We start from the raw sequence: 55,337 nt of genomic DNA, 5'->3' as shown, positions 1-55,337 counted from the left end.
CGCTGCTGATCGGGACGAATCCGGCACTGCCGATGCTGCTGATGCACCGGACCTCCTGGGGGACCGACGGCGTCCCCTTCGAGCGCGTCCGGTCGCTTTTCCGGGGTGACCGCCTTTCGTTCGAGACCCGCTTGGGCCGCGTGGAGTGACCCCTCCGCCCATTTAGTCCTCCAGATGCGATGCTTGCACTTTCAACGACCGCAAGCAGAGGGCTACCCGCGGTGAAATGTAACGCGAAGATAACAGGTCTGGTCCACATTTCGGGGGTACTTCACCTGGGGTTAGGACTGCGGTCACGGAGCGTTGGTGCGGGCAGGCGAGCGTCTGCGGGGTGCGAATCCTCATCATCGGCGGCGGAGTGCTCGGCACTCAGCACGCCTGGCAGGCCGTCGAACGCGGTCACGACGTCGTCCAGATCGAACGCGAGCCCGAGGCCCGGGGCGCGTCCGTCCGCAACTTCGGGCTGGTCTGGGTCGGCGGCCGCGCCACCGGCCCCGAACTGGAGACGGCCGCCCGGGCGCGAGTGCTGTGGGAGCGCATCGGTGACCGAGTCCCGGGGATCGGCTTCCGGCCGAACGGCTCCCTCACCGTCGTCCGCACGGAGGCGGAACTCGCCGTCGCCCAGGCCGCGGCGGCGAGCACGGAGGACCGCGGCTTCAAGCTGCTCGACGCCGCGCAAACCCGCGAACTGAACCCGGCCCTGCGCGGCGACCTCCTCGGCGCGCTCTGGTGCGATCGCGACGCCGCCGTCGAACCGCGCGTCGCCCAGCCCGCCCTGCGCGCCGAACTGGCGAAATCCGGCCGTTACACCTGGGTGCCCGGCCGCGAGATCCGCGACCTGACCACCCGTGGTGTCGTCGACGACACGGGCGAGACCCACGAAGGCGACGTCGTCGTTCTGTGCACCGGCGCCTGGACCGGTGGCCTGGTCAAGGAGCTCGCCGGGCAGACCCCGGTCCGCCGGGTGCGGCTGCAGATGGCCCAGACCGAGCCACTCGGTGAAACCCTCACCACCACGGTCGCCGACGCGGACAGCTTCCGGTACTACCCGGCGTACCGCGGCGCCGCGCTCGACAGCCTCAACAGCGGGCAGCCGCAGGGTGTGATCGCCGCCGCCAACGCCATGCAGTTGCTCATGGTCCAGCGCCTCGACGGCTCGCTGACCATCGGCGACACGCACGAGTACGACGAGCCGTTCTCCTTCGACACCACCGAAGACCCGTACGACCACCTGGCCGAGGTCGCCGGGGCGCTGCTCGGACGGCCGCTCCCGCGGATCGCCCGGCGCTGGGCCGGGGTCTACGCCCAGACCACCGACACCTCGCGGATCGTCCACCGCGCCCGCGTCGCGGACAACGCGTGGCTCGTCACCGGACCCGGCGGCCGGGGCATGACCTGCTCGCCCGCCATCGCCGAAGACACCGCCGAGGAGCTGTCGTGGTGAACACCGAACTCGTCGTCCTGGACATGGCCGGGACCACCGTCGCCGACGACGGCCTGGTGATCCGCGCCTTCACCGAGGCGATCGCAGCCGCCGGAGTGTCCGAAGAGGACAGCCGGTACCCCGGGATGCTCGACTACGTCGTCGAAACCATGGGGCAGTCCAAGATCGTCGTCTTCCGTGCCCTGCTCGCCGGGGACGAGGAACTCGCCCGGCGCGCGAACACCGCCTTCCAGGACGCCTACGGGAAGCTCGTCGCCGACGGCCACTGCGAGCCGATCCCCGGCGCCGAAGACACGATCCAGGAACTGCGCGCCCAAGGGGTGAAGGTCGCGCTCACCACCGGTTTCGCCGCGAGCACGCAGAACGCGATCCTGGACGCGCTGGGCTGGCACGGCCTCGCCGACGCCGTGCTGGCGCCGGGTGAAGGCGTCCGCGGCCGCCCGTTCCCCGACCTCGTCCTCGCCGCCGCGCTGCGGCTCGAAATCACCGACGTCCGCCGGGTCGCCGTCGCCGGCGACACCCCGTCGGACGTCCAGACCGGGCTCCGGTCCGGCGCCTCGCTCGTCGCCGGCGTGCTCACCGGATCGGCGAAGAAGCCGGAACTCGAAGCCGCCGGTGCCACCCACGTCCTCGCATCCGTCCGCGACCTCCCCACCCTGCTGTCCTAAAAGGAGCTTTGACGACATGAAGAAACTCGCGGCCGCCGCCCTCGCCGGGCTGCTCACGATCACCCTGGCCGCCTGTGGTGGCACCGCCGGAGGCGCGTCCGGCGACCAGACCGTCACGCTGTACACAGTGGACGGTCTCGAAGACTGGTACGCACAGCGCGTCGAGGAGTTCAAGGCCAAGACCGGCATCACCGTCCAGGCGGTGACCGCGGGATCGGGCGAGGTCGCCTCCCGGGTGGAGAAGGAGAAGGCCAACACCCAGGCCGACATCCTGGTCACCCTCCCGCCGTTCATCCAGCGGGCCGCGTCGCAGGGCCTGCTCGCCACCACGGCGCCGTCCGGGATCGACCAGGTCCCCGCCGGGCAGAAGGACGGCCAGGGCCGCTACTTCGCCATCATGAACAACTACCTCAGCTTCATCCGCAACCCGCAGGCCTCGCCCAAGACCTGGGACGACCTGCTCGCGCCCGCGCTCAAGGGCAAGCTCCAGTACTCGACCCCCGGCGAGGCGGGTGACGGCACCGCGGTCCTGCTGCAGCTGCAGCACGTCCTCGGCGAGCAGGGCGCGCTCGAGTACCTCGCGAAACTCGAGGCCAACAACGTCGGCCCGTCGTCCTCCACCGGCAAGCTGCAGCCGAAGGTGGCCAAGGCCGAGATCCTGGTGGCCAACGGCGACGTGCAGATGAACCTCGCCTCGATCGAGAAGAGCGGCGGTTTCGAGATCTTCTTCCCGGCCGACGCGCAGGGCAAGCGGTCCACGTTCGCGCTCCCGTACTACGCCGGTCTCGTGAACAACGCCCCGCACGCGGAGAACGCCAAGAAGTTCCTGGACTTCCTGCTCTCGCCGGAGGTGCAGGGCAAGGCGGTGGACGCCTTCGGTGCCCCGTCGCGGACCGACGTCACGCCGTCCGGGCCGCGGGCGGACAAGGTGAAGGCCGCCCTCGACGGCGTCGAGATCTGGCAGCCGGACTGGAACACCGTCCTCGCGAAGCTCGACGCCGACCTCGCCGCGTACAAGAAGGCCGTCGGCCGATGACCCCGGCGGTCGAGTTCCGCGGGGTGTCCGTCCGCTTCGGACAGACGACCGCGCTCTCGCCACTGGATCTCACCGTGGCGAGAGGGGAGACGCTGGCGATGCTCGGGCCGTCCGGCTCCGGCAAGTCGACGGCCCTGAAGGCGCTCGCGGGCTTCGTCGTGCCGAGCACCGGCCGGGTCCTGCTCGACGGCGAGGACGTCACCGAACTGCCGCCGCACCGGCGCGGCCTCGGGGTGGTCGTCCAGAGTTACGCGCTGTTCCCGCACATGCGGGTCGAGGCCAACGTCGCTTTCGGGCTCAAGGCGAGGAAAACACCTGGCGCCGAGACGGCGAGCAGGGTCGCCGAGGCACTGGAACTGGTCGGGATGGGCAAATACGCCCGGCGCTATCCGCGTGAGCTCTCGGGCGGGCAGCAACAGCGGGTCGCCCTCGCGCGGGCACTGGCCATCCGGCCGCGGGTGCTGCTGCTCGACGAGCCGCTGTCCGCGTTGGACGCCGCCCTGCGCGAGGACATGGTCGCGGAACTGCTGCGGCTGCGGGCCGAGCTGCCCGACACCACGATCGTCTACGTCACCCACGACCAGGGTGAGGCGCTGGCGCTGGCCGACCGGATCGCCGTCATGCGCGATTCCAAGCTGGTAGAACTCGGGCCGAGCCGCGAGCTCTACCAGCGTCCTTCGACCGAGTTCACCGCGAGCTTCCTCGGCGCGTCCAACCTCATCCCGGTCGAGCTGATCCAGGCCGACGGCACCCGGGTGCGGCTCGGTGATCGCGAACTGGCGGCCGACCCGTCCGGCCCGATCCGGGCGGGGCAGCCCGTCGCGCTGGGCGTGCGGCCCCACCGGATCGGGATCACCGCGGTGGACGCCCCCGGCGCGCTGCCCGCGGTGCTGCGCGGCGTCCAGTGGCGTGGCACGGGCTTCCGGCTCGACCTCGAACTCGCGCACAACGGGGACGAGGTCCGGGCCGAGGTGCCGGACGTCGAGGGGCTGCCGGGCGTGGGGGAGAAGGTCGGAGTGTCCATTCCGGACGGTTGCCCGCTGGTGGGTATCGGATGACCCGTCGCGGTTGGCTCCTGCTGCCACCGGTGCTCGTCCTGCTCGGCTTCTTCGGCTACCCGCTGGTGCTGGTCGTCCTGCAATCCCTGGAATCGAAGACCGGCGAGTTCGGGTTGTCGGTGTGGCTGGACGTCCTGGGTTCGGCGGAATTCCGGGACGCCGCCTGGAAGACCGTCGCGCTCGCGCTCGGCGCCACCGCGGGCTGCGTCGTGCTCGGGACGTTCCTCGCGCTGGTGATCGCGTTCGTGCCGTTCCCCGGCGCGCGCACGCTTTCGAGGCTGGTGGACACCGTGCTGGCGTTCCCGTCGTTCCTCATCGCGCTCGCGTTCACCTTCATCTACGGCAGCGCGGGGATCCTGGGCGCGGGCGGGTTCCTGTACTCGCCGTTCGGGATCCTGCTGGCGGAGATCACCTTCTACACGCCGTTCGTGATGCGGCCGGCGCTCGCCGCGTTCGGCCAGGTCTCCTCGGCGCAGATGGAGGTCGCGGCCAGTCTCGGCGCGAAACCCGGCCGCGTGCTGCGCCGGGTGATCCTCCCGGAAGCCTTGCCGTCACTGGCTTCCGGCGCCTGCCTGACCATGCTGCTGGCGATGAACGAGTTCGGCATCGTGCTGTTCCTCGGCGCCAAGGACGTCACGACGCTGCCGATGCTGGTCTACGGCAAGGGGATCGTGACGTTCGACTTCCCGCAGGCCTGTGTCATCGCGGTGGTCAACGTCGTGTTCTCCCTCGCCCTGTACGGAACCTACCGGCGACTGACGAAGGGAGGCCCTCGTGCTGCTGTGGACCAGGCGTAGCCGAGTCCTGCTGTGGGTGGTGTTCGCGGTGCTGTTCACCGCGATCGTGCTGGCGCCGCTGCTGATGATCGTGCTGGCGTCGGTCGCCGGGAACTGGACGGGACTGCTGCCGGGCGCGCTCACCGGCTCGCATTTCGCGCAGGCGCTGTCCGGGGAGACCTTCGCGAGTCTCTCGGTGAGCATCCAGACCGGCGTCATCGCTTCGGTGGTCTCGGTCGCGCTGGGGACGTGGGCCGCGCTCGCGTCGCAATCCGCTCCGCCGAAGGTGCGGAAGGCCGTCGACACCCTGTTCCACCTGCCGATCGCGGTGCCGTCGGTGGTGCTGGGGCTGGCGTTGCTGGTCGCGTTCAGCCGTCCGCCGCTGGCCTTCAACGGCACGCGCTGGATCGTGCTGCTGGGGCACCTGATGATTCTGCTGCCGTTCTCCTACAGCACGGTCTCCGCCGCGATCGCGCGGATGGACCCGCTGCTGGCGCAGGCGGCGGCGAGCCTCGGCGCGGGGCCGGTCCGTGTGCTGCTGCGGGTGCGGCTCCCGGTGCTGCTGCCGTCGATCTCGGCTTCGGCGAGCCTCGCGCTGGCGATGTCGATGGGCGAACTGGGCGCGACGATGATGCTGTACCCGCCGGACTGGCGCACCCTGCCCGCCGGCATCTTCGCGCTCACGGACCGGGGGCAGGTGTTCCTCGCGTCGGCGAGCACGGTGCTGCTGCTGGCCGTCACGCTCGCCGGGGTGGTGATCCTGGGACTGGCCCGCGGCCGCGCGGCACAGCGGTGAACGAACAGCGGTGATGCAACCGTTCACCCGGTTCGTTCCGTCCAGCCGCCATGAAGAACGCAGCGAAGACGCTGGGCGCGGGGCTCGTGCTCGCCGCGACGGCCGCCTGCGGCGCGGGCGGCCCGGGAGCACCGGCGACCACGAGCACCCCACCGGCCGTCACCACCCCCTCGGATCTGCCCACCTCGCTCCCGGCCAGCCCGCCGGTCGCGAAACCACCGGTCTCACGACCGACCGTCGGCCCGCCGCCCTCGGACAAGATGCTGCCGCCGACGCAGGTCGAGGCCAAGGTGCCCGCGCAGGTCAGCGCCGAGAACGGCGGCCTGAACGTGCACGTCGAGCTGAGCGGCTGCGACGAGGCGACGGCGAACCTCGCCGAGCAGAACGCGCAGCGGGTCGTGATCAAGGTGAAGATCGATCACGGCAAGCCGGGGCAGATGTGCCCGCAGGTCATCCGCTACGCCGTCCTGCCGGTGAAACTCGCCGAGCCGATCGGGCCGCGGGCCATCGTCCTGGAAGCAGGTTGAGATCATGTGCAACCCCACGACGGCCTCGTTCCGTCCTAGCCGCATGAGGTACTTAACGAATGTCATCGGCCTTGGCCTGATCGTCGTTGCGGTATCCGCTTGCGGGGCGCAGAACCAGGCAGCGGAACCCGCGGCCGGACCCGGTAGCGGCACCCTGAGTACCGTGCCGCCGTCGCCGACCGCCCCGCCGTCCTCCTCGCCGACACCCGCCCCGGGCAGCCAGCCCGGTATCCCGGGCGCTCCGCGCCAGGAGGTCCCGGAGGGCAGCACCAAGCTGCCGGACAAGCAGCTCGACGCGGCGGCGCTGCCCGCGGACTACCCGCGTGAGGTGTACACGAGCAACGGCGGGACGATCCTGAACATCCGCGGCCAGGAAGGCGGCTGCGGGCACGCGACGGCGGAGGCCGCGCAGCAGGACGGGAACCGGGTCACCGTCAACCTGACCGAACTGAAGGGCCAGACCGGCCAGATGTGCACGATGGACATCCGGCATCCGGTGATCTCGGTGTCGCTGGCGGCGCCGCTGGGAGAGCGGACCGTCGTGTTGAAGCAGATGCGGTAAGGCTCCAGAGAGTGCTATGAAAGGCCCGTTACTTGCAAATTTTGCAAGTAACGGGCCTTTCATAGCGGCTCACGTCAGCGGAAGCTGATCTGCAGCGTCGGTTCCGAGGTGGCCTCGAAGAAGTCGTTGCCCTTGTCGTCGATGACGATGAACGCGGGGAAGTCCTCGACCTCGATCTTCCAGACCGCCTCCATCCCCAGCTCGGCGTACTCGAGGACGTCGACCTTCTTGATGCAGTCCTGCGCCAGCCGCGCGGCCGGGCCGCCGATCGAGCCGAGGTAGAAGCCGCCGTGCTCCTCGCACGCCGCGGTCACCTTCTTGGACCGGTTGCCCTTCGCCAGCATCACCAGCGAACCGCCAGCGGCCTGGAACTGCTCGACGTAGGAGTCCATGCGGCCCGCGGTGGTCGGCCCGAAGGAACCCGACGCGTAGCCCTCGGGCGTCTTCGCCGGGCCCGCGTAGTACACGGGGTGGTCGCGAAGGTACTGAGGCATCTCTTCGCCCGCGTCGAGCCGCTCGGCGATCTTCGCGTGCGCGATGTCGCGGGCGACGACGAGCGGGCCGGTCAGCGACAGACGCGTCTTCACCGGCAGCTGCGAGAGCTGCGCGCGGATCTCGGCCATCGGCCGGTTGAGGTCGACGGTCACCACCTCGTCGGACAGGTCGTCCTCGGTGACGTCCGGCAGGAACCGCGCCGGATCGCGTTCCAGCTGCTCCAGGAAGACGCCGTCGGCGGTGATCTTCGCCTTGGCCTGGCGGTCGGCCGAGCACGAGACGGCGACGCCGACCGGGCAGGACGCGCCGTGGCGCGGCAGGCGGATCACCCGGACGTCGTGGCAGAAGTACTTGCCGCCGAACTGCGCGCCGATGCCGAACTGGCGCGTCATCTCCAGCACCTGCTGTTCGAGGTCGACGTCGCGGAAACCGTGGCCCAGCTCGGAACCCTCGGTGGGCAGGTCGTCGAGGTAGCGGGCCGAGGCCAGCTTCGCGACCTTCAGGTTGAACTCCGCCGACGTGCCGCCGACGACGATCGCGAGGTGGTACGGGGGACAGGCCGCGGTGCCGAGGCTGCGCAGTTTCTCGTCGAGGAACTTCGCGAGGCGCTTCGGGTTCAGGACCGCTTTCGTTTCCTGATAGAGGAACGTCTTGTTCGCACTGCCGCCGCCCTTCGCCATGAACAGGAATTCATAGCTCGGGTCGCCTTGGCCATCTTTGTGATAGAGCTCGATCTGCGCGGGCAAGTTGGTGCCCGTATTGCGCTCATCCCAGAAATTCACCGGCGCCATCTGCGAATAGCGCAGATTCAACTCCTGATAGGCGTCGAAAATGCCCCGCGACAACGCGCGTTCGTCGTCGGCGCCGGTGAGCACGCCTTCGCCGCGTTTGCCGATCACGATCGCGGTGCCGGTGTCCTGGCACATCGGGAGGACGCCGCCCGCGGAGATCGCCGCGTTGCGCAGCAGATCCATCGCGACGAACCGGTCGTTGCCGCTCGCCTCCGGGTCGTCGACGATCGCCCGCAGCTGGGCCAGGTGTGACGAGCGCAACAGGTGCTGGATGTCGGTGATCGCGGTCTTGGCGAGCTTGGTCAGCGCTTCGGGCTCGACCTTGAGGAATTTCCGGCCTGCCGCTTCGACGACCTCGACACCTTCGGCGCTGAGCAGCCGGTACTCGGTGTGGGTGTCCTTGGCGAGCGGGAGGACTTCGGTGTGCTGGAACGTGGTGGGCGCCACTGCGCGGGCTCCTTTGCCGGCATCGGGAACCCGCCCACGGTACAAGGCGGGCCCCGAGTGACCGGCGCCGCGTCCGGGAGTGCTAAAGCGGACTGCAATTTTCGCACCGCAATTTGTCGCCGCGCCCCACAAATTAGTTCGGGAGGCCGGGCCCACCCCGACGGACCCGACCTCCCGGGGAAAGCGATCCGGGCGCGAACACCCGACCGCGAAGACTTATTTACCTGCTCGACGGTCTCGTGACGCAGGTCATAAGTCAACGCTGCCGAACGGGTGTTGCTTTTTCCGCGCCGATAGGCGCAATGAGGACTACGAAGCGTAGGCGCGCAGGCGGTCGGCCCGCTCGCCCTGACGAAGCTTCGACATGACCTCTCGCTCGATCTGGCGAACGCGCTCACGGGAGAGCCCGAAGTGCTTGCCGATCTGGTCGAGCGTGCGGGGCTGGCCGTCGTCGAGGCCGTAGCGCAGGCGGATCACCTGGGACTCCCGGTCGTCCAGCGTCGCGAGCACGCGGCGCAGGTCGTCCTGGAGCAGACCGGAGATCACGGCGCTCTCGGCGTCGGTCGCCTCGGAGTCCTCGATGAAGTCACCGAGCGGGGCGTCCTCCTCGGTGCCGACCGGCATGTCCAGGCTCACCGGGTCACGCGAGTGGTCGAGCAGATCGGAGATCTTGTGCGCCGGAATGCCCGATTCGGCGGCCAGTTCTTCGTGCGTGGCGTCGCGCCCGAGCTGCTGGTGCAGATCGCGCTTGATGCGGGCCAGCTTGTTCACCTGTTCCACCAGGTGGACCGGCAGCCGGATGGTGCGTCCCTGGTCGGCCATCCCCCTGGTGATGGCCTGGCGGATCCACCAGGTGGCGTAGGTCGAGAACTTGAACCCCTTGGAGTAGTCGAACTTCTCCACCGCGCGGATCAGACCCAGGTTCCCCTCCTGGATCAGGTCGAGCAGCGGCATCCCCCGGCCGGTGTAGCGCTTCGCGAGCGAGACCACGAGGCGGAGGTTGGCCTCCAGCAGGTGGTTCTTCGCGACGTGGCCGTCACGCACGAGGGCGGACATCTCCGAGCGCCGCTTCGGCGTGAGGCTCTCGGCCGTGTCCAGCATGTGCTGGGCGAACACTCCGGCTTCGATGCGCTTGGCCAGCTCGACCTCGTCGGCGGCGGACAGCAGTGCCGTCTTGCCGATTCCGTTGAGGTACACGCGGACGAGGTCCGCGGCCGGGCTCTGGGCGTCGAGATCTGCTGCTGCGTCGGTGAACGCCCCCGCGATCACCGGCTCCTCGGTGGATTGCGCCGGGATACGGCGCTCGCGAATCCCGCGCGCTTCGCGTTCGAGAGTCTGGACTGACATTCTGCCTCCCCGGTCACGGGCTGAACGTGCTGCGGTGTGTCCGCCGGAACCGCTTCGGCGTAGCAAGCCCTGTGGAAAACCCGCTACTCCTCGTCGGCCCAGCTTGGCTGGACACTTTGCTCAACGCCGGGAGGTCCGAAAACGTTCCCGGCCGCTACAGAGAAGACGGGCGGCTGACCTGGGACGTTGCTCGACCAACCCTGAGCTTTTCCTGAGAATGCCCGTGGGGGAGAAACCGATATGGTCTAGACCTCTATGAGGAGGGTGAACGGACCGTCGTTCACGCTCCGGACCGCCATCATGGCCCCGAACCGGCCGGTCTCGACCCGTGCGCCACGTTCGCGCAGGGCGTCCACGACGGCCGTCACGAGAGGTTCGGCATTTTCCGGCCGGGCGGCCGCCGTCCACGACGGACGGCGGCCTTTGCGGGTATCGCCGTAAAGGGTGAACTGACTTACGACAAGCAGGGGAGCATCGGTGGTGGCACACGACTCTTCGTCGCGAAGTATGCGAGCTTCGTGAAGTTTGCGTGCCATCGTGGCCGCCTTCGTCACCTCGTCGTCGACGTGGATTCCCAGCAGTACCAGCAAACCCGGTTCGCCGATGGCGCCCGTCACCTCGTCGCCGACGGTCACGCTCGCTTCCGTGACCCTCGCCACCACCGCCCGCATCAGACGGCGGGGAGGAGCATGCCGTGCCGGACCAGTTCGCGGACGACGGGCAGCGCGGCGGCTGCCAGTTCCTCCGGTTCGAGGCCCTGAGCGGCCGCCAAGAGCACGATCAGGTCCTCGAGGGGCAACGCGCCCCGGCAGCCGGCGAGCAGCCGTGCCGCCAGTTCGTCGACCTCGTGCGACCAGCCGGGACCGTCGGTGCGGTGCAGCCGCTGGACGGTCGTGGCCCAGCCCTCCTCGCCCGGCTCGGCGACGCTCTCCAGAAGGACGCTCTCCGGGACCCGGAACCGGGTGCCGAGGAGTGACTCCCCGTTGGCGCGCAGCCATTCCACCCGGTCCAGCCAGTTCGCCGCCTCGGCGCCCAGCGGGTCGTCGTAGGCCTGCCGGAGGTCCTCGCACACGATCGTCGGGGTCGCGCCGTCCGCCCGGCGAAGGGTGACGAAGCCGAAACCGATGCCTTGGACGTCGTTTTCGGCGAACCAGTCGAGCCAGGCGCCGGATTTCGCGCGGCCTTCGGGGGAGCGGGGGTCGATCCCCGCGTCGCGCAGCCACGTGCCGACGTACAGGCCCGGATCCGCGATGTCCCGCTGGACGAACCACGCGTCGGTCTCGGCGGGCAGCCAGCGGGTCACCCGGTCGCCCCAGTCCTCGCCCTCGACGTGCAGCCAGGACGCGAGGAGGTGGCCGGTGCCGCCTTCGTTGAGGAACCCGGGCAGCTGCCGCACCACGAGCGCGCTGGCGTCGTCGCCCGCCAGCCCGGAGTCGCGGTAGGTGTAGTCCACCCGCGGCGGGCCGACCACGAACGGCGGATTGCAGACGATCTGGTCGAACCGGCGCCGCGCGACCGGCGCGAACCACTCGCCTTGCACGAGTTCGACGTCCAGTTCGTTGAGCCGGAAGGTGGCCGCGGCGAGCGCCAGCGCGCGAGCCGAGAGATCGGTGGCGGTGACCTTCTTCGCGTGGCGGGTGGCGTACAGGGCCTGGATACCGGTACCGGTGCCGACGTCGAGCAGGCTGCCGACCTCGCGACGGCTGGTGGCGCGGACCAGGCTGAGCGAGGCGTGCCCGACGCCGAGCACGTGGTCTTCGGGCACCGCCCGGCCGAGGATGTCGGCGTCGAGGTCCGAAACGACCCACCACGAACTCTCGTCGTCACCGTGCGGGCGGATGTCGAGACCGGCTCGGTAGCCACCGGCTTCGGGGACGAGCAGCGTCGCGGCGACGGCGTCGTCCAGCGAAAGCGGTGAGAAAGCGGCTTCGGTCTCTTTCTCCGGCTCGGTCGAGCCCAGCAGGAACAGCCGGATCAGCGTGCCGAGTTCTCCGGCGTCGCGGGTGGCTCGATAGGCGAGTTCGGGCTCGCCGCGGCCGAGGGCGGCGCTCGCGGGACCGAGGGCGTCGACCACGCCGTCGGCGTCGTAACCCGTCCGGCGGAAGGCGTCCCGCAGCCTCGCGCAGACGTCGTCGGACAGGTCGGGGAAGGCCGCTGGTGTGCTCACGGTGGGTAATACTGCCAGGATGAGGTGGTGAGCCTCGAAAGTGTCCTGGCACCGCTGCAGGCGGCGCTGCCCGGATTGGAAGACCTGTACACCGACCTCCACCGGCATCCGGAGCTGTCGTTCGCCGAAACCCGCACCGCCGCCGAACTGGCCCGCCGTCTGGAGGCCGACGGCTACGAGGTGCACACCGGCATCGGGCGCACCGGCGTCCTGGGCGTGCTGCGCAACGGGCCCGGCCCGAAGGTCATGCTGCGCGCCGACATCGACGCGCTGCCGGTCGAGGAGAAGACCGGCCTGCCCTACGCGAGCACCGCGCGCGGGATCGACGCCGACGGCCGCGACGTCCCGGTGATGCACGCCTGCGGCCACGACATGCACGCCACCTGGCTCTCGGGCGCCGCCTCGCTGCTGTCCGCCGGGCGCGAGCACTGGTCGGGCACGCTGATGGTCGTCTTCCAGCCGGGGGAGGAGGCCGGGGACGGCGCCGTCGGCATGGTCCGCGACGGGGTCTTCGAACCCGCGGGCAAACCCGACGTCGTGCTCGGCCAGCACGTCGTGCCGGGTCCGGCGGGCTGGGTGCTGACCAGGCCCGGCGTGATCATGGCGGCCACCGACGCGCTGCGCATCACGCTGCACGGGCGGGGAGGGCACGGCTCTCGTCCCGAGACGACGGTGGATCCCGCGGTGCTCGCCGCGTCCGTGGTACTGAAACTGCAGACCATCGTTTCGCGGGAGATCTCGGCGACCGAGTCGGCGGTGGTGACCGTCGGTTCGCTGCACGTCGGGACCGCGCACAACATCATCGCCGACCACGCCGTGCTCGAGGTCAACATCCGGTCGTTCGACCAGGCCGTGCGGGAGAAGGTCGTCGCGGCGGTCGAACGGATCGTCCAGGGCGAGGCCGCCACCGCGGGCGCGCCGAAGCCGCCGGAGATCGAGCGCATCGGCACGTTCCCGGTCACCGAGAACGACGACGCGGCCACCGAAGGCCTCACCGCCGCGTTCCGCGACCACTTCGGCGAGGGCAGGGTGATGCCCGCGCCGCTGGTCACCGGCAGTGAGGACTTCAGCGAGTTCGGCCGCGCGGCCGGGGTGCCGTCGGTGTTCTGGCTGGTCGGCGGGCTGGACGAGCAGAAGGTCATCGCCGCGATGACGGCGGGCCGGTTCGAACAGGACATCCCGTCGAACCATTCGCCGCTGTTCGCGCCGCTCCCGCATCCGACGCTTTCGGCGGGCGTGGAAACGCTCGTGGTCGCGGCTTGGCACCGGCTCACCCACCCGGGTGTCGGATGAGCCCGGCGAGTGGGAGCATGGAAGCCGGAGGTGGTGCTGTGAACGCGCCCGCCCACGGTCCCGAACCGAGGGAACCCGCTCCGGTGCTGATCACCGAAGCCGCCCCGTCCTACGAAGACCAGCTCGCCAAGCGGAAGCGGAAGTACATCATCATGATGTCGTTCCGCATCCCGTGCCTCATCCTCGCCGGCATCTTCTACGAGACCTGGTGGCTCGCGCTGGCGCTGATCGCGATCTCGATCCCGCTGCCCTGGATCGCTGTCCTGGTCGCCAACGACCGGCCGCCGCGCAAGAGCGAAACGGTCAACCGGTACCAGGCCGAACCGACCCGCATCGAAGACGGCAACCACCGGGTCATCGACGGCGGCTGACGCGCTTCGCGCGCGCTATGAAAGGCCCGTTACTTGCAAAATTTGCAAGTAACGGGCCTTTCATAGCGTCCCCGGGGCTACGGCTGCGGCCCGACCTTCGCGACCGCGCGGGCACCCAGTCGCGTACCCGCCCGAAGCACCTCCACGGTGGACTCGCCGCGCAGCCACGCCGCCAGCACACCGGCGTCGAAGGCGTCCCCGGCGCCGGTGGAGTCGACGCAGTCGGCGGGCACCGACGGCACCGAGGTGATGTTGCCGCCCGCGTCGATCCAGCTGGCGCCGTCGAGACCGGCGGTGACGACGACCTCGCCGACGTAGCCCAGCAGTTCCTTCGCCGCTTCCGGATCACTCGACCCGGTCAGCGCGACCAGCTCGCTGGTGTTCGGCATCAGCAGGTCGACACCGCGCACGTCGTCGAGGAAGCCCGCCGGATCGGTCATCAGCGTCGCCGCCTGCGGGTCGACCGACGTCGTCAGCCCGGCCTTCTTCGCCGCCGCCAGTGAGGCGAGCGCCGCGGGCCGGGACGACGGGTACAGCAGGACGTAGCCCGAGAGGTGCAGGTGGCTCGCCCCGCTCAGCGCCTGCTCGGTGATGTCCTCGGGCGCGAACCTCGCGTTCGCGCCGCGGTCGGCGAGCATGCTCCGCTCGCCGGCGCCGTCGACGAGCACCACGACGCAGAACGTCGGGTCTTCGGGATCCACCGCGAATTCGCACCGGACGCCCGCCGCCTCCAGCTCGGTCTTCACCATGCGGCCGCCGGAATCGTCGCCGATCCGCGCGATCAGCGTGGTTTCCGCTCCCTCGGCGCGCAGCCAGAGCGCGGTGTTCGCGCCCGCGCCGCCGCTGGTGAAGTGGACCTTCGCGCGGATGTCGCCGCCGTGCGGGATGGGACCTTCGTGCCGCGCGACCACGTCCAGACCGACGTCGCCGACGACCACGATCCCGCTCATGCCGCGTTCCCGGCGAGCGCGACGGCGACCGAGGTGGCCAGTTCCGCGTTGGACAGGACCAGCGCCTCGTTGGCGTCGAGGCTCGCGCCGCCGCTCGCGGTGTGGAAGTGCTCCAGCAGCACCGGTGTGACCTCCTTGCCGTGGACCCCTTGCGACTTCAGGAGTTCCAGTCCCTCGGCGAGCAGCCGGTCGTGCAGTTCCCGGTCCATTTCGGACGCTTCCGGGATCGGATTCGCCAGCAGCACCCCGGAATCCGCGTGCGCCCGGTGGGCGGCGATGACGGAGGCGGCCTGCGCGGCGTCGTCGACCCGCCACGGCACCTCGAAGCCGGACGAGCGGAGGTAGAACGCGGGGAACTCGCCGGTGCGGTACCCCAGCACGGGCACCGAGTTGGTCTCCAGCAGCTCCAGCGTCGCGGCGATGTCGAGGACCGACTTCACCCCGGAACAGACGACCGTGGTCGGCACCTTCGCGAGCACGCCCAGATCCGCCGAGACGTCCCAGCTCTGTGCCGCGCCCTGGTGCACGCCGCCCAGCCCGCCGGTGGCGAACATGCCGATCCCGGCCGCGGCGGCGAGCGCCGCGGTGCTCGCGACGGTCGTCGCGCCGGAGCGGCCGAGGCCGACGGCCGGGCCGATGTCGCGCAGGGAGAGCTTGTCCAGGTCCGCGCCGGGCGCGCAGACGCGCTCCAGCTGTTCGCCGGTGAGCCCGATCAGGGGGACGCCGTCGAGCACGGCGATCGTCGCGGGGACGGCGCCGCCGTCGCGCACGACCTTCTCCAGCCGCCGGGCGACGTCGAGGTTCCGGCCGGGCGGGAGACCGTGGGAGAGGATGGTGCTCTCCAGCGCGACGACGGGGTCACCGTCGGCGAGGGCGGAGGCGACCTCTTCGTGAAGGGACAGTTGCGGAGTCACGAACGAACATCATCGGTGATGTGGGTCCGCGCCACGCCAGCGGGTCAGTTCGCCCGCGAGGTTCTCCCGCGCCTTGCTCTCCCAGCGTGCCCGCGCGATGTCGCTGCGATACAGCCGCGGCCGCGCCAGCAGGCTTTCCAGGACGGTCGCGCGTCCGACGCGCCAGTCCTCGTCCGAATAGATCGAGTACTCCTCCCGGACACCGTCCGCGTACTCCTGGTACTTCTCCGGCGAGGCGCCGAGGATCGCGAGGTCGGCGTCGAGCAGCGCGGTGGCGAGGACGTCGTCGTCGGGGGCGGCGTGATGGATCGTGCTGAGGACCAGCTCCTCCGCACGGGTGATTTCGGCCTCGGGGACCCGGGCGTTGGCGAGCTCGTCGCGGGTCCAGGCCGCGCTGGCCTGTTCGTCCTCGCCGGGGCGGGCGTCGTAGACGACGTCGTGTGTCCAGGCGGCGACGGCGATGAGGGCTCGCTCACGGGAGCTCAGGCCGAAGGCGACGGCGAGGGCGCCGCTGTCGCGGGCGACGGCTCTGGCGTGCCGGAGGTCGTGATAGCGGCGATGCGGCTCGGCGTAGCGGGTTTCGAGGTCGTTCCACGCGACGGCGGCGATCTGGTGATCGCCACCGAGCCTGGTGATCGCGGTTGGCCAGTCCATCAGTCGAAGATTCCGCGTGATTTGGCCACTTCGTGCAGCCAGCCCTCGATCTGTGGCTCCCACTTGACCCGGTCCAGCGCCGCGTGGTCGACCTTGAACAGGCCGAGGAACTCCTGGCCGCGCCCGCCGAACCCGCCGCTCTTGGACACCCGCACCCGTTTGGTCACCTCCAGTACGACCTGCGTCTCCGCCGCCGAGGACAGGAACGTCACCGCCACGGAGGTGAAGACGTTCGCGAACCGCGGCGAGGGGGTGAAGCGGATCTCCTGGAAGAACGGGAGCTGCTGGGTCGCGCCGTTGATCCGGCCGCGTTCCAGCACGGCCTCGCGGAAGACGAAGCCGATCCGGCTGAAGGCGTCCAGTATCCGTTTCTGCGCGGGCAGCGGCTCGATCGCGGCGCCGTCGACGTCGACCGGGTCGGTGACGGAGTTCGCGATGTCGAGGCTGGTCTGCAGGCCGACGGCCATCCCGTGCAGCGGCTTGCCGAAGACGCTGGAGATCGGCGTCTCCCACGGCAGGGCGACCTCGAACGGGATGCGAACCTGCTGACCAGGGGTGACGCGCTCGCGGCCGGCCAGCTGCTGGGTGCCGAACTCGAGGTCCTCGACGCCGGGAGCGCGCTCGTCCGGCGTCTGGACGCGGGCGAGCAGCTTCACCGAGAGACCGTTGATCTCTTGATCGACTTCACCGCCGAGCAGCAGGACCTCGCCGCGCAGGGGACGGCCGGGGGAGACCGAGCGATCGAGCAGCCGGGCGTCGATCTTCGCCCCGCCCGAACCGAATGTCGCGAGCACCTTCTGGAACATGGGCGAGATCCTGCCAGGTCGCCGGTGTGCGCAGGAGGATTTGGGGCATTATGGAGGGGTGAGTACACAGACCCTTCCGAAGCCGGATACCCGCCCCGAGGGCACCGACGGCACCGATGACGACGCGCCGAAGATGTTCCACTACGTGCGCAAGAACAAGATCGCCGAAAGCGCGGTCATGGGCACGCACGTGGTGGCGCTGTGCGGCGAGGTCTTCCCGGTGACGAAGTCGGCGAAGCCCGGTTCGCCGGTGTGCCCCGACTGCAAGAAGATCTACGACGGTCTCAAGCCGGGCGACTGACACCTGGCCGTCCGGTGTCCGAAACCGGACAAAATCTGAAAATCCTTCACATGGTGGCTGCCCGTCCCGGTTTTCGCTGGTAATTCAGTACCCGCCAGCGAAAACCCGTCGGGACGGAGCCTTCATGCGCAAAACCGGGATCGTGCTCGCCATCGCCGCCTTGCTCGCGGTGTTCTCTCCCGCCGCGGCCCAGGCCGTGACGGGCTGGACCACGGTCGGCTCGGACAACGCCCGCCCGCTCGACGAGGGCCAGGGCCTGGCCACCATCGAGCGGCCCTCCGGGACCATCTACCGCTACACCGGGATCGCGACCGTTCCCGTCAACCTGTCTTCGCAGGGCTGGAACCACATCGGCGATCCGGGTTCGGCGCAAGGCTGGTACGTCGAGCCGTACCAGCGCGACGACAGGGGCGCGAAACTCTTCCGCGTCGAGTCGCCCGATGGGACCTGGGCGAACTACACCCACGCGCTGGAATCGTGGGAGGCGAACAACAACTCGTTCGCCGCCGTGACCCCCGACGCGCGCTGGATGGTGGCGGGCGAGTGGGGCACGATGGACCGGCTCCTCGTGCACCCGATGCCCGGCGTCGCGCACACGAACCCGTCGGCGAACCTGCCGTACTCGTCCGCGATCCGGCTCGACCGGCCGGTGCGGGACATCCAGGGCTGCGACTTCGTCACCGCGACACGGCTGCTGTGCGCGTCCGACGATCCCGAAGGCGCGCTGTTCGGGACGACCAAACCGCTGCTGCAGGTCGATCTTTCCGGCGCGCTGTCCGGTTCGGACGTCACCGGGCGGGTGACCTCGCTGGGGCAGTTGCCGTTGAAGAGCACCTGCAGCGGGAACTTCGAGACCGAGGGCGTCGACGTGGCCGCCGACGGGACCCTGCGGGTCGTCGTGCTGTCGCCTTCGTGGTGCGTGGCGTTCGACAGCAAGACGTGGCGGTTCCGGAAGGCGTGAGCGAAAGGCACGCCGGGCGTCCCACCGGCCCGGCGTGCCTTCCTCCCCCGTCCCCCAGGTCTACGAAGTCGGCTCGGGCGTCAGCGTCTCGGAAGCCGGGGCCTCCGAGGAACGCGACCGTCGAGCGTCCTTCTTCGCGCGGCGCTTCTCTTTCCGCGTCTCGACCGTCGTGTACAGCGTCGGCACCAGGATCAGCGTCAGCAGGGTCGAACTGACCAGCCCGCCGATCACCACGATCGCCAGCGGCTGCCCGATGAACCCGCCCTGACCGGTCAGGCCGAGCGCCATCGGGACCAGCGCGAAGATGGTCGCCGCGGCGGTCATCAGGATCGGCCGCAGCCGTCGCCTGCCGCCCTCGATCACCGCTTCGGACACGCTCATCCCCGAAGCCCGGTACTGGTTGATCAGGTCGATCAGCACGATCGCGTTGGTCACCACGATGCCGACGAGCATCAGCATCCCGATCAGCGCGGGCAGGCCCAGCGCGGTACCGGTGGCCAGCAGCAGCCCGATCGCGCCGGTCGCCGCGAACGGGATCGACACCAGCAGGATCAGCGGCTGGAGCAGGCTGCGGAACGTCGCCACCATGATCAGGTACACGATCGCGACCGCGGCCAGCAGCGCGAGGAACAGGTTGCCGAAGGCCTCCTGCTGGTCCTCGCTGACGCCGCCGAGCTTGTACGCCGCGCCACCGGTGAAGGTCAGGCCGTCCAATTTGGACTGGATGGCCTTCGTGGTGGCGGCCAGGTCCGCGCCGGTGTTCTTGGCGGTGACCGTGGTGCTCAGCTCGCCCGAGGTGCGGTGCACCGCGGCCGGGCCGTCCACAGTGGACACGTTGGCGACCGAGTCGAGCCGGACGACGCCCGTCGCGCTCGGGATCGGCAGCGCCTTGACCGCGTCCACCGACACCGGGGCCGAGCCGGCGCGCAGCACGATGTCCGTGCGCTCGCCGTCCACCGGCAGCTGGGTCACCGTGCGGCCGGCGATCGCCTGGTTCGCGATCTGGCCGATCGTCGTCGCCGAAAGCCCGCTCGCGGCGGCCTTGGCGGCGTCGACCTCGACCTGCACGCGCGGCGAGCCCTGCGAGAGGTCACTGGTCACCTCGGTCAGGTCCGGCACCGAGGACAGGGCCTGGCGGACCTGCTCGGCGGCGGGCTTCAGCGAGGCCTCGTCGGGAGCGGTGACGGTGATCGAGACGCCGTCGGAGTTGAAGCCGCCCGCTTCGGCGCCGACCTTGACCTCGCCGAGCTCCGGCGCGCTCAGCTTGCCGCGCAAGCGATCCGAGAGCGCCTCGACGTCGGTGTCCTTGGCGACGGTGACCTGGATACTGGTCGCCGTCCCGCCACCGCCGAAGAAGTTGCCCCCGCCGATGCTCACCTGATAGGTCTCGACGGCGGGTTCGGCGGCGAGCGCCTGTTCCACCGCGCCCGCGGCCTTCTCCTTGGCCTCGGGACTGGTGCCGGGCGGCAGCTTCTGCGAAAGGCTCAGCGTCGTCGAGCCGGACTGGTCCAGGAAGTTCGTGTTCAGCTGCGACGCGAGTCCGACCGTGCCGCCGAAGATGATCAGCGCCAGCAGCACCACGGTGACGCGGCGACGGGTGGCGAACTTGATCACCGGCACGTAGCCGCGCTGCAGCAGCCCGCGGCGTTCCTTGTCCTCGGCCGCCTGCCGCGTGAGCTCGGCTTCGTGCTCGTTCGCGGGGGTCTTCGGCGGCTTGAGGAACCAGTACGCCAGCACCGGCACGATGGTCAGCGAGACCAGCAGCGACGCCAGCAGCGCCACGGTGACGGTGATCGCGAACGGCGAGAACAGCTCGCCGACGAAACCGCCGACGAAGGCGATGGGCAGGAACACCGCGACCGTGGTGAGCGTCGACGAGGTCACCGCGCCCGCCACCTCGCGCACGCCGTCGAGGACCGCGCGCTGTTTCTCCTCGCCGTACGCCAGATGTCGTTTGATGTTCTCCAGCACCACGATCGAGTCGTCGACGACCCGGCCGATGGCGATGGTGAGCGCGCCGAGGGTTAGCAGGTTCAGCGACAGATCACCGGTCCACAGCGCGAGCAGCGCCACGACCACCGAAAGCGGGATCGACACCGCCGTCACGAGCGTGGACCGCAGCGACATCAGGAACAGCAGGATCACGATGACCGCGAAAGCCAGGCCCAGCAGGCCTTCGGTGGTCAGCCCGCTGATCGCGTCCTTGACCGGGGTGCCCTGGTCGAACACGACGCTCATCTCGGCGCCGATCTTCTTCGACAGCTCGGGCAGCTTGTCCCGCACGGATTCCGAGATCGCGACCGCGTTCCCGTTCTCCACCATGGTGATCGAGAGCCCGAGGCTCGGCTTGCCGTTGGTGCGCGTGATCGACGTCGGCGGCGCGAAGCCCGCCTGGACGTCCGCGACTTCACCGAGCTTCACCGGCTTGGGAGCCTGGGCACCGGGACGCGATCCCGGCGTCGCGGACGGCGTCAGGTAAAGGTTCTTGATCGTGTCCACTGTGGTCGGTCCGCCGCCGACCTGGACGGTGAGCGTCTTGTCGCCTTCGGTCAGCGTCCCGGCCGGGACGGCGGCACCGGCGGTCTGCAGCGTGGTGGCGATCGACGACGGGTCGACGCCCGCCGCGGCCAGCTTCGCGTAGTCCAGCGCGATGGTGACCCGCGGCTGCCGCGCACCGGTGACCTCGACCTCGCGGACGCCGTCGATCTTGCGCAGCTCCGGCGCGACCTCCCCGGTCAGCGCCGGTGCGAGGGCCTGCGGGTCACCGGTGGTCCCGGCGGCGAGCAGGACGACCGGGAGGTCGTCGGTGGAGCCCGCCGAAACGGTCGGTTCGCTGTTCTGCGGCAGCCGCGCCTTGACCCCGTCGACGACGCGCTGGATCTGCCCGACGGCCGCGTCGATGTCCGTGCCGAATTCGAACTGCGCGGTGATCCGCGACAAGCCCTCCGACGACGTCGAGTTCAGTTCTTCGAGCCCCTTGAGGCCCTGCAGCCCGCCTTCGAGCGGTTCGGTGACCTGACGGTCGACCGCGTCCGGCGACGCGCCCGCGTACGGCGTGATGATCTGCGCCTGCGGGAACTGCAACGACGGGAACAGCTGTTGCTTCAGCTGTGGCAGGGCGAAGGCGCCGAAGCCGATGACCACCAGGGCGAGCAGCCCGATGAGACTTCGGTTGCGCAGGCTCAGTCTGGCCAGCGTGGACATGACGGGATCCCCCAGAAAGGCAACTCGGGAACGTGCGGATTACCGCGAGCTTTTCATGGCGGAGGGTGGACTGGATTCACACCACGGGTGGAATCGGAGTACGACTTCGGGATGAGGTCATCCCCCGACCGGTGTCAACTTCGCCGTTCTGTCACCTGATCGGCTTCGCTCTGCGTTTCTTCGTTCACCGATTGTTCCGAAGCGTGTTCGGCGTCACCGTCGGGAGAATCGCCGTTCGGACGGGGACGCCGGAGCGGGACGGTCGTGCGTTCCCACAGTTTGCGACCCTCTTCGGCGCGGATCCGTTCGCTGGCGCGTTCCATCTCCAGCCGCCGCCATTTCCGGCGCTGGCGTTTCGTCGCCTTGGCGGGCCACAGTTCTTGGATCGCGCTGTTGAAGTACGCGCCGCCGACCACCGCGAGCCCGATGAAGAACATCAGCAGCAGGAACGCGATCGGCGCGGCGAGCGCGCCGTAGGTGTAGCCGGTCTGGGTGATCCAGTTCAGATAGATCCGCAGGCCGATGCTGGAGAGCAGGAACACGACCATGGCGAGCATCGCGCCCGGCAGTCCGCGGTGCCACGGCAGCCTGCGCGGCAGGGACAGCTTGTACAGCGTCGTCAGCGCCAGCACGATCATCACGGCCAGCACCGGGTAGTACAGCGTGCCGACCCAGTACGACACCGTGTCGCGCCAGTCGTTCGGGAAGAACTGGGGGAGCAGGTCCGGGCCGATCGCCAGCAGCGGCAGCCCGACCACCAGGATGACCAGCCCGGCCAGGTACAGCAGCAGCGCGAAGATTCGCTGCCAGACGTCGTTGCGGACGCCGTACTGGTCGTGCGCCACGGTGATCGCGTCGACGAACGACGACATCGCCGACGAGCCCGCCCACAGGGAGATCAGGAATCCGATGGAGACGATCTCGCCCTTGCCGACGAACAGGATGCTGTTGACCGTCGGCTCGATGATGTCGTGGACGGCGTTGTCGCTGAAGATCGTCTTGCTGAAGGTGATGATCCGGTCGTGGACCGCGGTCACGACCTCCTGGCCGAACCAGTCGCCGACGAAGCCGAGGCAACCGAGGAGCCCGAGCAGCAGCGGCGGCAGCGACAACGTCTGCCAGAACGCGGCTTCGGCGGCCTCGGAGAAGATGTTGCCTTCCCAGGCCTTGTTGAGCGTGCGGCTGAGCAGGCGCAACGGTCGCCTGCGGGCCTTCGCGACCTCGGCGGCCGGCTCGTTCCGGCCGTTCTCCTCGCTCATGCAGCTCCTCCGCCAGCGCCGAGCGCCCTTGACGGGGTCCAGCATGGTCCATGTCCGGGCATTCGGCTCGTCACCCCTGGGTTTTCGGGTGAGTAAACCGACAACGGGGGTGGCGCTTCCGGCGTTCCACGAGCCCGGCAGGTAGGCTCACTGGAGTGCCCTCACCTCAGGCGCCGGCGTCGCGGCCGGATACCAAAGTGGGGGTTTTCGCTTGTGACGAGGCGATTGACCAGGGGTTTCGGGTGAGGGAGGAGGGGAACCGGCATGTCGGAAACGGTTGAGCGCGATCGAGGCGAGCTGGGCGCGCCTCCCGCGTCGAAGGACAGCACCGCCCGCCCGCTGCGTGCCTGGCAGCGCCGCGCGCTGACGAAGTACCTGACGAAGAAACCGCAGGATTTCCTGGCCGTCGCGACCCCGGGCGCGGGCAAGACGGTGTTCGGTCTCCGGATCGCCGCCGAGCTGCTGAGCGACCGGACCATCGAGAAGATCACCATCGTCGCGCCCACGGAGCACCTGAAGCACCAGTGGGCCGCCTCGGCGGCGGCCGCGGGGATCGCGATCGACTCGAACTTCCGCAACGGCGCCGGTGCCACCTCACGCGACTACCAAGGTGTCGCGGTGACCTACGCGCAGGTCGCGGCGCATCCGACGCTGCACCGCGTGCGCACCGAGAACCGCAAGACGCTGGTCATCCTGGACGAGATCCACCACGGCGGTGACGCGAAGTCCTGGGGTGACGCGATCCGCGAGGCGTTCACGCCCGCCGTCCGCCGTCTCGCGCTGACCGGGACGCCGTTCCGCAGTGACGACTCGCAGATCCCGTTCGTCACCTACGAGCCCGACGGTTCGGGCTTCCAGCGCAGCAAATCCGACCACTCCTACGGCTACGCCGACGCGCTCGCCGACGGCGTGGTCCGGCCGGTCGTCTTCCTCGCCTACTCCGGCGAGGCCTCCTGGCGCACGAGCGCGGGGGAGGAGTTCACCGCGCGGCTCGGCGAGCCGCTGACCGCCGAGCAGAACGCGCGGGCCTGGCGCACGGCGCTCGACCCGGCCGGTGAGTGGGTCCCGGCGGTCCTGCAGGCCGCGGACACGCGCCTCGCGCAGTTGCGCGCCAACGGCATCCCGGACGCCGGCGGCCTGGTGATCGCCACCGACCAGGACTCCGCACGCGCCTACGCCAAGATCCTGGAGCGGCTCTCCGGCCAGACCCCGACGGTCGTCCTCTCCGACGACCCGAAGGCGTCCGGGCGGATCAAGGAGTTCTCCGACTCGACCGACCGCTGGCTGGTCGCGGTCCGGATGGTGTCCGAAGGCGTCGACGTCCCGCGTCTCGCCGTCGGCGTCTACGCCACGAGCGCGTCGACCCCGCTGTTCTTCGCGCAGGCCATCGGCCGGTACGTGCGTTCGCGCAAACCGGGCGAGACGGCTTCGGTCTTCCTGCCGAGCGTGCCGGTGCTGCTGGAACTGGCCAGCGAGCTGGAGGCGCAGCGCGACCACGTCCTCGGCAAGCCGCACCGCGAGAAGGAGGGCTGGGAGGACGAACTCCTCGCCCAGGCCAACCGCACCGAGGACGAGCCGGGCGAAGAGGAGAAGGCGTTCACCTCGCTGGGCGCCTCCGCCGAGCTCGACCAGGTCATCTACGACGGCAACTCCTTCGGCACCGCGGTGTTCTCCGGTTCCGACGAGGAGCAGGAGTACCTCGGCCTGCCGGGGCTGCTCGAACCGGACCAGGTCCGCGCCCTGCTGCGGAAGCGGCAGGAGGAGCAGCTCTCGGACGAGAAGCGCCGGAAGCCCAAGGCCGAAGAGGCGGCGCCGGTCGCGCGGCCGCAGTCGGTCAGCGAGCGGCTCGGCGCCTTGCGCAAGGAGCTGAACGCCCTGGTGGGCGTGCACCACCACCGGACGCGGAAGCCGCACGGCGCGATCCACAACGAACTCCGCCGGATCTGCGGCGGCCCGCCGACCGCGATGGCGACGGTCGAACAGCTCGAAGAGCGCATCGTCACCCTGCGTACCTGGTAGCGCCCCGTAAACGACGCTATGAAAGGCCCGTTGCTTGCAAAATTTGCAAGCAACGGGCCTTTCATAGCATCCGGGGGCAGGGCGGCGAGCAACCGTTGTCACGCTGAGTGAGTGGTGGCGGTCACACCGTCAACGGACCTAGACTTCGTACGTCTTGCTACGGCCACGTTGCCAAACCGTGTCCATTTGATGAGGCTTAATCGATTCAGCCGTCTTCCGCGAAACCCGTTCGGCGGCATATGTTGTCGCCCACAACATATGCGCGATGGTGCGACCGGTCCTCCAGGATCGCCGCCCGCGAGCAAGATCCGGAAGGAACGAGGATGCGCAGCAGAACCCTTACCCTCCTCGCCGCGACGGTGGGCGCCGGCCTGGTGCTCTCCGCCTGTGGCGCCAACTCCGCCGACTCGGGCAGCAGCAACTCCTCGCAGTCCGCCCCCGCTCCGGGCGGTGCCGCCGCCGGCGGCAAGGTCGGTGTCATCCTGCCGGAGACCGCCACCTCCGCGCGCTGGGAGTCCTTCGACAAGCCGTTCCTGACCAAGGCGCTCAAGGACGCGGGCTTCGACGCCGACGTCCAGAACGCGCAGGGCGACGTCCAGAAGTTCACCACGCTGGCCGACGGCATGATCGCGCAGAACGTCAAGGTCCTGATCATCGCCGCCATCAACGGCGAGGTCGGCTCGGCCGTCGCCAAGAAGGCGCAGGCCGCGGGCATCCCGACGATCGACTACGACCGCCTGAACCTCGGCGGCAGCTCCGACTACTACGTCTCGTTCGACAACGAGAAGGTCGGCCAGCTCCAGGGCCAGGGCCTCGCCGACGCGCTGAAGGACAAGAAGGGCGCCGAGGTCGTCATGATCGAGGGTGCCCCGACCGACAACAACGCGACGCTGTTCGCCAACGGCCAGAAGTCCGTCCTGCAGCCGAAGTTCGCCAGCAACGACCTCAAGCTCGTGCGCGAACAGGCCATCGATAACTGGGACAACCAGAAGGGTGGTCAGACCTTCGAGCAGATCCTGACCGACAACAAGGGCAAGGTCGACGGCGTCGTCGCCGCGAACGACGGTCTCGCGGGCGCGGTCATCACCGTGCTGAAGAAGAACGGCCTCAACGGCAAGGTCCCAGTCACCGGCCAGGACGCCACCGCGGACGGCCTCATGGCCATCCTGCGCGGCGACCAGTACATGACCGTTTTCAAGCCCATCAAGGAAGAGGCCGAGGCCGCGGCGAAGCTCGCCGTCCTGCTGGCCAAGGGCGACAAGGCGGGCGCCGACGCGCTGGCCACCGGCAAGGCGAAGGACCCGAAGGGCAACCGCGAGGTCAAGTCCGTGCTCCTCGAGCCGAAGCTGACCACCAAGGACGGTGTCAAGGAGGTCGTGACGCAGGGCTACGTCAAGGCGGCCGAGATCTGCGGCGGCGACCTGGCCGCGGCGTGCACGCAGCTCGGCATCTCCTGACCCGTTAATCCAGACGACCGGGCCGGGGCGTGCTCGCCAGACAGCGCCCCGGCCCGGTTCCCACCCGGGAGAATTCGAGAAACCCCCATGAGCGAACCCATCCTCGAACTGAAGCAGCTGAACAAGAGCTTCGGGCCGGTCCACGTCCTCCACGACGTGGACTTCAACGTGCGCGCCGGTGAGGTCACCGCGCTCGTCGGCGACAACGGTGCCGGCAAGTCCACTTTGGTCAAGTCGATCGCCGGCATCCACGGCTACGACTCGGGCACGGTGAAGTTCCAGGGCGAGCAGGTGCACATCCACGGCCCGCGCGACGCCGCGGATCTGGGGATCGAGGTCGTGTACCAGGACCTCGCCCTCGCCGAGAACCTCGACATCGTGCAGAACATGTTCCTCGGCCGCGAACGCGGCAGCAAATGGCTGCTCGACGAGGCCAGCATGGAGAAGGCCGCGCGCGAGACGCTCGCCTCGCTTTCGGTCCGCACCGTGAAGTCCGTCCGCACACCGGTTTCGGCCCTCTCGGGTGGGCAGCGGCAGACCGTCGCGATCGCCAAGTCCGTGCTGTGGGACTCGAAGGTCGTCCTGCTCGACGAGCCGACCGCCGCGCTCGGTGTCGCGCAGACCCGTCAGGTGCTCGACCTCGTCCGCCGCCTCGCGGAACAGGGCCTCGGAGTGGTGCTGATCAGCCACAACATGGCCGACGTCTTCGAGGTCGCCGACCGGATCGCGGTGCTCTACCTCGGCCGTCTCGTCGCCGAGGTGCACACCAAGGACGTCACCCACGGCCAGGTCGTGGAACTGATCACCGCCGGCCGCTCCGGCGACCTCGGCCTTGCCCGCCCCGAAGCCGCCGTCCTGTGAGTGAGAAAGAACCGGAAATGACTGAGACTCCTGCAAAGCCCGCCTCGCCGGAGGGGGGCAAGTCGGCGGCTTCCGCGCTCAACCCGTCGGCGGCCATCACGGACTTCGGCATCGACACGACATCGATGTCAACGGGTGAGGCGATCGGCGACTACTTCTCCCGGCTCAAGGCGGGACAGCTGGGTTCGCTCCCGGCGCTGCTCGGCCTGCTCGTCCTGGTGATCGTGTTCGCCTCGCTGTCGGACACCTTCCTGACGATGAACAACATCGCGAACCTGATGGCGCAGGGCGCCGGCAAGGCGATCATCGCGATGGGCATCGTGTTCGTGCTGCTGCTCGGCGAGATCGACCTGTCCGCGGGCACCGCGTCCGGCGTGACCGCAGCCGTCCTCGCGATGCACTACGTGCGCAACGGAAACCTGCTGGGCGGCATGGGGAACGGCGTGTTCATCACGTTCCTCGTGGTGCTCGCGATCGCCGGTCTGCTCGGGGTGATCCTGCGGATCTGGGCGGGTGTCGGGTTCGCCGTGCTCGCCATCGCACTGGTGCTGTCGGGAGCGGCGGCCAACCCGTGGATCGAGATCGTGCTCGCGATCAGCGTCGGTGGCGCGATCGGTGTCCTCACCGGGTTCCTCGTCTCCAAGATCGGCATGCCGTCGTTCGTCGTGACGCTGGCGCTTTTCCTTGCCTGGCAAGGTGTCATCCTCCAGTTCATCGGTGAGGGCGGCACGCTCGGCATCAGCACCTCGGACGTGCTGTTCAAGGTCGCCAACGGCAACCTGTCCACTTTGGGCAGCTGGATCCTGTTCGTGGTCGCCGCCGGTGGGTTCGCCGCGGTGAGCCTGGGACAGCACTTCTCGCGGCTCAAACGCGGCCTGGTCACCCAGCCGACGCCGATGGTGCTGTTCAAGGTCGGCGCGATCGCGGTCGTCGCGGCCATCGCGACCTATCTGCTCACGATCAACCGCGCGCCCAACCCGAACATCGTGATCTCCGGTGTCCCGTACGTCGTGCCGATCGTGCTCGCGCTGCTGGTGCTCGGTACCTACGTGCTCAACCGCACGCAGTACGGCCGACACATCTACGCGGTCGGCGGCAACCGGGAAGCGGCCCGCCGCGCCGGTATCAACGTCGAGAAGATCCGCGCTTCGGTGTTCGTCATCTGCTCGGCGGTGGCGGCGATCGGCGCGATCGTCTACTCGTCGAAGGTCGGTTCGGTCGACCCGCAGGCCGGTGGCCTCAACACGCTGCTGTTCGCGGTCGGCGCCGCCGTCATCGGTGGTACCTCGCTGTTCGGCGGCAAGGGCCGGGTCGTGGACGCGGTGATCGGTGGCCTCGTGCTCGCGGTCGTCGAGAACGCGCTGGGCCTGCTGAAGCAGTCGGCGGCGGTGGTCAACATCGTCACCGGTCTGGTGCTGCTGCTCGCGGCAACGGTGGACGCGCTGTCCCGGCGCCGCGCGGCTGCGTCGCCGCGCTGAGTCCGCATGGAATGATGAAGTCCGTGACCAGCACACCCGTTGCACGACCAGACGAGGTGCGCAGGCACAACCGCACGACCCTGCTCCGGTTGCTGCACGTCAGCGGCCCGAGCACCAGGGCGACCCTGGCCACCGAGCTGGGGCTCAACCGCAGCACCATCAAGACCCTCGTCGACGGCCTCGCGGAAGCGGGCGTCGTCGAGGAGAGGGTCCCCAGGCCGGGACGAGGGGCGGGCCGCCCCTCGCTCCTGGTCCTGCCCCAGCCGCACGCGGCGGTGGTGCTCGCGGTCGATCTCCAGGTCGAACACGTGGCGATCGCGCTGGTCGGGTTCGGCGGCCAGATCCTCGGGCGCAACAGCTGGAACCTCCGCGGCCGGATGCGGGAGGCCGACGAGGTGATCACGCACGTGATCGAGTCGACCACCATGCTGGCGGGCGATCTCGGCGTGCAGCCGATCGCGGTGGGGGTGTCCGTGCCCGGCGTCGTCCGCCGGGGGGACGGGCACGTCCACGAGGCGCCCAACCTGCGCTGGACCGACGTGGCGCTCGGGGAACGGCTCGGCGGTGTGCTGCGCGTCCCCGTCCTGGTCGGCAACGACGCCGAACTCGGCGCCATCGCCGAACACCTGCGCGGTGCCGCGCGGGGCTCCTCCGACGCCGTGTACGTCTCCGCCGACGTCGGGGTCGGGGGAGGGATCATCGCGGACGGCTCGTCGCTGCGCGGCGGCTCCGGGTACGTCGGCGAGATCGGGCACATGGCGATCCGTCCGGGCGGCCGTCCCTGCTACTGCGGGTCCAGTGGTTGCTGGGAGACCGAGGTCGGCGAGGCGGCCCTGTGCCGCGCGCTCGACCTGCCCGAGGACACCCCGCGCGGGGCGATCCTGTTCGAGCTCCGTGAACTGGGCCGTGACCCGCACGCGGCCGAAGAGCGGCTCTCGGAGTTCGCGGAGTGGCTGACGCTGGGCCTGGTGAACGTGGTCAACCTGCTCGGCCCGCAGCTGGTCGTGCTGGGCGACCTGCTCACCGTGCTGCCCGATTCGGTCGTGCGGTCGGTGGCGGCCGAGGTCCGGCGGCGGAGTCTCGTCAGCCGCGCCGTGGGCGGGACTCAGATCGTGAGTTCCGCGCTGGGTGCCGACGTGAAGCTGCTGGGTGCCGCCGAGGCGGCCTTCGAGATGATCCTGGACACGGTCTAGGCCCGCAGAAGACCGGAGAGCAGGGCCACCAGAGCGGCGAGGGACTTCTCCTTCGCCGCTTCGGGGTCTTCGGCGTGCGCGATCATCAGCGCGGCCTCCGCGCAGGCGCTCAGCACCAATTGCGCCAGCTCCGGGATCGGCGCCGCGACCAGCCGCCCGTCCGCGGCGACGCCCTCCAGGATCTCCGTGATCAGGCCCAGCCCATACCGGTTCTCCAGCTCGCGCCATTCCTGCCAGCCGAGGACGGAGATGGCGTCGGTGAGCGAGATCCGCACCACCTCGGGCCGCAGGCACAGGTCGAGGAAGCGGCTCAGCGCGCCGAGCGCAGCCGCCCACGGGTCGTCAGCCGAGCGCAGGACGTCCTGGAGCTCCTCGGTGATCTCCGTTTCGATCTGCTCGATCACGGCGCGGAACAGCCCCTGCTTGTCCCCGAAGTGGTGATAGAGCGCGCCACGGGTGACGCCCGCGGCCCGGACGATCTCGTCGGCGGGCACGGCGGCGTAACCCGGATCGGCGAACAACGTCCGCGCCGCGGTGATCAGCGCGGTCTGCGTCGACTGCGATCGTTCGGTCTGGCTACGTCGTGGCGTGGGCACGCAGGAATTCCACCACCATGCCGCTCAGCCGCTCCGGCTGGTCCTCCGGCACGAAGGTGTACGAGTCCTCGATCGTCTTCAGTTCCGCGTTCGGCAGGACATCCGCGAGCCTGCGGCCGAGCCGCAGCGGGAAGTGCCGGTCCTCGGGCGCCCAGACCAGCAGCACCGGCTTCTCGAACGCGGGGAGCCGTTCGGCCGCCGTCAGCGTGTAGCGCTTGTCGATGCCCGCCATGAAGCGGCGCAGGTCGTCGCGGATCTCCGGGCTCCGCCTGCTGGGCAGCAGGTAGGCGTCGAGGAGGTGGCCGGGCACCGGATGCTTGATCGCCCAGACGAAGTTCGTGGCCTTCAGCAGCGCTCGCGACCGCATCACCTGCACGAGTGACCAGGTGCCGCCGGGGATCCGCGCCAGCGGGCTCAGCGCCGCGAACATCGGCGGCAGGAACCGCTCGAAGCAGTCCGACGGGGTCAGCACGACCCGGCCCACCCGGTCCGGGGCCGTGGTCATGAGCAGCTGCGTGAGCGCGCCGCCGGTGTCGTTCGCGACCACGGTGACGTCGGTCAGGTCGAGCGCTTCGAGGAATCGTGCGATGAGCGCGGCGACCCCGGGCGGGCTCAGGTCGGCGCCGGGGACCGGGACGTCGTGCGAGCCCAGCGGCCAGTCCGGGGTCAGGCAGCGGAAGCCGGCACCGGCGACCGCGGGGACCACCTTGCGCCAGAGCAGGCCGTTGGTCAGCAGTCCGTGCACGAAGACCACAGGAGGGCCTTCGCCGCGGTCGCGGTAGCGGATACGGGCGCTGCCGAGGTCCACCTCGTGCACCTCGCCCAGGAGGTCGCTGGTCGTCATGCTCGTTAACATACATTCTGTCTGTATGTATTTACAAGACAAAAACAGGGCGGCCGGCTCTCTCCCTGGGGAGTAGCCGGCCGCCGGTGGTCGTGGACTGGTGGACTACCGCTGAATGTCCGCGGACATTTCTTTGAGCTTCGTTTCGTGTGCGCGGGCGTGGTGACCACAGAAGAGCAACTCGCCACCGGTGCTGAGAATGGCTCGAACCTGGGCTGCAGCTCCACACCGGTCGCATCGGTCGGCAGCGGTCAGTTCGGGGCGGGTGAGCGTCGGTGAAGTCATTGGAGTCTCCCTCCGTCCCGGCACCGGTGACCCGGTGCCATCGATCCAGCTACGACCACTTCGGCACTGATGCCGGAAACGTTCGTTCCCGGCCCCGCCGTGTTCGTGCTTCCACTCTTCCAGACGTTTGGCGACCCGCAAGTGTTCCCGTGCGGGTGTCTCATTTGTCACTGGTAATTACCTCGGATGCCGTAGCGTAATCACGCAACGTAGGAGAAGACTCCCCGCCGAACCGGCTTTTCCCACGTCAGGCACCATGCGAGGGTGGGTATCGCAGTCGTCCGGAACCGCCTCTCGGGCACGCCGGCGCCGGTCTTGTTCGTTCTCAGCGGAATTTCCATGTACGCCGGTGCGGCCGTCGCCGTAGGTCTCTTTTCGGTCGCCTCACCCGCGGGGGTGGCATGGCTGCGCTGCCTCGGCGCCGCCGTGGTCCTCCTGGCGTGGCGCAGGCCACCCCGTTCCGCGTGGACCGGCCGCACGTTCCTGCTCGCGGGCGCGTTCGGCATCGTCACCGCCGGGATGAACGTGCTCTTCTACGAGGCGATCGCGCGGCTGCCCCTCGGCACCGCGGTCGCCCTGGAGTTCGCCGGGCCCGTCGTGGTGGCGGCCTTCGGCTCACGGAGCCGTCGCGACGTCTTCGCGCTGCTGCTGGTGGTGGCCGGGGTGATCGCCATCGCGGACGTCCGGCTGGAAGGCAGCCTGCTCGGCGTGCTCTTCGCGCTGGGCGCGGCGGCCGCCTGGGCCGGGTACATCCTGCTCGGGAAGCGGGTGGCGGTCGGCGGGAACGGGATCGACGGGCTGGCCGTCGGGTTCGCCGTCGGCACCGTGGTGCTGTCGCCGCTGGCGTTCGGCACCGGCGCGGTGTGGGGTTCGCCACGTCTGCTGCTGCTCGGCATCGGGGTGGGCGTGCTCTCGACCGTCGTGCCGTACGCCCTCGACCAGGTGGTCCTGCGCAAGGCCGGGCAGGCGCGGTTCGCGCTGCTGCTCGCGTTGCTCCCGGTCACGGCGGGCGTGGTCGGCTTCCTGTGGCTCAAGCAGGTCCCGGCCCTGCCCGAGGCGCTCGGCACGCTGGCCGTCGTCGCCGGGGTGGCGCTGCGGTCGCCGAGGAAAGACGATGGCTCGGCGCCGCTCTGAGCGGGATACTGACCAGCCTGTGGCGCTACCACCATCAGGAGGACCAGTGGCCGAGATCCGGCGGGCCGGCACCGTCGAAGAGGTCGTCGCCGCCCAGCACCTGTTCGACGGCCCCGCGGACCGGGCGGCGTCGGAGAAGTTCCTCGCGGGGGAGGAGAACCACCTGCTGATCGCCTACGAGGACGGCGAACCCGCGGGGATGATCACCGGTACCGAGGTGACGCATCCGGACAAGGGCACCGAGATGTTCCTCAACGAACTCGACGTCAGCCCGGACTACCAACGGCGCGGGATCGGCCGCGACCTGGTCGACGCGCTGGCCGGGGTCGCGCGGAAACGCGGGTGCCGGGGGATGTGGGTCGGCGTCGAAACGGACAACGAGGCCGCGCTGGCGACCTACGCTTCGGCCGGAGCGGCGAACGAAGGCCCGTTCGTCATGCAGTCGTGGACGTTCGACGACTGATGTCCTCCGGAATCGACGGCGACCGGACCGGTCTGTCCGGTCGCCGCTGGCTGCCCGGCGGCGAACATCTCGTCGCCGTCGCACGGGCCGAACTCCCGCAGAAGGACGGGCTCGCCGGGCCGTTCGCGACGCTGGCCGCCCTGCGCGCGGCGGGTTTCGCCGTCGCGGACCAAGACGAGGTCGCGGCACTGGCGGGCACTACCCAAGAAGGTCTGGCGCGGGCGATCGGGACGCTGTCGGGAGGGCGGCTCGTCGCGGTGCCCGCCACCGGCGACTGGGCGCCGCAGTCGTTGTTCATGCTCCTGGCCGCGCTCTGGCCTCTGCCGCGGGTCGCGCTGATCGCGGAGGTCGACCCGGCCGAATTCGGCGCGCACGACACCCCGGCGCGAGCGCTGCTCGACTACCTCGACACGGGCGTCCCGCCGCTGTGGTCGTCCCGCTGGCGTCCGGCGACCGCGCATTCCGTACTGGTGGCCGGGATGCGGATCGGCGCCGAAGGAACCCTGGTGTCCATTATGGACGGTTATCCGTCCTTGGGGGACAACGGGTTGCACGACCAGCCGGTGGAATGGCTGGCCGCGGCGCTGCACCGGATACTGGTCGTGGTGGACGACGGCGACGCCGGGGCCGCCGTCGCCGCGATCACGACGGCAGGTCTGTGGAGCTGAGGCCGTCCTTCGCGAAGCGGGAATGCTTGCGCCCGTAGAGGACGTAGATCAGCAGGCCGAGCGCCATCCACGCGGCGAACCGCAGCCAGGTCATCACGTCCAGGTTGAGCATCAGGTAGAAGCACGCCAGCGCCGCCACGATGGGCAGGTAGGGCGAGAACGGCACGGTGAACGGGCGCTCCAGATCGGGGCGGCGCTTCCGCAGCACCGGGACCGCGACCGCGACGATGATCATCGCCGACAGCGCGCCGATGCTGACCATGTCGGCGAGTTCGGAGATCGGCACGAACGCGGCCAGCAGCGCGATCAGCACGGCACCGGCGATGGTCATCCGGTGCGGGGTGCCCCAGCGCGGATGCGCGGTGCCGAACTTCTTCGGCAGCAGGCCGTCGCGGCCCATCGCGAACCCGATCCGGCCGATCGTCACCAGTTCCACCATCATCACCGACGTCAGCCCGGTGACCGCGCCGAGCGAGATCAGCGCGCCCACCCAGTGCTGCCCGACCCGGTCGAAGGCGTCGGCGAGCGGGGCGCCCGTGTCGATCTCGGTGAACGGCACCATCCCGGTCAGCACCAGCGAAACCCCGATGTAGAGCAGCGCGCAGACACCGAGCGCGCCGAGGATCCCCACCCGCAGATCGCGTTTGGGGTTCACGGTCTCCTCGCCGAGGTTGGCGAGCGCCTCGAAACCCGTGTACGCGAAGAAGACGACCGCGGCGGCCGTCACCATCCCGGCGATGCCGTAGACGGACTGTTCGAGCCCGAGGACGGCTTGCACGATCGGCTGGTGCAGCGCCCCCGCCGTGTCCGTCGGCGGCTGGGCGGTCGGGATGAACGGCGTGAGGTTCTCGCCGCGGATGTAGAACACGCCGACCGCGAGGATCAGCACGCACACCGCGACCTTGACCAGCACGAGCACATTCGTCACCCGCGCCGATTCCTTGATCCCGATGACGGCGATCACGGTCAGCACGGCGATGATCGCGACCGCGCCGATGTTCACCTTCGCGTCTTCGCCGAACCAGTCGGGCGAAAGCCCCATCAGATTCGCGAGGTACCCGGACCAGCCGCGCGACACGACGGCCGCGCCGAGGGCGAACTCGAGCAGCAGATCCCAGCCGATGATCCAGGCGAAAGTCTCGCCGAGCGTGGCGAAAGCGTAGGTGTACGCGCTTCCGGCCGTCGGCACACTGGAGGCGAGTTCGGCGTAACAGAGGGCGGCCAGCCCGGCCACGACGGCGCCGAGCACGAACGACAGCGTGACCGACGGGCCCGCGTGGGTCTTCGCCTCGACACCGGCGAGGGTGAAGATCCCGGTGCCGATGATGATGCCGACCCCGAAGCCGATCAGATCGCGCCCGTGCAGGCGCCGTTTCAGCTCACCCGAGTCCTGTCGCTTCAGGACTTCGTCCACGTCCAGAGTTCGCCGCATGAAGGGTCACGCTAGAAGATCGCCGCCCACCTCGCAGATCGGTGGGAGCTCAGTCGTCCAGGACGACGCCGTTCTCCTGCGCCAGGATCGCCGCCTGCACCCGCGACCGCAGCTCCAGTTTCGTCAGTACCCGCGAAACGTGCGTTTTCACCGTGGTCTCGCCGATGTGCAGCCGCGTGCCGATCTGCGCGTTGGACAGGCCGCCGCCCAGGCACGCCAGGACTTCGCGCTCGCGTTCGGTCAGGTCGTCGAGCCCGTCGGGGACGAGGGACGGTTCCCGGGTCCCCGCGGCGAACGCGGCGATCAGCTTCCGCGTGACCTGCGGGGCGAGCACCCCTTCGCCCGCCGCGACCAGTTTCACCGCCTCGATCAGCCGCGACGCCTCCACCGACTTCAGCAGGAACCCGGCCGCTCCGGCCCGCAGCGCGGCGTGGACGTACTCGTCGAGGTCGAAGGTGGTCAGCACGAGGACTTCGCACAGGTTCTCGGCGATCAGTTCCCGCGTGGCCGCGATGCCGTCGACGCCGGGCATCCGGACGTCCATCAGCACGACGTCCGGCTTCAGCGCCTTCGCCTGCCGGACGGCGGTGGCGCCGTCCGCGGCCTCGCCGATCACCTCGATGCCCTCGGCGTTGCCGAGGATCATCATCAACCCGGCACGGATCGCGCCGTGGTCGTCGGCGACCAGCACTTTGATGTTCCCGTCGCTCAAGACCCCTCCAGAGGCAGTTCGGCACGGACCAGCCAGCCACCGCCGGACGGCCCGGCGGCGAGAGTGCCGCCCACCGCGGCGGCGCGTTCCCGCATGTTCAGCAGGCCGAGTCCGGTCCCGCCGTCGTCACCCGAGCCGGAGCCGGGACGGAGATCGTTGCGCACTTCGACGGTGAGTATGCCTCCGTGCGCGCGGATGTCGAGCAGCGCCCGCCCGCCCGCGGCGTGCTTCGCCGCGTTGGTGAGCGCCTCCTGCGCGATCCGGTACGCGGTCAGATCGATCGCGGCCGGCAGGGCCGGGGACTCGTCCACGATGGACCCGACCTCGACCGCCAGCCCGCTGGCGCGCGCCGATTCGACCAGTTTGGACAGTTCGGCCAGCCGGGCGGGCGCGGTCGCCTCGATCTCGGGGTTCCCGGTGGCGGGATCCGCGCGCAGCAGCCCGATCATCGCGCGCATCTCCTCCAGCGCGCTCACGCTGTTCTCCCGCACCGATTCCAGCACCTTCCTCGACAGCTGCGGATCGGCGGTGGACATCGTCAGCGCGGCCTCGGACTGGATGGCGATCGCCGACAGATGCCCGGCGATGACGTCGTGCAGGTCCCGCGCCATCTTGGAGCGTTCCCCGGCCACCGCGACCTTCCGGTCCATCTCGCCGATCTTGGCCAGCTGCACCGCGTTCGCCCGTTCGTTCTCGGCGATGTCCCGCTGCTGCCGCACGTTCGCCGCCCACCACACCGGGGTGACCAGGAACGGCAGCAGCGCGAACGCGACGATGACCGCGGTCCGCCACTGCGCGGTGAAAAGGAGCGCCAGGCAGACCACCCCGAGCGTCCCCAGCGCGGCGATCCCGATCATCAGCCTGCTGGTGCGCCGCGAACCGTAGAGCGTCGCCGCGTACAGGAAGTCCGTGAAGACGACGATGATCGGCAGTGAGGGCCCGAAGGTGGCGTCCACGCCGACCACGACCAGCGAGCACAGCAGTGCCAGCGGGACCTTGCGGCGAAGGACCTGCAGCGAGCACAGCACGGTCAGTTCGGTCAGCCGGATCCACAGTGGCGTCGTGTCCGGGCCGTTGAGCAGTACCTGCATCCCGCTGAGGTAGACCAGGACGCCGAGCACCCACGTCCCCGCCGCGATGACGAGGTCCTGCTTCCACAAGGGAAGGTGGCGCAGGCGCGGGAAGAACGTGGGCACCCGTCCATCCCAGCACACCGGGCCGCGCGACGGGGTCCTACTAACTGATGACGGTGATCTCGTGCCGTAAGCCGACGCGGCCGCCCTGGTCGCGAGCCAGACTCGAACCGTGAACAAGATCCTGGACTTCATCGCGGAAAACCCCATGGCGGCCGTGGTCGCCGGCGGGGAGATCGGCTTCTGGGTCGCCATCGTCGCCGGCCTGGTGGCCCGCTACCTGTTCAAGCTGAAGCGGACGAGCATCGTGCTCCTGCTCCTGACCCCGGTGATCGACCTCGTCGTCCTGGTCGCGACGGTCATCGACCTGCAAAACGGCGCGAAGGCGAACTTCGTGCACGGTCTCGCCGCGGTGTACCTGGGATTCAGCGTGGTGTTCGGGCACTCGATGATCAAGTGGGCCGACGTGCGCTTCGCCCACCGGTTCGCGGGCGGGCCGCCACCGCCGCCCAAGCCGAGGGGCCGGGCGAAGACGCGTGCCGAATGGCATGACTGGTTCAAATGCGTGCTGGCCTGCGGGCTCGCCGCGGGGGTGCTGCTCCTGCTGATCGCGATGGTCGGTGACACCGAGCAGGTCGACCCGCTGTGGGGCTGGCTGCCGAGGCTGGGTGTCGTGACGGCCATCTGGTTCGCCACCGGACCGCTGTGGCAGGAGCTTTCCCCCAAGGACGACGACCGGGTCAAGGAAGGGGCGCGACGATGATCGAGCTGCTGGGAATCCTCCTGCTGGTGCAGGGCGGGGGCGGGCTGATCAACCGGCTGCTGGGCAGCAGCAACCCGAGCTGGTTCGTCCAGCTCCATCTGCTCCCGCCGGGGATGCACGTCGTGGCGAGCGCGCTGATGGTGGCCGCGGGCGTCGGGGTGCTGTTCTCCGAGCGCGCCCGCAAGCAGCGCCGCCGGTCAGAGTGACACGAGCACCTGCAGGACCCCGAGGACGATGGTGACGACCGTCAGCACGACGGTCACCACGGTGAGCCGCGTGACCCGCGCGCTCACCGTGTTCTCGTAGGCGTACCTGGTCTCCTCGTCCATCGCTTCGGCCTGGCGGTCGAGCTGGGCGATGATCCTCTCGACGCCCATGCTGGTGACCAGGCGGCGCTCCAGCGAGTCGACCTCGGGCGGGAGCACCGAATGCAGCATTTCGAGGATGTCGTCGAGTGAGCCCCGGAGCAGCCGGGTGCGGCTCGCGCCCTTCCTGATCGACGCCAGCCATTGGTCGGCCAGCGCCATCCGGATCAGGACCCGTTCGAGGATGAAGAGCATCCCGTGGTCGAGCCCGCCGATGTCGCTGTCGATGCCGAAGTACGGTTCGGCCGCGCCGAACGGGCCGCGCATCAGCTCGTCCTGGTGCTCGACGTACTCGGAATCCTTGCTGTTGAGGCAGACGATCCCGCCTGCCATCGTGTACGCGGCGACGAAGGACCGCGTGCCCCAAGACGGGCCGAGCGCGTCCCTGGCGACCTCGCGGGGCACGAATCGCCAGCCCTCGTCGCTGGTCGCCAACCCGTAGAACGGCCGGGGATCGGCGGCGACCCGCTGGGCGGGCGGATGCCCGTCGTGGGACCGCAGCTCGACGCACCAGCCCTTGCGACCGAGCCCCTCGGTCAGGCCGCAGCCCTTGGTCAGGTCCTCGAAGATGTGCGTGACGGCCTTGAGCAGCGAGGGGAAGGACTTCTCGCCGTAGCCGCCGTGCAGCCCGGCCTCCCCGTTCGTCGTCTCGCGGCCTTGGAGGCTTTGAAGCACGGCGATGGCGAGATCGAATTCGGCGGCGGGCCGGTCCACGGCCGGTCCGGTGATCGTGGTGGCGAGGACCAGCGTCATCGCGTGATAGGCCGGATGCCAGGTGACGACGAGTTCGCACGGCAGGCTGACCCCGCCGACGCGGATCGACAGCCGCGAACCGCCGGTGCGTTTCCGCAGCACTCGACGGAGCGGCGGAGTGGTGTAGCTGGTGAGGAAGTTCTCCGCGGCGGCCCATTCCTCGCCGAGCTTCCCGTCGAGATGGACCAGCAGGCCGCGATCCCGGCCGCCGTCCAGCACCTTCGCCGCCTCCTTCCCGGACAGCGGGACCGCCCAGGCGAAGGTGAGGAGGACCGCGGTCATGCGCGGCGCAGCAGGGTGACCAGATCCCGGCCGAGGTGGCGGCGCAGCGGGCCGGAGGCGTTGACCAGCTCGTCGCGGTCGATGTGCTCGTCGGCGGGACCGAGGTCGTCGAGGACGTGGTAGGTCCACTCCCATTCGGTGCGCCAGCCCGCGTCGGCGGCGTCGGCGGCGACCTCCGCCGGGTCGAGGTAGTGAACGGGGAGCGCCGGGCCCTCGCCGTCACGCAACGCCTTGTCGAACTCTTCGCGCGACACGCGGCGCGAGCGGACCTCGCCACCGGCCTCGACGCTGTCGAGACTGAACGCGCCTTGCCCGAGCGGCGACCGGCTGTGGGCCAGCACCAGCGCGCCGCCGGGCGCGGTGATCGCGGCCAGCCGTCGCAGGATCGGCACGACGTCGGGCGTCGGCACGTGCTGGATGACGTGACTGCAGATCACGAGGTCGTACGGGCCGCCGCCCAGTTCGGTGATCGGTGAGACGGTGAAGGAGAACTCAGTGTCCTCGACGACGGTCTCGCTCGCCTTCGCGAGCCTGTCCGGGTCGGGGTCCGCGGCGGTGATGTCCGCCGAGAACCCCGCGAGCCAGGGGAGGAGGCGGCCCTCGCCGCATCCGGCGTCGAGCGCCTTGACCTCTTCGCGCGGGCCGAGGATCCCGGCGAGCTTTCCGGCGACCTTGCCGAGCGCGCGGTCCTCACTGGCCGTCCAGTAGCCGTCGTAGGGCTCGTGCCGTCGGATGAACATCCCGGTGACGTGGTCGCCGGTGTCCGGGTAGCGGTAGCTCTCGGTCAGCACGTCGCGAATATAGCCGGATTCGCGGGGTTCTCCGGGTCTCGGCGCGGGATTACCCTTGAGTCGTGGCCACCGGGCCTGTCGCGCTGTACACCGTTGTCGTCGTGGCGCCTTTGGGCACCGGCTGCTGGCGGAACTGCCTTCCGGGGCTTCCGCCGTCCGCCGGTACGGCACCCGGCAGGCGTACGACGCGCTGCTCGTCCAGGCTTTCCGTGTCCTGACGCGTTTGTATCGAAAGTATGCGCGCGGCCGGGAGGCTCGCGGGCATGAAGAGGCTGGGACTTCTCGCTTCACTGCTGCTGGTGTTCGCCCTCGTCCCCGGGGTCGCCTCCGCCGCGGCCGCCTTCCCGAGGATGGACGCGGCCACGGTCGACGGCTACCGCTGGACGCCGGGTTCGGCCTTCGAAACCTACGGCGCGCGGATCGCCGCGCTCGAGAAAAAGCTCCCGCCGCGCGGCCTGCCGGAGATCCTGTCTTCGGCCAACCGGAAGGCACGGCCGCTGTGCCACGGCACGTATCTCGCGGCCGCCCTGAAACCGGCGGGATTCTGCTGGGAGGACGCCAACGACGACAAGACCAACGACTGGATCCCGCAGGGCCTGACCGGTTCCGGCGACGCCGACGCGGCGACCGGCAAGGTCGGCGGCAAGCGGGTCGTGGCGACGTCCTGGCACACCCCCGGCGACACCATGGTCCGGCTGTCCTTTGTGGACGCCACCGGCCTGGGGTACCGGCACGTCCTGCTCGTCGAGCCCACGTCGGACGACAACTTCGCCGTCGTGCAAGGACACGGGCACGGGATGACCTGGATCGGGAACCGGCTGTTCGTCGCGACGACCGGGGGAGTGGTGCGGGTCTTCGACACGACGCACTTCTGGAAGGTCGACGACAGCTCCGGCGTCGTCGGGAAGGGCCCGGACGGCAAGTACCACGCGGCGTTCTACGACTACGCGATGCCGCAGGTCGGCGCCTACTGGTACCCCGGCGGCGGAACCTGCACCACCGCGACCGGGCCGCGACCCTGTCTGTCGACAATGTCCTTCGACCACAGTGACAGCTCGATCGTGACCTCCGAACACGTGCCCAAGGCGGCGGGCAGCCGGGTGCTGCGGTGGCCGTTCGACCGCGCGACCGGCCTGCCGAAGCTGTCGGCCGACGGCACCGTGCACGCGAAGGAAGGATTCGTGTCGCCGGTGTGGGGCATGCAGGGAACGGTGGCGCGCAACGGGTACTTCGTGATGACCGGCACCTGCCCCGAGTACGCCGGGGTGGCGGGTGACCATCCGGCGTGCCTGCACGGCGGCGTCGGCGGCACCTCGACGTCGCGGTTGAGCGGGAAGGCGCCGGTGAACTCCCAGAACCTGTCGTACTGGCCGGCGACGGGGGAGCTGTGGCTGATGAACGAGCAGCTCCGGGAACGGGTGACCGTGCACGTCCCGTGGACCACGCTGACCGGGAGGCCCTGAGCTCACGGGGCTCCCTGATGCCCCCAATGTGGCATTGGGGACGCTGAGTGTCCCCAATGCCACATTGGGGGCATCGACCGTGACGTGTTCCCGTGTCCTGAAGGCCACCTTTGAGACGTTGACCGCCTCAAAGGTGGCCTTCAGGACAGCCTGCGGAAGTAGCGGGAGGCCCTGAGCTCACGGGGTGAAGTCCCAGCGCGTGGCGCCGTATGGTTCGGCGCTCGCCACGCCGATGGCGCGGTGCGGGGTGAGGCGGTACAGGTGCCACGGCGGGGCTCCCGCGCTGGGTGCGCTGAAAGGAGCCGTGAGCGCGTCGCCCTCCACCGTCGCGGGCCAGCCGCCCGTCTGGTAGACCGCCGCCACCCGCTCCAGCGTCGCGGGCTCGGTGACCCGGTGCGCCTCGCCTTCCAGCGTGAGGTCGATTCCCCGCAGGCGCACCGAAACGGCGCATGCCGGGTTCACCGCCAGGTTGCGGGACCGCCGAGTGCCCGGCCCGCCCTTGAAGTACAGGGTGTCGTCCAGCCAGACGGCCCCGACACCCGCCGAGTGCGGCCGCCCGTCGGGTCGCACGGTCGTCACGAAGAAGGTCAGGTCGGCGGTGGGAGTGTCCTCGGTGAGGATGTCGCGGGGGCGGCTCCAGGGCAGTTCCGCGGAACCGTAGCGGTCGAGGTTCTTGGTCGCGTGAGGTTTCGTCATACCCACGCGTCGAACGGGCGGGCCGCGAATCGACAGCGGACGCGAAAAACCCCGTCACCGGGAAACGGTGACGGGGTTTTCGTGAGCCTGGGACCTAGTCCAGGTAGTCGCGCAGCACCTGCGAACGCGACGGGTGACGCAGCTTCGACATCGTCTTCGACTCGATCTGCCGGATGCGCTCACGGGTCACCCCGTACACCTGGCCGATCTCGTCGAGCGTGCGCGGCTGGCCGTCGGTGAGGCCGAAGCGCAGCCGCACCACACCCGCCTCACGTTCGGACAACGTCTGCAGCACCGACTGGAGCTGGTCCTGCAGCAGCGTGAACGACACCGCGTCGACCGCGACGACGGCCTCGGAGTCTTCGATGAAGTCACCGAGCTGCGAGTCGCCCTCGTCGCCGATGGTCTGGTCGAGCGAGATCGGCTCGCGGGCGTACTGCTGGATCTCGAGGACCTTCTCCGGGGAGATGTCCATTTCCTTCGCGAGCTCTTCGGGGGTGGGCTCGCGACCGAGGTCCTGCAACAGCTCACGCTGTATACGGCCGAGTTTGTTGATGACCTCGACCATGTGCACCGGGATACGGATGGTGCGGGCCTGGTCGGCCATCGCGCGGGTGATCGCCTGACGGATCCACCAGGTGGCGTACGTGGAGAACTTGTAGCCCTTGGTGTAGTCGAACTTCTCGACCGCGCGGATCAGACCGAGGTTGCCCTCCTGGATCAGGTCCAGGAACGCCATGCCGCGGCCGGTGTAGCGCTTGGCCAGCGAGACCACGAGCCGGAGGTTCGCCTCCAGGAGGTGGTTCTTCGCCCGCTCACCGTCACGCACGATCCACTTGAGGTCGCGCCGCATCTGGGTGACGAGTTTCTCGCCCTCCTCCTCGGCGTTGCGGACGCGTTCGGCGGCGTAGAGCCCGGCCTCGATGCGCTTGGCGAGCTCCACCTCCTCCTCGGCGTTCAGCAGGGCGACCTTGCCGATCTGCTTGAGGTACGCGCGGACCGAGTCGGCCGAAGCGGTGAGCTCGGCGTCCTTACGGGCCTGGCGCAGCGCCTCGGACTCTTCCTCGTCCCAGACGAAGTCCGGGTTGTCGGAGGTCTTTCCGGCGTTCTTGTCGGTCGGGGTACGGCGACCGCGGGCGGGCGTCTCTTCGACGTCCTCCTCGGACTCCGCGTCCTCTTCCGTCTCCTCGGTGACGGTCGCGTCGACGACGTCCACCTCGACCTCTTCGAGGTCGGACAGATCCGGGGTTTCGAGGTCGGCTTCGTCGAGCTCGCCAGGACCGTCTTCCGGTTCGCCGTCTTCGGTCTTGGCGCCCTTGGTGGTGGGTTTCTTGGCCGGAGCCTTCTTCGCCGGGGCCTTCTTCGCGCCTGCCGCCTTGGCGGCGGTCTTGCGCGCAGCGGGCTTCGCCTCGCCGGTGGCTGCCTCGTCGGCCGGCTCGCCGGTTGCGGTCGCTGTCTTCGTCCCGCTTCGGGTTGCGGTTCTTGCGGCTGCCACTTACGCCCTTTCGCAGCGGTCGAACATGACGAGCCGAGGCGTGATGGTCTCGGCTGCCTCAAACTTCGGGGAACACCCCTCGGCCTGCGGTTTCCCTCGTTCTCGTGGGTGCCGCCGCCGTGGGCCGTGTTCCATTGTAACGACGATACGTGACAGCGTCGCGGCGCGGATCACCACCCGGCGGGCGCGACACGCCGTCCGACCCGCCGAAGTGACATCCGTGGCGCGGATGTCAGCACGGGCGCGTCAGTGCTCGATGCCCTCCGCGGCGGCGGCCGCCGCGCCGACGATGCCCGCGTTGTTCTGCAGGGACGCGACGAGCACCGGCGTGCGGATGTCCAGCAGCGGGACCCACTTGTGCGACTTCTTGCTGACCCCGCCGCCGACGATGAACAGATCCGGCCAGATCAGGTTTTCCAGCACGGTGAGATACCTGTTCACCCGTTCCGCCCATTGGGGATACGACAGGTCCTCGTTGTCCTTCACCGACGCTGCGGCCTTCTTCTCCGCGTCGAAACCGTCGACCTCGATGTGGCCGAACTCCGTGTTGGGCACGAGCTTGCCGTCCTGGAAGACCGCGCTGCCGATGCCGGTGCCGAAGGTCAGCAACGCCGTCACGCCACGCCGCGCGACCGGGTCGCCCCAGCGGATCTCGGCCATGCCCGCCGCGTCGGCGTCGTTCAGCATCGCGATGTCGTCCACGCCGCGGCCGAGGCGCTTGGCGAACAGGGCGTCGGCGTCGGTGCCGATCCACTTGTGGTCGATGTTGGCCGCGGTGTGCGCGACGCCCTTCTTGACCACCGCGGGCAGTGTGACCCCGACGGGCCCGTCCCAGCCCGCCTGGCCGGTGATCTCCGCGACGACGTCCGCCACCGCCTCGGGGGTGGACGGCTTCGGCGTGTCGAACCGGATCCGGTCGCCGATCAGCTGTCCCTCCGCCAAGTCGACCAGCGCGCCCTTGATCCCGCTGCCGCCGATGTCGATACCGAAACCTCGGGTCGCCTCCACCACGGACGTGGTCCCTTCTCGCACGATTCAGAAGCCTGCCTCGGAGACTTTAACCGGATGTGGTGACATGGCGGACGTGGGAGTTGACGAGACGTTGCTGAAGAGTGTCGCCGAGCGTGTCGCGGGCGAGGCCGCCGAACTGGTCCACGAGGCCTGGACCGGGATGAACGCGGGCCGCGAGGTGCGGGTGGACACCAAGTCCGCCGACACCGACGTGGTGACCGCGGTGGACCACGAGTCGGAACGGCTGGTGCGCGCGCGGCTGGCCGAACTGCGCCCGGACGACGCCGTGCTCGGCGAGGAGGGCGGCGGGGCCGCCGGCGACGGGGTGACCTGGGTGGTCGACCCGATCGACGGAACGGTGAACTTCCTCTACGGCCTGCCGTGGTTCGCCGTGTCGGTGGCCGCACAGGTCGGCGGGGTGTCGGTGGCGGGCGCCGTCGTCGAACCGGTCAGCGGGCGCCGCTGGACCGCCGCGCGCGGGCAGGGCGCGTTCCTCGACGGGCGGCCGCTGTCGGTCAATTCCCCGGAGCGGCTCGATCTGACGCTCGTCGGCACCGGATTCGCCTACAAGGTGGAACGGCGTACGAAGCAGGCCGGGTTCGTCGCCGAACTGGCCACCCGGGTCCGCGACATCCGGCGCAACGGTGCCGCCTCGCTGGACCTGTGCGCGGTCGCGGCGGGCTGGCTGGACGCCTACGTCGAACACGGCCTCGGGCAGTGGGACTGGGCCGCGGGAGCGCTCATCGCCGCCGAGGCGGGGGCCCTGGTCTCGCTTCCGGGTGAAGACGCCGAGCTGGGACCGGACGCGACCTTCGCGGTTGCGCCTTCGATCGCTACGCCGCTGCGGCAGGCGCTGATCGACTCGGGCGTCGGCGTGATCTAACGGTGCCGGACGCTATGAAAGGCCCGTTACTTGCAAAATTTGCAAGTAACGGGCCTTTCATAGCATTGGGGGTACGGCTCAGCAGGGGGCTTCGCGAGCGGCCTTCAGCAGTGCCTGGTCGATCACCGGCGCGCCGCCGCCCGCCGACTGCTCACCGCCGCCGCTGCCCTGCTGCGCCTTCGACCACTGCGTGAGCTGGTCGAGGACCTTGCGGGCCTCTGCCTTCGGGCGGATGTCGCCGAGCAGGGTGCCGGTGGTGAGCGTGACCGAAGCGTCCTTGCGGTTGTCCTTGACCAGTTCGGCGCACGGGACCACCAGGCTCAGCGTGCGGGCCGCGGCCGCGCCGTTCTCGCCGAAGCGGATCTGGCCGCGGCACTTGGCTTCCGTGTCCTTGTAGGCCGGGTCGCTGGCGGGATCGACTATCTGGGAGAAACCCAGCTCCCTGAGCGTGTTGGTGGCGATGCCGCCCTGGCCGCGCACCTGGGAGCCGTTGAGCACCTGGACGGCGACCTTGTCCGGCGGGACCGGCGCGCGGTCGTCCAGTCCGTCGTGCGCCATCTGCGAGTAGGTGACACCTTGCTGCGGGATGGGCGGCGGATCACAGCGGACCCTGGCGTCGATATCGGACCTGCCCGCCACGACATTCACCCAAACGATCACCGCGCCGAGCGCCAGCACCCCGATCACGATGAGTGCGGGCAGCGGCTTGTGCTTGCGGTACGGCCTCGCCCCGCGGTCCCCGATGCCGTTCCCCGACGCCACCTGCCAGTCCCTTCCCCAAAGCCCGGATCCCCGGACGGTGCTTCATCTCACCATCGTGTCCGATCAGCCTAGGCGTTGCGGCGAAGCTGAGCGGCGCGGGCCTCCGGATAGCACCACGTGACGACCGCTCCGGGCAAGCGGCCGGGCCCATGGGGTGAGGTTCCCGACGCGGGGGCAACCCATTCGGACGACAGGCGTCTCAAGACCGGGTTCCCCCTGTTGGGTGACGTAATCGCAGCAATGTCTGACTCGTTGCAGAGCCGGTATCGGCGTGAGCTACCCTTCGCGGGCTCAGGCGGCAGTAAGAGGCGCAAAAGAGAGACCTCGCTCACTGCCCAGCCGGGCACAAACAGGGGCGCTGGGACGTTAACCAGCGGCACGAAGGACTCACGAGCCGCGCGCTCGAGGGTCCGGGCCATCTGACATCGAAAGCATCGCAGGGGTGAGGGACAAATGGCGACCGACTACGACGCTCCGCGCCGCAGCGAAGCCGACGAGCTGGCCGAAGACTCGTTGGAAGAGCTGAAGGCACGGCGCAACGAAAACCAGTCCGGCGTCGTGGACGTCGACGAGGACGCGACCGCCGAAAACTTCGAACTGCCGGGCGCGGACCTCTCCGGACTTTCCGGTGAGGACCTGACCGTGAAGGTCGTGCCCAAGCAGGCCGACGAGTTCACCTGCTCCGTCTGCTTCCTGGTGCATCACCGCAGCAGGCTGGCGGAGGAGAGTGGCGGACGGCTCATCTGCCGCGACTGCGCCTGAGCCTACGGGCACAGGGGACGGCGCGACAGGGGTTTCGGGATCTGAACAGGAATAAGGGGGCCGGCCGCGAGGCCGGCCCCCTTTCCTTTGCCAGGGTGTTTTCTAGGACTTCGAAGCGGGCTGGCGGAGCAGCGCGGCCACCTTCTCCGGGTTCCGCGTGCTGAACAGCCAGTACGGCGTCGGGTCGTCGGGGTCGGTGAGCCAGACCCGCACGACCGGGCCGACCCAGCCCCGGTGCAGCACGAAGGCCGCCGGATCCGCGTCGCGGCCGAGCGCCTTCCGCTTCGCTTCCTTGTCGATCACGTCGACGTCGCCGACGAACTTCAGCGGCAGATGCGCGTCGCGCAGCCACAGCTCCGGCTCGTCCCCTCCGGTCACCCGCACACGGGACCGGCCGAGCGAGACCATCAGCGCGATCACCGCGGGGATCAGCACCACGTACGGCAGCCAGCCGCGGAGCCCGGGATAACCCATGTCGATCTCCGCCGCCAGCAGCCCGCCGCCCAGCAGCGGCAACGGCCAGCCCCACCACGGAACGTAGAGCCGTTCTGAATGCTTGACGGCGCCGCCTTCGGCCGTGTTCACGCTTTCACCCACGTGTTCAGGGTAGTCTCGCCGCCCGTGTCCACCGTTCAGGTACTGCTTTCCCGGATCGATCCTTCGGTCCCCCTTCCCGCCTACGCGCGCCCCGGCGACGCGGGCGCCGACCTCGTCACCACTTCGGATCTCGTCCTCGCGCCCGGTGAACGCGGCGTGGTCGGAACGGGCGTCGCGATCGCCCTCCCGCCCGGGTACGCGGGCTTCGTCCACCCTCGCTCGGGCTTGGCCGCCCGTGTCGGCCTCTCGGTCGTCAACACCCCGGGCACGATCGACTCCGGGTACCGCGGTGAGATCCGCGTCTGCCTGATCAACCATGATCTCTCCGAGAAGGTCGTGCTCACCCGCGGCGACCGGATCGCGCAGCTGGTCGTGCAACGGGTCGAACAGGCCGAGTTCGTCGAGGTCGCCGAACTCGAGCCGTCCGAGCGCGGCGAGGGAGGGTATGGCTCCACGGGCGGACACGCCACACTGGGAGCCGGAGCCAGGGAAGGAACGGAGAACTAGTGGGGATTTTCGGACGCAAGCGCGAGGCCAAGCCCAGCGGACGGCACGCCGCGCCCGAGGCCGAGGACCGCCCCGGCGTCGACAGCGCGGACAGCGGCGAGGAGATCGAGGCCCAGCTGTCGGAGACCGCGGACGGCCCCTTCGACGTCGCGGACGCGCCCGAGGACGGCATCCCGAGGATCGACCTCGGCTCGGTCAAGGTGCCGGTACCCGACGGTTCCCAGGTCCAGGTCGAGATGGACCCGGACAGCGGCGGCGTCCGCGCGGTGCACGTCGTCACCGAGCAGGGCCAGATCACCGTCAGCGGTTACGCGGCACCCCGGTCCGGCGGCCTGTGGAAGGACGTCAGCACCGAGCTCACCGAGCAGCTGCGGGCCGACGGCGCCAAGGTCTCGGTCGGCATGGGGGAGTGGGGACTGGAGCTGTCCGCGATCGTCGGCGACGTCGCGCTGCGGTTCGTCGGGGTCGACGGCCCGCGCTGGATGCTCCGCGGTGTCATCGCCGGACCGCAGTCGCAGGCGTCGCAGGCGCCCGCGGTGCTGCGCGAGATCGTGCGGCACACCATCATCGACCGCGGTGACGCGCCGATGCCGGTCCGCACCCCGCTGACCATCACGCTGCCCGACGCCGTCGCGCAGCACATCGCCGAGCAGCAGGCTTAGTTTCGCGAGGCCTTGAGCCAGGCCAGCACGGTCGCCCGGCCCAGTGACTCCCGGTCCGCGCCGAGGGCGGTGAGCGTCGACTCGCCGACCTCGGCGCGCGGCAGGGCGTCCGCCCAGGCGCGGGCGACCCCGGCCGGATGGATCGGATCGTCCACGCACGCGCCGATCCCCGCGGGCACGTCGAGGCCCTTCAGGTCTTCGAGTGCCGGGGCGGGATGGGCCGCCGCCGTCCGCAGGCTCGCCGCCAGTCCGGCACCGTGCCGCCGCCACGCGCGGCCGAGTTCCGCCGAAAGCCACTCCGGCACGCCGTCCGCCGATTTCGCCAGGGCGCCGTCGACCCCGTTTTCGGCCACCAGATCCGCTGACAGCCGCGCGGCGAGCGACGCGGGTGCTTGCCCGGCGGGGCCGTTCCAGGCCGGGAGCGCGGCGAGCAGGCCGGTGCAGCGGCCCGGATTGCGCGCCGCCCACTCCGCGGAGAGATGCGCGCCGAACGAGATGCCGCCGACGAGCAGCGGACCGTGCTCGCCGGACAGCCTGTCCAGCTCCTCGAGATAGCCGTCCGCGAGACGGTCTCCCGGAGGAGGCGGCGGGGTGAGCAACCGGATGCCCAGTGCCCCCAGCGGACCCGAGAACACGCTGCTCACGAACACTTCGTCGGACCCGGTGCCGGGGAGTACTACTGCCGTCGTAGGCGGAATAGCGGAGGTCACGTTGCGATCTTCTCTGAAACCGCATCTTGAATCACATGCTGACCTGGCTTGAGCACAGTTACGCTGGATTACGCACGGGCCGTTCAAGTCGGGGGCCCCGGAGCACAGGAGCACCGTTATGTCCGCCAAAGACGGCGGCTACTTCAGCCGGTTGGTTCGCAAGCTGACCAGCGACGTCGAGGATCTCGACGCCGACGACCTGTCCGAAGAATCCGAGGCCGGCGGCGCGCAGCGCGCCTGTGACTGCCGGTCGGGTCAAGAGGTGACGGTGCTCGGCAGACTCCGCAGCGTTGAGCTCTGCCCGACCAACGAGGCCGCGACACTGCAGGCCGAGCTGTTCGACGGCACGCAGGGTGTGACGCTAATCTGGCTCGGACGCCGCCGGATCCCCGGAATCGAACCCGGGCGAACCATCAAGGTGCGCGGCCGGATGGCCGAACGTGATGGTCAGAAGGTGCTTTACAACCCTTATTACGAACTTCAGAGCCCTGTGAGTTGATCCCGTATCGTGACTGAACCCGCCGGCGGCGAGCAGAAGAACACCGGGAAACCGGACGACGACGACAAAAAGCCTCAGCCCACCCTGCTGGAACAGATGGGTGGGCTGTCGGGGCTGTTCTATTCCTCGCTGCCGGTCATCGTGTTCGTGATCGCGAACGCCATCTTCGGTCTCACGGTGGGCATCTGGGCCGCGGTCGGCAGCGCGGTGGCGATCACCGTGCTGCGGATCGTCCGCAAGGAGCCGCTGCAGCCCGCCATCTCCGGATTCTTCGGGGTGGCGATCGCGGCGTTCATCGCGTACCGGACAGGATCGGCCAAGGGCTTCTTCCTGTTCGGCATCTGGACGAGCCTGGTCTACTTCGGCGTCTTCGTGCTGTCGATCGTCGTCCGCTGGCCGCTGGCCGGCGTGGTGTGGAACGCGCTCAACGGCAGCGGCCACGCCTGGCGCAAGGACAAGAAGTCGCTGATCGCCTATTCGATCGCGACCGGTGCCATGGCGCTGATCTTCGGCGCCCGGTTCGTCGTCCAGCGCTGGCTCTACGACGAGGACTACACCGGCTGGCTGGCCTTCGCGAAGATCGCGATGGGATACCCGCTGTACGCGCTCGGCCTGCTCGCCGTCGTCTGGGCGGTGCGGCGGTCGGACAAGCACCTCAAGGCCCTCGCGGAAGAAGCACCCGCCGAGGAGACCGACGAAGAGGTCGAGGCGCGCCTGCGCGCCAAGTACGCGCAGGCGCCCGACTCGGCCTAGTAACCCAATGCGGTCCGGATCTCCGGCTCCACGTCCGACGTCGCCACGAACAGCAGCTCGTCACCCGGCTCCAGCGGGTCTTCGGGCTGCGGCACGATCACCCGGTCACCGCGCAGGATCGTCACCAGCGCGGCGTCACGCGGCAGGTTGATCTCGCTGACGGCCTTGCCCGCCAGCGGGGTCTCCTCCGGGAGGGTGAGCTCGACCAGGTTCGCCTGGCTCTGCCGGAACGTCATGAGCCGCACCAGATCGCCGACGCTCACCGCCTCCTCGACCATCGCCGCGAGCATCCGCGGGGTCGACACGGCGACATCGACGCCCCAGGCGTCGTTGAACAGCCATTCGTTGGCCGGGTTGTTCACCCGCGCCACCACCCGGCGCACCGCGAACTCGGTCTTCGCCAGCAGCGAGACCACCAGGTTCGCCTTGTCGTCACCGGTCGCGGCGATCACGACGTCGCACTGCTCGATCCCGGACTCCTCGAGGATCGACACCTCGCACGCGTCGCCCAGCACCCAGTCCGCCTGCTCGACGGTGTGCGGCTCGAACTGGTCGGCCTCGCGCTCGATGAGCATCACCTGGTGGCGCCCGTCGATCAGCTCAGCGGCGATCGACCGGCCCACCGCGCCCGCCCCGGCAATCGCGACCCGCATCAGTTCTCCTCTTCCGGTTCGCGAGCGGCGACGGTGGTCACGTCGCTGACAGTGCCCGATTTCGCGGCGACGTACACGACGTCGTCGGCCTGGATCACGGCCTTGGTGTCGGGCAGCACGGCGGTGCCGAACCGCATGATGAACGCGACCCGCGCGCCGGTGGTGTCCTGCAGATCGCGCACGCTGTGCCCGATCCACCCCTCGTGCAGCGGGAGCTGCAGCAGCGCGACGCTGCCGGACGGGTCCCGCCACTCCGAGGCGACGCCGTCGGGAAGCAGGGTGCGCAGGAACCGGTCGGTCGTCCACGGGACGGTCGCCACGGTCGGGATGCCCAGCCGTTCGTAGACCGCCGCGCGCTTGTGGTCGTAGATCCTGGCGACGACCTTGTCGATGCCGAAGTTCTCCCTGGCCACCCTCGCCGAGATGATGTTGGAGTTGTCGCCACTGGACACCGCCGCGAAAGCACCCGCGCGTTCGATCCCGGCCTCGATCAGCACCTGCCGGTCGAATCCGACGCCGACCACCTGCTGACCGTGGAAATCACTCCCGAGCCGCCGGAACGCCTGCCTGCTCTTGTCGATGACGGCGACCTCGTGCCCCAGTCGCTCCAGCGCCGCGGCCAGGGATGCGCCGACCCGGCCGCATCCCATGATCACCACGTGCACGCCCTGCCTCCTTAGTTCGCGGACGTTTCACCCGTCCGCAGGTACCCAGACACACCAGCGCCGAACCTACCGTGAGCACCGCCCGTTACTCCACCGTCCTCCCCGCCGCCACCCTCAACGGAGACGCTGCGCGTCACAGTTAGTCTTCCCAGGTGTCGAAGTTCCCGACCGTATTGAAGCGGCTCGTCCTCGGACGTCCATTCCGGAGTGACCGCCTCTCGCATACGCTGCTGCCGAAGCGCATCGCGCTGCCGATTTTCGCGTCCGACGCGTTGTCGAGCGTCGCCTACGCGCCTGAGGAAATCTTTCTGACGCTCAGCGTCGCCGGCTTGTCCGCGTACGCGTTCGCGCCCTGGATCGGGGTCGCCGTCGCGCTCGTCATGCTGGTCGTGGTCGCTTCCTACCGGCAGAACGTGCACGCCTATCCCAGCGGCGGCGGTGACTACGAAGTCGCCAACACCAACCTCGGCGGCAAATTCGGGCTCACCGTGGCCAGCGCGCTGCTGGTCGACTACGTGCTCACCGTGGCGGTCTCGACGTCGTCCGGCGTGGCGAACATCGGTTCGGCCATCCCGTGGGTGGCGCAGCACAAGGTGATTTTCGCGGTCGTCATCGTGGTCGTGCTGACCGCGCTGAATCTGCGCGGAGTTCGCGAATCGGGCAAAACCTTCGCCATCCCGGTCTACGGATTCATCATCGGCATTCTCGGCATGGTGATCTGGGGCCTGATCGAGGCGGCCTCCGGCGCCGACATGCGCGCCGAGAGCTCTTCCTTCGAGCTGCACGAAGAAGCCTCTTTGACCGGTTTCGCGTTCTTCTTCCTGCTGCTGCGGACGTTCTCCTCCGGCGCCGCGGCCCTGACCGGGGTCGAGGCGATCAGCAACGGCGTCCCCGCGTTCCGGAAGCCGAAATCGAAGAACGCCGCGACCACGCTGCTGATGATGGGTGTCCTCGCGGTGACGATGCTGGTCGGCATCATCACGCTGGCGATCATCACCGACGTCAAATTCGCCGAGCACCCGGAAACCCAGCTGACGGGCACCCCGGCGGGCTACGAGCAGAAGACGATCGTCGCGCAGATCGCGCAGGCGGTGTTCTCCGACTTCACCCCGGCGTTCTACTACATCTCCTTCGTCACCGGCATCATCCTGCTGCTGGCCGCGAACACCGCGTTCAACGGTTTCCCGGTGCTCGGCTCGATCCTCGCGCAGGACCGGTACCTGCCGCGCCAGCTGCACACCCGGGGCGACCGGCTGGCGTTCTCCAACGGCATCCTGTTCCTCGCGGCGTTCGCGCTGGTGCTGATCATCGCGTTCGACGCCGAGGTCACGAAGCTCATCCAGCTCTACATCGTGGGGGTGTTCGTCTCCTTCACGATCAGCCAGGCGGGCATGATCCGGCATTGGAACCGCCTGCTGGCGAGGGAGACGGACCCGGCCGTGCGGCGGCGGATGCGGCGTTCGCAGACGGTCAACGCCGTCGGTCTCACGATGACCGGAACCGTGCTGATCATCGTGCTGATCACGAAGTTCCTGCTCGGTGCCTGGATCGCGATCGCGGCGATGGTGGCGATCTACATCCTGATGACCGCGATCCGGAAACACTACGACCGGGTCGCCGAGGAATTGCGCGAAATGGACCGGAAACCGGTCGTATTGCCTTCGCGCAACCACGCGATCGTGCTGATTTCGAAACTGCACCTGCCGACCTTGCGCGCGCTTTCCTACGCCAAGGCCGTGCGGCCCGACGTCCTCGAAGCGGTCACCGTGAACGTCGACGACATGGAGACGCGCAAACTCGTCCAGGAATGGGACGACCACAATTTCAAGGTGCCGCTGAAGGTGATCGAATCGCCGTACCGCGAGATCACGAAGCCGGTGCTGGACTACGTGAAGCGCGTCCGCGGCGACAATCCGCGCAACGTGGTGACCGTGTTCATCCCCGAGTACGTGGTCGGGCACTGGTGGGAGCAGGTGCTGCACAACCAGAGCGCGCTGCGGCTCAAGGGACGCCTGCTGTTCCAGCCCGGTGTCATGGTGACCAGCGTGCCCTGGCAGCTCGAATCGTCGGAAAAGGCGATCAAACGCGACCGGAAGGCGCGCCCGGCGGCAGGCGACGTCCGGCGCGGATTCTCCCCCGTGGTCAAGCAGACCGAAAAGCCGAAGGACAAGGAAAAATCAGAATGAGTGTGGACGCGTCGACCGGTACGTGGCTCGGACGGACGATCGAGCTGGAGGTCGGCGCGGTGGCGCACGGCGGGCACTGCGTCGCGCGGGCGGAGGGCCGGGTCGTGTTCGTGCGGCACGCGCTGCCCGGCGAGCGGGTGCTGGCCTCGGTCACCGAGGACAAGGGCGGCGCGTTCTGCCGAGCCGACGCGATCGAGGTCCTGGAGGCCTCACCGGAACGCGTGGAGCCGCCGTGCCCGCTCGCGGCACCGGGGGAGTGCGGCGGGTGCGACTGGCAGCACGCCACCCCCGCTCATCAGCGTGAACTCAAGGCCGCGGTGGTCATGGAACAGCTGAAGAGGCTGGCCGGGATCGAGCGCGAAGTCGTCGTCGAAGCACTCGAAGGCGGCCCGCTGGACTGGCGCAGCCGCGTCCGGCTCGTCGCGGGCAAGGACGGCCGCGCGGGCTTCCGGGCACACCACAGTCACCGCGTGATCGCGATCGACGACTGTCCGATCACCGTCCCCGGCGCGCTCGACGACGTGGTTTCGCGGAAGTGGCGGCCCGGCAGCGAAATCGAGGTCACCAAGGACGGCGAGGGGCACGTGCACCTTCGCGACCTGTCGACGGTCCACGGGAAGACCAAGTCGCGGCAGCTCGCGGGCGGCCTCGCCGTCCAGCACGCCGCCGGCCGCGACTGGCGCCTCGACGCCCACGGCTTCTGGCAGGTCCACCCGGCCGCCGCCGACACGCTCGCCGCCGTCGTCGCGGAATGGGCCGAAGCCCCGCGCGATGGTGTGGCGTGGGACCTGTACGCCGGTGTCGGCCTCTTCGCGTCGGTGCTCGCTTCGCAGGTGGGCCCGCGCGGACGTGTTCTGGCCATCGAATCCGGCCGCCGCGCCGTGTCGGACGGCGAGGAGAACCTGGCCGACCTCCCGCAGGTCCGCTGGCGCTCCGGCCGCGTCGAACACCTGCTGGCCGACGCCCCGAAACCCGTC

General features: G+C 69.4%; 59 protein-coding genes (2 of these 59 only partly in view). 33 read left to right on the top strand and 26 right to left on the bottom strand.

The genetic code is table 11. From position 1 onward, the window contains the following. The 9 genes from ACLJPX_RS24280 to ACLJPX_RS24240 all read left to right on the top strand — a co-directional run. Window positions 1–149, top strand: partial view of a GntR family transcriptional regulator gene (locus tag ACLJPX_RS24280; protein ID WP_410602095.1) — the 3' end only. Its footprint begins 628 nt before the window's first position; only the last 149 of its 777 coding nucleotides appear in the window; its start codon lies beyond the left edge, outside the window; the stop codon is at window positions 147–149. 182 nt (window positions 150–331) lie between these two features. After that, complete coding sequence (locus ACLJPX_RS24275; protein ID WP_410602094.1) at window positions 332–1,444, top strand: TIGR03364 family FAD-dependent oxidoreductase; 1,113 nt, start codon at window positions 332–334, stop codon at window positions 1,442–1,444. Next, the gene (locus tag ACLJPX_RS24270) at window positions 1,438–2,112 is read left to right on the top strand and encodes a phosphonatase-like hydrolase (protein ID WP_410602093.1); all 675 of its coding nucleotides are present in this window, start codon (window positions 1,438–1,440) and stop codon (window positions 2,110–2,112) included. The genes ACLJPX_RS24275 and ACLJPX_RS24270 overlap by 7 nt, the downstream gene beginning before the upstream one ends. 16 nt (window positions 2,113–2,128) lie before the next feature. Beyond that, window positions 2,129–3,148, top strand: coding sequence for a 2-aminoethylphosphonate ABC transporter substrate-binding protein (locus ACLJPX_RS24265; RefSeq protein ID WP_410602092.1), 1,020 nt, complete (start codon window positions 2,129–2,131; stop codon window positions 3,146–3,148). After that, a complete protein-coding gene (locus ACLJPX_RS24260; protein WP_410602091.1) occupies window positions 3,145–4,206 on the top strand; it encodes an ABC transporter ATP-binding protein in 1,062 nt (353 codons plus the stop codon). Before ACLJPX_RS24265 ends, ACLJPX_RS24260 begins: the two co-directional genes overlap by 4 nt. After that, window positions 4,203–5,003, top strand: coding sequence for a 2-aminoethylphosphonate ABC transporter permease subunit (locus tag ACLJPX_RS24255; protein WP_410602090.1), 801 nt, complete (start codon window positions 4,203–4,205; stop codon window positions 5,001–5,003). The genes ACLJPX_RS24260 and ACLJPX_RS24255 overlap by 4 nt, the downstream gene beginning before the upstream one ends. After that, window positions 4,981–5,778, top strand: coding sequence for an ABC transporter permease (locus ACLJPX_RS24250; protein ID WP_410602089.1), 798 nt, complete (start codon window positions 4,981–4,983; stop codon window positions 5,776–5,778). The genes ACLJPX_RS24255 and ACLJPX_RS24250 overlap by 23 nt, the downstream gene beginning before the upstream one ends. Window positions 5,779–5,828: 50 nt before the next feature. Then, entirely contained in the window at window positions 5,829–6,305 is a 477-nt protein-coding gene (locus tag ACLJPX_RS24245; protein WP_410602088.1) for a hypothetical protein, read from the top strand. A gap of 163 nt (window positions 6,306–6,468) precedes the next feature. After that, on the top strand, window positions 6,469–6,867 hold the full coding sequence (locus tag ACLJPX_RS24240) for a hypothetical protein (RefSeq protein ID WP_101606573.1): 399 nt from the start codon (window positions 6,469–6,471) through the stop codon (window positions 6,865–6,867). 74 nt (window positions 6,868–6,941) lie between these two features. Here the strand turns inward: ACLJPX_RS24240 and ACLJPX_RS24235 are convergent, their stop codons facing one another. From ACLJPX_RS24235 to ACLJPX_RS24220, 4 genes are all read right to left on the bottom strand, one after another. Continuing rightward, window positions 6,942–8,600, bottom strand: coding sequence for a fumarate hydratase (locus ACLJPX_RS24235; RefSeq protein WP_410602087.1), 1,659 nt, complete (start codon window positions 8,598–8,600; stop codon window positions 6,942–6,944). Between the two features lie 309 nt (window positions 8,601–8,909). Then, complete coding sequence (locus tag ACLJPX_RS24230; RefSeq protein ID WP_125780198.1) at window positions 8,910–9,947, bottom strand: sigma-70 family RNA polymerase sigma factor; 1,038 nt, start codon at window positions 9,945–9,947, stop codon at window positions 8,910–8,912. A gap of 245 nt (window positions 9,948–10,192) precedes the next feature. Then, window positions 10,193–10,618, bottom strand: coding sequence for a D-aminoacyl-tRNA deacylase (gene dtd / locus ACLJPX_RS24225; RefSeq protein ID WP_410602085.1), 426 nt, complete (start codon window positions 10,616–10,618; stop codon window positions 10,193–10,195). Next, window positions 10,618–12,114 (bottom strand): methyltransferase, encoded by a 1,497-nt coding sequence (locus tag ACLJPX_RS24220; protein WP_410602084.1) that lies wholly within the window; start codon window positions 12,112–12,114, stop codon window positions 10,618–10,620. The genes dtd and ACLJPX_RS24220 overlap by 1 nt, the downstream gene beginning before the upstream one ends. A 27-nt stretch (window positions 12,115–12,141) precedes the next feature. On the opposite strand from ACLJPX_RS24220, the gene ACLJPX_RS24215 reads away from it, so the two are divergent. Next, a complete protein-coding gene (locus tag ACLJPX_RS24215; protein WP_410602083.1) occupies window positions 12,142–13,407 on the top strand; it encodes an amidohydrolase in 1,266 nt (421 codons plus the stop codon). Window positions 13,408–13,424: 17 nt separating this feature from the next. Beyond that, entirely contained in the window at window positions 13,425–13,778 is a 354-nt protein-coding gene (locus tag ACLJPX_RS24210) for a DUF3099 domain-containing protein (RefSeq protein WP_410602082.1), read from the top strand. Between the two features lie 77 nt (window positions 13,779–13,855). Here the strand turns inward: ACLJPX_RS24210 and ACLJPX_RS24205 are convergent, their stop codons facing one another. Genes ACLJPX_RS24205 through ACLJPX_RS24190 form a run of 4 tightly spaced genes read right to left on the bottom strand, consistent with a single transcriptional unit; the run spans window position 13,856 to window position 17,102 of the window. After that, a complete protein-coding gene (locus tag ACLJPX_RS24205) occupies window positions 13,856–14,728 on the bottom strand; it encodes a carbohydrate kinase family protein (protein ID WP_410602081.1) in 873 nt (290 codons plus the stop codon). After that, window positions 14,725–15,642, bottom strand: a complete 918-nt coding sequence (locus ACLJPX_RS24200) for a pseudouridine-5'-phosphate glycosidase (protein WP_410602080.1) — start codon at window positions 15,640–15,642, stop codon at window positions 14,725–14,727. The genes ACLJPX_RS24205 and ACLJPX_RS24200 overlap by 4 nt, the downstream gene beginning before the upstream one ends. A 9-nt stretch (window positions 15,643–15,651) precedes the next feature. Then, a complete protein-coding gene (locus ACLJPX_RS24195; protein ID WP_410602078.1) occupies window positions 15,652–16,296 on the bottom strand; it encodes a hypothetical protein in 645 nt (214 codons plus the stop codon). After that, a complete protein-coding gene (locus ACLJPX_RS24190; RefSeq protein WP_410602076.1) occupies window positions 16,296–17,102 on the bottom strand; it encodes a sporulation protein in 807 nt (268 codons plus the stop codon). Before ACLJPX_RS24190 ends, ACLJPX_RS24195 begins: the two co-directional genes overlap by 1 nt. 58 nt (window positions 17,103–17,160) lie before the next feature. On the opposite strand from ACLJPX_RS24190, the gene ACLJPX_RS24185 reads away from it, so the two are divergent. Together ACLJPX_RS24185 and ACLJPX_RS24180 are read left to right on the top strand one after the other, a co-directional pair. Next, window positions 17,161–17,403: a DUF3039 domain-containing protein gene (locus tag ACLJPX_RS24185; protein WP_005164469.1), complete on the top strand. Its 243-nt coding sequence runs from the start codon at window positions 17,161–17,163 to the stop codon at window positions 17,401–17,403. A 124-nt stretch (window positions 17,404–17,527) separates the two neighbouring features. Continuing rightward, on the top strand, window positions 17,528–18,364 hold the full coding sequence (locus ACLJPX_RS24180; RefSeq protein ID WP_410602075.1) for a hypothetical protein: 837 nt from the start codon (window positions 17,528–17,530) through the stop codon (window positions 18,362–18,364). A gap of 60 nt (window positions 18,365–18,424) precedes the next feature. On the opposite strand, the gene ACLJPX_RS24175 is transcribed toward ACLJPX_RS24180, so the two are convergent. Together ACLJPX_RS24175 and ACLJPX_RS24170 are read right to left on the bottom strand one after the other, a co-directional pair. After that, window positions 18,425–21,568: an efflux RND transporter permease subunit gene (locus ACLJPX_RS24175; protein ID WP_410602074.1), complete on the bottom strand. Its 3,144-nt coding sequence runs from the start codon at window positions 21,566–21,568 to the stop codon at window positions 18,425–18,427. A 134-nt stretch (window positions 21,569–21,702) separates the two neighbouring features. Continuing rightward, window positions 21,703–22,827: a YihY/virulence factor BrkB family protein gene (locus ACLJPX_RS24170; RefSeq protein ID WP_410602073.1), complete on the bottom strand. Its 1,125-nt coding sequence runs from the start codon at window positions 22,825–22,827 to the stop codon at window positions 21,703–21,705. 264 nt (window positions 22,828–23,091) lie between these two features. On the opposite strand from ACLJPX_RS24170, the gene ACLJPX_RS24165 reads away from it, so the two are divergent. From ACLJPX_RS24165 to ACLJPX_RS24145, 5 genes are all read left to right on the top strand, one after another. Beyond that, window positions 23,092–24,846, top strand: a complete 1,755-nt coding sequence (locus ACLJPX_RS24165; RefSeq protein WP_410602072.1) for a DEAD/DEAH box helicase — start codon at window positions 23,092–23,094, stop codon at window positions 24,844–24,846. Window positions 24,847–25,169: 323 nt separating this feature from the next. After that, window positions 25,170–26,303 (top strand): sugar ABC transporter substrate-binding protein, encoded by a 1,134-nt coding sequence (locus ACLJPX_RS24160; RefSeq protein ID WP_101606585.1) that lies wholly within the window; start codon window positions 25,170–25,172, stop codon window positions 26,301–26,303. Window positions 26,304–26,390: 87 nt separating this feature from the next. Next, window positions 26,391–27,164 carry an ATP-binding cassette domain-containing protein gene (locus tag ACLJPX_RS24155; RefSeq protein ID WP_101606586.1) on the top strand — a complete coding sequence of 258 codons (774 nt, stop codon included), beginning with the start codon at window positions 26,391–26,393 and terminating at the stop codon, window positions 27,162–27,164. Window positions 27,165–27,181: 17 nt separating this feature from the next. Continuing rightward, window positions 27,182–28,642: a sugar ABC transporter permease gene (locus tag ACLJPX_RS24150; protein WP_410602071.1), complete on the top strand. Its 1,461-nt coding sequence runs from the start codon at window positions 27,182–27,184 to the stop codon at window positions 28,640–28,642. A gap of 11 nt (window positions 28,643–28,653) precedes the next feature. Then, window positions 28,654–29,835 carry an ROK family transcriptional regulator gene (locus ACLJPX_RS24145; protein WP_101606588.1) on the top strand — a complete coding sequence of 394 codons (1,182 nt, stop codon included), beginning with the start codon at window positions 28,654–28,656 and terminating at the stop codon, window positions 29,833–29,835. On the opposite strand, the gene ACLJPX_RS24140 is transcribed toward ACLJPX_RS24145, so the two are convergent. The 3 genes from ACLJPX_RS24140 to ACLJPX_RS24130 all read right to left on the bottom strand — a co-directional run bounded on the left by ACLJPX_RS24140 (window position 29,832) and on the right by ACLJPX_RS24130 (window position 31,560). Continuing rightward, window positions 29,832–30,431, bottom strand: coding sequence for a TetR/AcrR family transcriptional regulator (locus ACLJPX_RS24140; RefSeq protein ID WP_410602070.1), 600 nt, complete (start codon window positions 30,429–30,431; stop codon window positions 29,832–29,834). The genes ACLJPX_RS24145 and ACLJPX_RS24140 overlap by 4 nt on opposite strands. After that, window positions 30,412–31,275, bottom strand: a complete 864-nt coding sequence (locus ACLJPX_RS24135) for an alpha/beta fold hydrolase (RefSeq protein ID WP_410602069.1) — start codon at window positions 31,273–31,275, stop codon at window positions 30,412–30,414. Before ACLJPX_RS24135 ends, ACLJPX_RS24140 begins: the two co-directional genes overlap by 20 nt. A gap of 105 nt (window positions 31,276–31,380) precedes the next feature. Further along, entirely contained in the window at window positions 31,381–31,560 is a 180-nt protein-coding gene (locus ACLJPX_RS24130; protein ID WP_016332937.1) for a hypothetical protein, read from the bottom strand. A gap of 339 nt (window positions 31,561–31,899) precedes the next feature. Here ACLJPX_RS24130 and ACLJPX_RS24125 point away from each other — a divergent pair, with 339 nt between their 5' ends. Genes ACLJPX_RS24125 through ACLJPX_RS24115 form a run of 3 tightly spaced genes read left to right on the top strand, consistent with a single transcriptional unit; the run spans window position 31,900 to window position 33,825 of the window. Then, window positions 31,900–32,694 (top strand): EamA family transporter, encoded by a 795-nt coding sequence (locus tag ACLJPX_RS24125; protein ID WP_101606590.1) that lies wholly within the window; start codon window positions 31,900–31,902, stop codon window positions 32,692–32,694. A gap of 46 nt (window positions 32,695–32,740) precedes the next feature. Then, window positions 32,741–33,157, top strand: coding sequence for a GNAT family N-acetyltransferase (locus ACLJPX_RS24120; RefSeq protein ID WP_410602068.1), 417 nt, complete (start codon window positions 32,741–32,743; stop codon window positions 33,155–33,157). Beyond that, window positions 33,157–33,825 (top strand): DUF6885 family protein, encoded by a 669-nt coding sequence (locus ACLJPX_RS24115; RefSeq protein ID WP_410602569.1) that lies wholly within the window; start codon window positions 33,157–33,159, stop codon window positions 33,823–33,825. The genes ACLJPX_RS24120 and ACLJPX_RS24115 overlap by 1 nt, the downstream gene beginning before the upstream one ends. Here the strand turns inward: ACLJPX_RS24115 and ACLJPX_RS24110 are convergent. From ACLJPX_RS24110 to ACLJPX_RS24100, 3 genes are all read right to left on the bottom strand, one after another. Then, the gene (locus tag ACLJPX_RS24110) at window positions 33,800–35,239 is read right to left on the bottom strand and encodes an APC family permease (protein ID WP_410602567.1); all 1,440 of its coding nucleotides are present in this window, start codon (window positions 35,237–35,239) and stop codon (window positions 33,800–33,802) included. The two genes, ACLJPX_RS24115 and ACLJPX_RS24110, sit on opposite strands and share 26 nt — an antisense overlap. A gap of 67 nt (window positions 35,240–35,306) precedes the next feature. Next, window positions 35,307–35,969 (bottom strand): response regulator, encoded by a 663-nt coding sequence (locus ACLJPX_RS24105; RefSeq protein WP_101606593.1) that lies wholly within the window; start codon window positions 35,967–35,969, stop codon window positions 35,307–35,309. Further along, window positions 35,966–37,165 (bottom strand): sensor histidine kinase, encoded by a 1,200-nt coding sequence (locus ACLJPX_RS24100; protein ID WP_101606594.1) that lies wholly within the window; start codon window positions 37,163–37,165, stop codon window positions 35,966–35,968. The genes ACLJPX_RS24105 and ACLJPX_RS24100 overlap by 4 nt, the downstream gene beginning before the upstream one ends. Before the next feature lie 109 nt (window positions 37,166–37,274). On the opposite strand from ACLJPX_RS24100, the gene ACLJPX_RS24095 reads away from it, so the two are divergent. Both ACLJPX_RS24095 and ACLJPX_RS24090 read left to right on the top strand, forming a co-directional pair. Then, window positions 37,275–37,865, top strand: a complete 591-nt coding sequence (locus ACLJPX_RS24095; RefSeq protein ID WP_410602067.1) for a hypothetical protein — start codon at window positions 37,275–37,277, stop codon at window positions 37,863–37,865. Beyond that, window positions 37,862–38,071 carry a hypothetical protein gene (locus ACLJPX_RS24090; RefSeq protein ID WP_101606595.1) on the top strand — a complete coding sequence of 70 codons (210 nt, stop codon included), beginning with the start codon at window positions 37,862–37,864 and terminating at the stop codon, window positions 38,069–38,071. Before ACLJPX_RS24095 ends, ACLJPX_RS24090 begins: the two co-directional genes overlap by 4 nt. On the opposite strand, the gene ACLJPX_RS24085 is transcribed toward ACLJPX_RS24090, so the two are convergent. Together ACLJPX_RS24085 and ACLJPX_RS24080 are read right to left on the bottom strand one after the other, a co-directional pair. Continuing rightward, window positions 38,063–39,265: a hypothetical protein gene (locus ACLJPX_RS24085; RefSeq protein WP_410602066.1), complete on the bottom strand. Its 1,203-nt coding sequence runs from the start codon at window positions 39,263–39,265 to the stop codon at window positions 38,063–38,065. The two genes, ACLJPX_RS24090 and ACLJPX_RS24085, sit on opposite strands and share 9 nt — an antisense overlap. Then, window positions 39,262–40,056: a class I SAM-dependent methyltransferase gene (locus ACLJPX_RS24080; RefSeq protein WP_410602065.1), complete on the bottom strand. Its 795-nt coding sequence runs from the start codon at window positions 40,054–40,056 to the stop codon at window positions 39,262–39,264. The genes ACLJPX_RS24085 and ACLJPX_RS24080 overlap by 4 nt, the downstream gene beginning before the upstream one ends. Window positions 40,057–40,118: 62 nt before the next feature. Here ACLJPX_RS24080 and ACLJPX_RS24075 point away from each other — a divergent pair, with 62 nt between their 5' ends. Both ACLJPX_RS24075 and ACLJPX_RS24070 read left to right on the top strand, forming a co-directional pair. Next, window positions 40,119–40,274, top strand: coding sequence for a hypothetical protein (locus ACLJPX_RS24075; protein WP_410602064.1), 156 nt, complete (start codon window positions 40,119–40,121; stop codon window positions 40,272–40,274). Between the two features lie 45 nt (window positions 40,275–40,319). After that, window positions 40,320–41,519: a hypothetical protein gene (locus tag ACLJPX_RS24070; protein WP_410602063.1), complete on the top strand. Its 1,200-nt coding sequence runs from the start codon at window positions 40,320–40,322 to the stop codon at window positions 41,517–41,519. A 177-nt stretch (window positions 41,520–41,696) separates the two neighbouring features. Here ACLJPX_RS24070 and ACLJPX_RS24065 read toward each other — a convergent pair whose 3' ends face one another. The 3 genes from ACLJPX_RS24065 to ppgK form a co-directional block, all read right to left on the bottom strand. Further along, window positions 41,697–42,215, bottom strand: coding sequence for a pyridoxamine 5'-phosphate oxidase family protein (locus tag ACLJPX_RS24065; RefSeq protein WP_410602062.1), 519 nt, complete (start codon window positions 42,213–42,215; stop codon window positions 41,697–41,699). A gap of 94 nt (window positions 42,216–42,309) precedes the next feature. Then, window positions 42,310–43,710, bottom strand: a complete 1,401-nt coding sequence (locus ACLJPX_RS24060; protein ID WP_410602061.1) for an RNA polymerase sigma factor — start codon at window positions 43,708–43,710, stop codon at window positions 42,310–42,312. Window positions 43,711–43,956: 246 nt separating this feature from the next. Beyond that, a complete protein-coding gene (ppgK, locus tag ACLJPX_RS24055; protein WP_168214538.1) occupies window positions 43,957–44,718 on the bottom strand; it encodes a polyphosphate--glucose phosphotransferase in 762 nt (253 codons plus the stop codon). Between the two features lie 67 nt (window positions 44,719–44,785). On the opposite strand from ppgK, the gene ACLJPX_RS24050 reads away from it, so the two are divergent. Further along, a complete protein-coding gene (locus tag ACLJPX_RS24050) occupies window positions 44,786–45,604 on the top strand; it encodes an inositol monophosphatase family protein (protein WP_410602060.1) in 819 nt (272 codons plus the stop codon). Between the two features lie 78 nt (window positions 45,605–45,682). Here the strand turns inward: ACLJPX_RS24050 and cei are convergent, their stop codons facing one another. Further along, a complete protein-coding gene (cei, locus tag ACLJPX_RS24045; protein ID WP_410602059.1) occupies window positions 45,683–46,366 on the bottom strand; it encodes an envelope integrity protein Cei in 684 nt (227 codons plus the stop codon). A 453-nt stretch (window positions 46,367–46,819) separates the two neighbouring features. Between cei and ACLJPX_RS24040 the strand changes: the two genes are divergently transcribed. Beyond that, window positions 46,820–47,128 carry a DUF4193 domain-containing protein gene (locus ACLJPX_RS24040; protein WP_005164528.1) on the top strand — a complete coding sequence of 103 codons (309 nt, stop codon included), beginning with the start codon at window positions 46,820–46,822 and terminating at the stop codon, window positions 47,126–47,128. A gap of 102 nt (window positions 47,129–47,230) precedes the next feature. Here the strand turns inward: ACLJPX_RS24040 and ACLJPX_RS24035 are convergent, their stop codons facing one another. Further along, a complete protein-coding gene (locus ACLJPX_RS24035; RefSeq protein WP_168214272.1) occupies window positions 47,231–47,725 on the bottom strand; it encodes a DUF3093 domain-containing protein in 495 nt (164 codons plus the stop codon). A 24-nt stretch (window positions 47,726–47,749) separates the two neighbouring features. Here ACLJPX_RS24035 and dut point away from each other — a divergent pair, with 24 nt between their 5' ends. Further along, the gene (gene dut, locus ACLJPX_RS24030) at window positions 47,750–48,232 is read left to right on the top strand and encodes a dUTP diphosphatase (protein WP_007033571.1); all 483 of its coding nucleotides are present in this window, start codon (window positions 47,750–47,752) and stop codon (window positions 48,230–48,232) included. After that, window positions 48,232–48,894 (top strand): DUF3710 domain-containing protein, encoded by a 663-nt coding sequence (locus ACLJPX_RS24025; protein ID WP_410602058.1) that lies wholly within the window; start codon window positions 48,232–48,234, stop codon window positions 48,892–48,894. The genes dut and ACLJPX_RS24025 overlap by 1 nt, the downstream gene beginning before the upstream one ends. On the opposite strand, the gene ACLJPX_RS24020 is transcribed toward ACLJPX_RS24025, so the two are convergent. Beyond that, on the bottom strand, window positions 48,891–49,604 hold the full coding sequence (locus tag ACLJPX_RS24020; RefSeq protein ID WP_410602057.1) for an alpha/beta fold hydrolase: 714 nt from the start codon (window positions 49,602–49,604) through the stop codon (window positions 48,891–48,893). The genes ACLJPX_RS24025 and ACLJPX_RS24020 overlap by 4 nt on opposite strands. A 118-nt stretch (window positions 49,605–49,722) precedes the next feature. Here ACLJPX_RS24020 and ACLJPX_RS24015 point away from each other — a divergent pair, with 118 nt between their 5' ends. Further along, on the top strand, window positions 49,723–50,103 hold the full coding sequence (locus tag ACLJPX_RS24015) for an OB-fold nucleic acid binding domain-containing protein (protein WP_192745386.1): 381 nt from the start codon (window positions 49,723–49,725) through the stop codon (window positions 50,101–50,103). A gap of 9 nt (window positions 50,104–50,112) precedes the next feature. Continuing rightward, the gene (locus ACLJPX_RS24010) at window positions 50,113–50,856 is read left to right on the top strand and encodes a DUF3159 domain-containing protein (protein WP_101606606.1); all 744 of its coding nucleotides are present in this window, start codon (window positions 50,113–50,115) and stop codon (window positions 50,854–50,856) included. Here the strand turns inward: ACLJPX_RS24010 and ACLJPX_RS24005 are convergent. Beyond that, entirely contained in the window at window positions 50,853–51,509 is a 657-nt protein-coding gene (locus tag ACLJPX_RS24005; RefSeq protein ID WP_007033567.1) for a potassium channel family protein, read from the bottom strand. The two genes, ACLJPX_RS24010 and ACLJPX_RS24005, sit on opposite strands and share 4 nt — an antisense overlap. Next, entirely contained in the window at window positions 51,509–52,174 is a 666-nt protein-coding gene (locus tag ACLJPX_RS24000; RefSeq protein WP_410602056.1) for a potassium channel family protein, read from the bottom strand. The genes ACLJPX_RS24005 and ACLJPX_RS24000 overlap by 1 nt, the downstream gene beginning before the upstream one ends. Before the next feature lie 152 nt (window positions 52,175–52,326). On the opposite strand from ACLJPX_RS24000, the gene ACLJPX_RS23995 reads away from it, so the two are divergent. Together ACLJPX_RS23995 and ACLJPX_RS23990 are read left to right on the top strand one after the other, a co-directional pair. Beyond that, window positions 52,327–54,360 carry an APC family permease gene (locus ACLJPX_RS23995; protein WP_101606608.1) on the top strand — a complete coding sequence of 678 codons (2,034 nt, stop codon included), beginning with the start codon at window positions 52,327–52,329 and terminating at the stop codon, window positions 54,358–54,360. Then, a protein-coding gene (locus tag ACLJPX_RS23990) for a class I SAM-dependent RNA methyltransferase (RefSeq protein WP_410602055.1) crosses the window boundary here: on the top strand, window positions 54,357–55,337 show its 5' portion. 225 nt of this gene lie beyond the right edge of the window; only the first 981 of its 1,206 coding nucleotides appear in the window; the start codon lies at window positions 54,357–54,359; its stop codon lies off the right edge, out of view. Before ACLJPX_RS23995 ends, ACLJPX_RS23990 begins: the two co-directional genes overlap by 4 nt.

This window comes from Amycolatopsis sp. lyj-90, assembly GCF_046549035.1.
In the GTDB taxonomy this organism is placed as follows: Bacteria; Actinomycetota; Actinomycetes; order Mycobacteriales; family Pseudonocardiaceae; genus Amycolatopsis.
This window is presented reverse-complemented; position numbering and strand designations above follow the sequence as displayed.

Bases quoted from the DNA above. Each gene is read 5' to 3' on its own strand.
- ACLJPX_RS24160 (WP_101606585.1), top strand. From the start codon at position 25,170: ATGCGCAGCAGAACCCTTACCCTCCTCGCCGCGACGGTGGGCGCCGGC.
- ACLJPX_RS24150 (WP_410602071.1), top strand. From the start codon at position 27,182: ATGACTGAGACTCCTGCAAAGCCCGCCTCGCCGGAGGGGGGCAAGTCG.
- ACLJPX_RS24180 (WP_410602075.1), top strand. From the start codon at position 17,528: ATGCGCAAAACCGGGATCGTGCTCGCCATCGCCGCCTTGCTCGCGGTG.
- dtd (WP_410602085.1), bottom strand. From the start codon at position 10,618: ATGCGGGCGGTGGTGGCGAGGGTCACGGAAGCGAGCGTGACCGTCGGC.
- ACLJPX_RS24260 (WP_410602091.1), top strand. From the start codon at position 3,145: ATGACCCCGGCGGTCGAGTTCCGCGGGGTGTCCGTCCGCTTCGGACAG.
- ACLJPX_RS24050 (WP_410602060.1), top strand. From the start codon at position 44,786: ATGGCGGACGTGGGAGTTGACGAGACGTTGCTGAAGAGTGTCGCCGAG.
- ACLJPX_RS24085 (WP_410602066.1), bottom strand. From the start codon at position 39,265: ATGACCGCGGTCCTCCTCACCTTCGCCTGGGCGGTCCCGCTGTCCGGG.
- ACLJPX_RS24230 (WP_125780198.1), bottom strand. From the start codon at position 9,947: ATGTCAGTCCAGACTCTCGAACGCGAAGCGCGCGGGATTCGCGAGCGC.
- ACLJPX_RS24065 (WP_410602062.1), bottom strand. From the start codon at position 42,215: ATGACGAAACCTCACGCGACCAAGAACCTCGACCGCTACGGTTCCGCG.
- ACLJPX_RS24090 (WP_101606595.1), top strand. From the start codon at position 37,862: ATGATCGAGCTGCTGGGAATCCTCCTGCTGGTGCAGGGCGGGGGCGGG.
- ACLJPX_RS24135 (WP_410602069.1), bottom strand. From the start codon at position 31,275: ATGACGACCAGCGACCTCCTGGGCGAGGTGCACGAGGTGGACCTCGGC.
- ACLJPX_RS24170 (WP_410602073.1), bottom strand. From the start codon at position 22,827: ATGAGCGAGGAGAACGGCCGGAACGAGCCGGCCGCCGAGGTCGCGAAG.
- ACLJPX_RS24040 (WP_005164528.1), top strand. From the start codon at position 46,820: ATGGCGACCGACTACGACGCTCCGCGCCGCAGCGAAGCCGACGAGCTG.
- ACLJPX_RS24265 (WP_410602092.1), top strand. From the start codon at position 2,129: ATGAAGAAACTCGCGGCCGCCGCCCTCGCCGGGCTGCTCACGATCACC.
- ACLJPX_RS24115 (WP_410602569.1), top strand. From the start codon at position 33,157: ATGTCCTCCGGAATCGACGGCGACCGGACCGGTCTGTCCGGTCGCCGC.
- ACLJPX_RS24005 (WP_007033567.1), bottom strand. From the start codon at position 51,509: ATGCGGGTCGCGATTGCCGGGGCGGGCGCGGTGGGCCGGTCGATCGCC.
- ACLJPX_RS24155 (WP_101606586.1), top strand. From the start codon at position 26,391: ATGAGCGAACCCATCCTCGAACTGAAGCAGCTGAACAAGAGCTTCGGG.
- ACLJPX_RS24145 (WP_101606588.1), top strand. From the start codon at position 28,654: ATGATGAAGTCCGTGACCAGCACACCCGTTGCACGACCAGACGAGGTG.
- ACLJPX_RS24165 (WP_410602072.1), top strand. From the start codon at position 23,092: ATGTCGGAAACGGTTGAGCGCGATCGAGGCGAGCTGGGCGCGCCTCCC.
- ACLJPX_RS24195 (WP_410602078.1), bottom strand. From the start codon at position 16,296: ATGGACTGGCCAACCGCGATCACCAGGCTCGGTGGCGATCACCAGATC.
- ACLJPX_RS24175 (WP_410602074.1), bottom strand. From the start codon at position 21,568: ATGTCCACGCTGGCCAGACTGAGCCTGCGCAACCGAAGTCTCATCGGG.
- ACLJPX_RS24205 (WP_410602081.1), bottom strand. From the start codon at position 14,728: ATGAGCGGGATCGTGGTCGTCGGCGACGTCGGTCTGGACGTGGTCGCG.
- ACLJPX_RS24190 (WP_410602076.1), bottom strand. From the start codon at position 17,102: ATGTTCCAGAAGGTGCTCGCGACATTCGGTTCGGGCGGGGCGAAGATC.
- ACLJPX_RS24125 (WP_101606590.1), top strand. From the start codon at position 31,900: ATGTACGCCGGTGCGGCCGTCGCCGTAGGTCTCTTTTCGGTCGCCTCA.
- ACLJPX_RS24210 (WP_410602082.1), top strand. From the start codon at position 13,425: ATGGAAGCCGGAGGTGGTGCTGTGAACGCGCCCGCCCACGGTCCCGAA.
- ACLJPX_RS24015 (WP_192745386.1), top strand. From the start codon at position 49,723: ATGTCCGCCAAAGACGGCGGCTACTTCAGCCGGTTGGTTCGCAAGCTG.
- ACLJPX_RS24130 (WP_016332937.1), bottom strand. From the start codon at position 31,560: ATGACTTCACCGACGCTCACCCGCCCCGAACTGACCGCTGCCGACCGA.
- ACLJPX_RS24070 (WP_410602063.1), top strand. From the start codon at position 40,320: ATGAAGAGGCTGGGACTTCTCGCTTCACTGCTGCTGGTGTTCGCCCTC.
- ACLJPX_RS24255 (WP_410602090.1), top strand. From the start codon at position 4,203: ATGACCCGTCGCGGTTGGCTCCTGCTGCCACCGGTGCTCGTCCTGCTC.
- ACLJPX_RS24245 (WP_410602088.1), top strand. From the start codon at position 5,829: ATGAAGAACGCAGCGAAGACGCTGGGCGCGGGGCTCGTGCTCGCCGCG.